Here is a 56,872-nt window from a genome sequence, read left to right on the forward strand (position 1 = left end):
CCTGCCCATGCGCGAGGCCGACGTGGCCGTGCGTATGAAAGAGCCCTCCCAGGCCGACCTGATCCGCAAGAAGCTGATGTCGATCCGCATGCGCTGCTATGCCTCCGCCGATTACATCGCCCGCTTCGGTCGCCCGGAAACGCTGGAAGACCTCTCGCCGCACCGCCTGATCTGCCAGACCCCCTCGGCGCCGCAGGTCTCTGCCGGTGCCTCGCTGGTGGCACAGCTCATGTCCTCTGACGTGCGCTCGACGCTGACGGTGAACAATTACTTCGGCGTGCTGCAGGCGGTGGTCCACAACCTCGGCATCGGCGTGCTGCCCGACTACATCGTCGAGGACTTCCCCTCGCTCGAACGGGTCTTCCCCGAGATCGAGTCGGGCGAAGTGCCGGTCTTCCTGGCCTTCCCCGAAGAGCTGCGCCACTCCAAGCGAGTCGCCGCGTTCCGCGAATTCGTCCAGGAAGAGATCATGGCGCACCGCCGCACGATCCGCGACCTGCGCGACCGCGACGCCGAGTAACGCACAACCGACAGGTGAGCCGCGGAAAGCGACAGCCCCGGTCAAGGGCTGCGCTGAATGCATAGCAGTAATGTAAAGCCTGCGGCATTTTGGGACTTGATCGTTTCAACTCCGACCAATATCTGGGCACTCGATGATGATCGCGCTTACCAGCGCATCATCTTCATACCTCCCTGTTGGACTTGGCCGGACCTTGTGTCCGGCCTTTTTTTTGGCCCCCATGCCGAAACACGGCGCGTCTTTCTTCTGGGACACCGCGAAACACCCCCGCAGGATGCCTCCGGCGGGAGTATTTTCAGCCTGGTGATGAATTGGGCCCCATACATCACCAGGCTGAAAGTACTCCGGGGGAGTCCGCCCTGGCGGACGGGGGCAGCGCCCCCTCTCCGGCGACGTCCCCCATCCCCCGCAATCCAAGGGAAATCGCCCTGCCCCCCTTCCCCAAACCAGCGCCATCGCGTAAACGCCGGGCAACGTCACCCAGGGGGTCAGCATGCAAGAGCCGGAAATCACCAAGGACCTTATCGCCAGCCACGGCATCAACGATGAGGAATACGCCGAGATCCTGCGTATCCTGGACCGCGCGCCCAGCTTCACCGAGCTCGGCATCTTCTCGGCCATGTGGAACGAGCATTGCTCCTACAAATCCTCGAAGAAGTGGCTGCGCACCCTGCCCACCGAGGGCCCCCAGGTGATCTGCGGCCCCGGCGAGAACGCGGGCGTGGTCGATATCGGCGATGGCCAGGCCGTCATCTTCAAGATGGAAAGCCACAACCACCCCTCCTACATCGAGCCCTACCAGGGCGCGGCCACCGGCGTCGGCGGCATCCTGCGCGATGTCTTCACCATGGGTGCCCGGCCCATTGCCGCGATGAACGCGCTCTCCTTCGGCGAGAAGGACCACCCCAAGACCCGGCAGCTGGTGCATGGCGTCGTCGAGGGCATCGGAGGCTACGGCAATTGCTTCGGCGTGCCTACCGTCGGCGGCGAGATCCGCTTCGACCCCGCCTATAACGGCAACTGCCTGGTCAACGCCTTTGCCGCCGGCCTCGCCGATGCCGACAAGATCTTCTACTCCGCCGCCTCCGGCGTTGGCATGCCGGTGGTCTACCTCGGCGCCAAGACCGGCCGCGACGGCGTCGGCGGTGCCACCATGGCCTCGGCCGAATTCGACGACACCATCGAAGAGAAGCGTCCCACCGTTCAGGTCGGCGACCCCTTCACCGAGAAGCGCCTGATGGAAGCCTGCCTCGAGCTGATGCAGACCGGCGCCGTGGTCTCGATCCAGGACATGGGCGCGGCAGGCCTGACCTGTTCGGCCGTGGAGATGGGCGACAAGGGCGGCCTCGGCATCCGCCTGAACCTCGACGACGTGCCGCAGCGCGAACCGAACATGACCGCCTACGAGATGATGCTCTCGGAAAGCCAGGAGCGCATGCTCATGGTCCTCAACCCCGAGAAGGAGGCCGAAGCCCGCGCCGTCTTCGAGAAGTGGGACCTCGACTTCGCCATCGTCGGCGAGACCATGGCCGAGGACCGTTTCGAGATCATCCACCAGGGCAAGGTCTGGGCCGATGTGCCGCTGTCCAAGCTCTCGTCCTCGGCGCCCGAGTATGACCGCCCCTGGGTCGAGACCCCGGCGGCAGAGCCGCTCACCGATGCCGATATCCCCACGGTTGATGCGATCGACGGGCTGAAGGCGCTGATCGGCTCTCCGAACTACTGCTCGCGGCAGTGGGTCTACGAGCAATACGACAGCATGGTGATGGCCGATACCGCGCGCGGCCCCGGCTTCGGTTCCGGCCTGGTGCGGGTGCATGGCACCGACAAGCTGCTGGCCTTCACCTCGGACGTGACCCCGCGCTACGTCAAGGCGAACCCGGTGCAGGGTGGCCGCCAGGCCGTGGCGGAAGCCTATCGCAACCTCACCGCCTCCGGCGCCAAGCCGCTGGCCTCCACCGACAACCTGAACTTCGGCAACCCCGAGAAGCCCGAGATCATGGGCCAGTTCGTCGGCGCCCTGAAGGGCATCGGCGAGGCCTGCCAGGCGCTCGACATGCCCATCGTTTCGGGCAACGTGTCGCTCTACAACGAGACCGATGGCTCGGGCATCCTGCCCACCCCCACCATCGGCGCCGTGGGTCTGATCGAAAGCGCCGAGAAGGCCATCGACGGCACCGCCCGTGAAGGCCACGTGGCACTGCTGATCGGCGAGACCCAGGGCCACCTGGGCCAGTCGGCCCTGCTGGCAGAGGTCTTCAACCGGACCGAGGGCGATGCACCGCATGTCGACCTGGACGCCGAGAAGCGCAATGGCGACTTCATCCGCGACAATGTCGAATGGATCTCTGTCTGCTCGGACCTGTCCGATGGCGGCCTCGCGCTGGCGGCCTTCGAGATGGCCGAGGCCGCAGGCGTCGGCGTGACCCTGGATCTGACCGACCAGGCACAGCTCTTTGGCGAAGACCAAGGCCGCTACCTTGTGGCCTGCAACTTTGACAGCGCCGAGGCCCTGATGGTGGCCGCCGGCAAGGCCGGTGTAACCCTGACCACCGTCGGCAAGTTCGGCGGCGACACGGTGACCATGGGCGGCAGCTCTGCACCGCTGGAGGAGCTCTCGGCCCTCTATCGCAATGCCTTCGGCGAGACCTTCGCCTAAGCGCGGCGCCGCGGCGACACGCGCTTTGACATCCTGACGGGGCGGTGCCGGTTTCCGGCGCCGCCCTTGTCATTTTCTGCCCACTTCCTGCACCGATGCGCCTTTGCGCCCAAAAACCTACGGTAGCGGATGTGTTATTTCTGGACCGGTGCCCACCCGGTTGCTACCTCTGAGGCCCCCGAGGGGGAAACAGGGGTCCAGGGACAGGACCCAGGATGGGACAGATGACAAAATTCGACACCGGGCCGGTTACGCTGGCCGGGCAGGAACCTTTGCGCTCGGGCGAGGAGAGCCTGGTCTACCAGCACCCGCGCTTCCAGGACCTCTTGCTGAAACTGCCGCGGCAGGACGGCCGGGCCGCCCTGCGCATGCAGCGCCCCGGCTTCAAGCGCCCCCTGCTGAGACGCTTCCGCCATCTCGTCAGCTGGCATCTGGAATACTCCGAGTACCTCTCCGCCGTGGCGCGCGAGGGCACCCTGCCCGGCTTCGTGCCGCTGCACCTGGGGATCTGCCCCACCGATCTGGGCCCCGCGCTGCTGGTCGAGAAGATCTGCGCTCCAGGCGGAGAGCTGGCGCCGACCCTGCGCGACCTGGCCAATACCGGACGTCTCGATGCCTCGATCCCGGAGTTGCTGGAGGATTTCCTCGAAAACCTGGCCGCCAGCGGGATCGTCACCCGCGACATCTGGCCCGACAACCTGGTCCTCGCCGAAGCCCCCCGGCGGCTGATGCTGATCGAGGGCATGGGCTGTCGCTCGGCGCTCCGGGCCTGTCATATCCAGCTGCCGCTGACCCAGAACCGCCAGATCCGCCAATGCGCCGCCCTGCGACGCTGGGTGGCAGAGCGGGTCGAGCCTCAGCCCCGTTTGCCCCAGGGTCTGCGCCTGGCCTGAGCCCGCGCAGACCCAGGCTGCCAGCGCCCGGCCGAGGGGCCACCGCCCCTGTCCAGCCCGGCAGAAAAGCCCGTGCGACAGCGCACAAGGGCCCGCGCAGGGGCCCGTGCCAGAGCCATGCGGGTGCCCTTGCGGCCCGGCCCGGCAGGGCTTACATTTCAGGCCCAAGACAAATGGAGACATGCATGACCATTCAGGCCTCTGACATCGAAGCCCTCATCCGCGAGAGTTTCCCCGATGCCCAGATCATCGTCGAGGGCGATGACGGTCAGCATTTCTCGGCCATGGTGGTCGATGAGAGCTTCCGCGGCAAGAACCGCGTGCAACAGCAGCGGGCGGTCTACGCGGCGCTCAAGGGCAAGATGGATGGCCCCGCCGGCGAGCTACACGCCCTGGCGCTGACCACCAAGGCGCCCTGAGCGGCACCCAACAGGGGCGCTACAGCCCGCAAACGGAATGAACTGTGCCCCCTCGGCGGGGCAGCAAGGGGCCAGGCCCCGGAAAGGATGCCAGATGAGCGACGCCAAGACCCGTATCGACGAGACCGTCAAAGGCAATGATGTCGTGCTCTACATGAAGGGCACCAAGTCGATGCCGCAATGTGGTTTCTCCAGCCGTGTGGCCGGGGTGCTGAACTACATGGGCGTGGAATACACCGATGTGAACGTGCTGGCCGATGACGAGATCCGCCAGGGCATCAAGGATTACTCCGACTGGCCGACCATTCCCCAGCTCTACGTCAAGGGCGAGTTCGTGGGCGGCTGCGACATCATCACCGAGATGACCCTCTCGGGCGAGCTGGACGGTCTCTTCGACGAGAACGGCGTGGCCTACGACAAGGACGCCGCCGACAAGATCCGCGCCGCCAACGGCTGATCCGCCGGGGACATATCCCGACAATATGGAAACGGGGCAGAGGGCAACCTCTGCCCCGTTTGCTTTGGGCTGTCTTCAGGTCTTGAGACTGCGGGGCTAACCCTCGTCCTCGATGGCGCGCAGGCCCGGCGCCTGGCCGTTGCCTTCCTCGACCCGCTCGGCCAGCGATTCAGCGCGGGCGGCAAGCTCTGCCAGAGTGTCGGTCACCTCTGCGGGCACCACGGGCACCTCGACGCGCTGCGGCTCGGGCGGCGGGGCGTTGCGCAGGGCTTCCAGCTCGTCCTTCACAGCCTTCAGCTCGAGCGTCAGGCTCTGCACCTGGTCCTCGACGCCGGCGGTGCGATCGGCCAGCATCAGCCCGGCCATCAGCAGCATGCGTCCTTCGGGGATGCGGCCGGTCTGCTGCACCAGGGTGCTGGCCTCGCGGTCCAGCATCTGCGCGGCGGTTTCCAGGAAGTGCTCTTCGCCATCCTGGCAGGCAACGTCGAAGCGGCGTCCGCCGATGGTGATCTCGACCTCGGGCATCAGGCTTCCCCTTCCGTTGCGGGCGCGGGCTCGTCCACCAGGGCGCCGAGCGCGGCCAGGATCGTCTCGGCCTCGGCACCGGCGGCGGCGTGATCGGCACGCAGCGCGTCCAGCTCGGCCGCCATGCTTTCATTGAGCACATCGGAGTCTGCACCGCCCTTGGCCTCGCGCAGCAGGCGGTTGTTCTCGCGCAGGCGGGTGTTGACGGCGCGCAGGCGGCTCACCGCCTCTTCCATGTCGGCCATGGCGCGGGTCACATCCTCGCGGGGCCCGGCGGCAGGTGCCGCGCGTGCCTCGACCAGCTCGGCCTCCAGCGCCTCCTGCCGGCGGTGCAGCGCCTTCACCCGCTCTTCGAGCTGGGCATTGGCGGTGCGCTCGTCTTCCAGCAACTGCTTCAGCTCTTCCGGGCTTTCGCCAGGGGCCGGAGCGGGCACCAGCCCCTCGAGACCAGATCCGATCCGGTCCATCGCCGCCAGGATCCGGCCCTGCAATTCTTCCAGGTTACTCATTCTCTGCCTCACAGACCCCCGGCTACCGGGGGTGTCGTCCCTTCGCCGTTCGAATACCGTCCGGGCATCCTACGCGCCTCGGGGCCGGACCGAAACCATTGTTCTTGCCTCGACGGGCCATGGCGCCTGGGTCCAGCCGAAAAAAGCGAAATCACCGGGCCGGCGCCCCCGCGCCGCTCTCGGGATGAGGCTTTTCGCCCAGAGCCTTGTCATTGCAGCCGAATCAACGGCTCGGCCCGTATCGAGCGGAGTGTAGCCAAACCCCCGGATTTTCCCAAATACAGCGCGAAAACCGGCACAAATGCCCTGCTGTGCTTGCCTTTCGCGCCGCGGCTGGTAAGAGCGCGCTAACATCGACCGCCTGACCCTGCGAGAGGACAACACACGTGGATATCGACGCGCTGCGCTCCGCCCACCCGGACCATTGGTCCAAGGCCACTGCCATCCGGGCCCTGACCCTCGACGCCGTTGCGGCGGCAAACTCGGGTCACTCCGGCATGCCCATGGGCATGGCAGACGTGGCCACGGTGCTTTTCGAGAAGCACATGAAGTTCGACGCCAGCCAGCCGACCTGGTTCGACCGCGACCGCTTCATCCTCTCCGCCGGCCACGGCTCCATGCTGATCTACTCGCTGCTGCACCTGACCGGCTACGAGCAGTTCCCCATCGAAGAGCTGAAGAACTTCCGCCAGTGGGGCGCCCGCACCGCCGGCCACCCCGAGAACTTCCTGGCCCAGGGCATCGAGACCACCACCGGCCCGCTGGGTCAGGGCATCGCCAACTCGGTCGGTTTCGCCATGGCCGAAGAGATGCTGCGCGCCCAGTTCGGCAAGAAGCTGGTCGATCACTACACCTATGTCATCGCCGGTGACGGCTGCCTGATGGAAGGTGTCTCGGAAGAGGCGATCTCGCTCGCCGGGCGCCACCAGCTCTCGAAGCTGATCGTCTTCTGGGACAACAACAACATCACCATCGACGGCAAGGTCGAGCTCTCGTCCAGCACCGACCAGGTGGCCCGCTTCAAGGCCAACAACTGGCACGTGCAGGAAATCGACGGCCACGACCCCGAGGCCATCGACGCGGCCATCACCGCCGCCAAGAAGGCCGGCAAGCCCTCGATGATCGCCTGCAAGACCCATATCGCCCTGGGCCATGCCGCACAGGACACCTCCAAGGGCCATGGCGCACTGACCGACGCCGGCCAGCTCGAGGCCGCCAAGGCCGCCTACGGCTGGAACCACGGCGCCTTCGAGATCCCCTCGGATGTCAAATCCGCCTGGGAAGAGATCGGCCGCCGCGGCTCGGAAGAGCGTTTCGCCTGGGAAGGCCGCCTCGGCGCGCTCTCCGAGCGCAAGCAGGAAGAGTTCCAGCGCCGCGTCGCGGGTGATGCGCCGAAGAAGCTGGCCTCCGTTGTCCGCGCGCTGAAGAAGCAGGCCTCCGAGACCCTGCCCAAGGTTGCGACCCGCAAGGCCTCCGAGATGGCGCTGGAAGTGATCAACCCGGTGATGCCGGAAACCGTGGGCGGCTCGGCCGACCTGACGGGCTCCAACAACACCAAGACCGGCGACCTCGGGATCTTCGACACCGACAACCGCAAGGGCCGCTTCGTGCACTGGGGCATCCGTGAACACGGCATGGCCTCGGCGATGAACGGCATGGCGCTGCATGGCGGCGTGAAGCCCTACTCGGGCACCTTCTTCTGCTTCACCGATTACGCGCGTCCCGCCATGCGCCTCTCGGCCCTGATGCAGATCGCGCCGGTCTACGTCATGACCCACGATTCCATCGGCCTCGGCGAAGACGGCCCGACCCACCAGCCGGTCGAGCACCTGGCCATGTGCCGTGCCACCCCCAACACCCTGGTCTTCCGCCCCGCCGACGTGGTGGAAACCGCCGAAGCCTGGGAAATCGCGCTCAGCCAGAAGGGCACCCCCTCGGTGCTCTCGCTGACCCGTCAGGGCCTGCCCACCGTCCGCACCGAGCACAAGTCGAAGAACATGGTCGCCCAGGGCGCCTATGTGCTGGCAGAGGCCGAGGGCAAGCGCCAAGCCATCCTGATGGCCACCGGCTCCGAGGTTGCCATCGCCATGGAAGCCAAGAAGCTGCTGGAAGCCGAAGGCATCGGCACGCGCGTCGTCTCGATGCCCTGCTGGGAGCTCTTCGAGGAGCAGGACGAGAAGATCCGCAAGCGCGTCCTGCCCGCGGGTCCGGTCCGTGTCGCGGTCGAAGCCGGCGTGCGCCAGGGCTGGGACAAGTGGTTGCTCGGTGAGCGTGGCCGCGAGGCCAAGGCTGGTTTCGTCGGCATGTCCAGCTTCGGCGCCTCCGCCCCGGCGGAAGAGCTCTACGAGAAGTTCGGCATCACCGCCGAGGCCGTGGCCGAGAAGGTGAAATCCCTGCTCTGAGCCCTGTCAGACCGATCGAAAAGGCCGGACGTCCCCGTGGCGCCCGGCCTTTTTCGTGGGCGCGAGCGACGCTGGCAGCCGCCTCCGGCGGGCGTATTTCCAGCCTGGTGATGCAGCAAGAGCCTCTTCTGCCCATCACCAGGCTGAAAATACTCCGGGGGAGTCTCCGCAGGAGACGGGGGCGGCGCCCCCACCCCGGCAACCCACGGGCGATTCTCTTGGGCCTGCCGGGTGACGCTGCGGCGCAGCACCTGTTAGCGCGAACCCCGAGACAGGGTTAGCGCAACCAAAGGCGCGCGCGTTAATGTTTTCGCTAACATACTGTCATGCAACACTTTTCATCCTTACTCCCCGGCGCCGCTTCGCGTATGAAAGCCCCGAGGATCACAGCAGGAGACAGCGGCATGACGGTCACTCTCGGCATCAACGGTTTCGGTCGCATCGGGCGCTGCACGCTTGCCCATATCGCGGAAGCCGCGCGCAATGACGTGCAGGTGGTGAAGATCAATGCCACCGGCCCGATCGAGACCAATGCCCATCTCCTGAAATACGACAGCGTCCATGGCCGGTTCCGCAACGACGTGAAGGTCGCCGGCAACACCATGGATATCGGCCGCGGCCCGATGGAGGTCTTCTCGACCTACGACCCCTCCGAGTTGGACTGGGAAGGCGTCGACGTGGTGCTGGAATGCACCGGCAAGTTCAACGACGGCGAGAAGGCCGCCGTGCACAAGGCACGCGGTGCCAAGTCGGTGCTGATCTCTGCTCCGGCGAAGAACGTCGAGAAGACCATCGTCTACGGCGTCAACCACCGCGACCTGGTGGCCGGCGACACGATCATCTCGAACGGCTCCTGCACCACCAACTGCCTGGCCCCTCTGGCCAAGGTGCTGAACGACGCCATCGGCATCGACAGCGGCATCATGACCACGATCCACAGCTACACCGGCGACCAGCCGACCCTGGACCGCCGCCATGGCGATCTCTACCGCGCCCGTGCCGCCGCCATGAGCCAGATCCCCACCTCGACCGGCGCCGCCAAGGCCATCGGCCTGGTGCTGCCCGAGCTCGACGGCAAGCTGGATGGTTCGGCCATCCGCGTCCCCACCCCCAATGTCTCGGCCGTCGACCTGACCTTCATCGCCGAGAAGGACGTCACCGTCGATGACGTGAACGAGGTGGTGCGCGAGGCCGCTGCCGGTCACATGGGCCATGTGCTGGGTTACGATCCCGAACCCAAGGTCTCCATCGACTTCTCCCATACCGAGCAGAGCTCGATCTTCGCCCCCGACCAGACCAAGGTCCGCGGCAAGCGCCTGGTCCGCGTCCTGGCCTGGTACGACAACGAATGGGGCTTCTCCTGCCGCATGGCCGATGTGGCCGCCGCCCTGGGCCGCTTGCAGCACTGAACGCCCCTCTCCTGCACAGCGACTGAAACCCGCCAGTGAAGACTGGCGGGTTTATCGTTTTGTCACCTCTCCAAGCTTGACCTTTTCGCCCGAGAGGTAGAGTTTGCACGCGACGTTAGCGCTAACCAGCCATGCGGGCTGGCGCTGACTTGCCTCAAACGTGCCTTGTCGAGCTTTCAGAAAAGGACTTTTCCCATGGTTACCACTGTCGCCATCAACGGTTTCGGACGCATCGGCCGCAACGTCCTGCGTGCCATCGTCGAGTCGGGCCGCAAGGATATCGAGGTCGTCGCCATCAACGACCTCGGCCCCGTCGAGACCAACGCCCACCTGTTCCGCTACGACAGCGTCCACGGTCGCTTTGGTGGCGAGGTGACCACCGGCGAAGACTGGATGGACGTCGGCCTGGGCCGGATGAAGGTCACCGCGATCCGCAACCCCGAGGAACTGCCCTGGGCCGATGTCGACATCGCCCTGGAATGCACCGGCATCTTCACCAAGCGCGACGCCGCCGCCCGTCACCTGGAAAACGGCTCCTCCCGCGTGCTGGTCTCGGCACCCTGCACCGATGCGGATGTCACCTCGGTCTTCGGCGTGAACCACGACGCGATCACCAGCGACCACAAGGTGATCTCCAACGCCTCCTGCACGACCAACTGCCTCGCGCCCGTCGCCAAGGTGCTGAACGACGCCATCGGGATCGAGAAGGGCTTCATGACCACGATCCACAGCTACACCGGCGACCAGCCGACGCTGGACACGATGCACAAGGATCTCTACCGCGCCCGCGCCGCCGCCATGTCGATGATCCCGACCTCGACCGGGGCTGCCAAGGCCGTCGGCCTGGTGCTGCCGGAACTGAAGGGCAAGCTCGACGGCGTGTCGATCCGCGTGCCCACGCCGAACGTCTCCTGCGTCGACCTGACCTTCGTCGCCAAGCGCGAGACCACCGCCGAAGAGATCAACGAGGCGATCAAGGCAGCTGCCGCCTCTGGACCGCTGAAAGGCATCCTGGGCGTCACCGCAGAGCCGCTGGTCTCGATCGACCTCAACCATGACAGCCACTCCTCGACCGTGGCGCTGGATCAAACCAAGGTCATGGAAGGCACGCTCTGCCGGATCCTGTCGTGGTACGACAACGAATGGGGCTTCTCCTGCCGCATGGGTGACATGGCCGTCACCATCGGCAAGACCCTCTGATCGCTCTGCGCGGGCGGCCCTTCGGGCTGCCCGCCATCGCAGCCTGGTGCTGCAAGCTGCTCTGGACGCTTGATTTTTCGACCCGTCCAAGGCATAGCAGGCCGAGCCCGCTTGTCAGGGGGAGGAGCCTGGTGACAAACCGCCTCGCGTTCGTGCTTGGTGTCATCATCGTGACACTGCTGGTTCTGGACAACCTCGCCGGGAGCGGGGAAACTACCTTGTTCCTGATGCGCAAATTCGCTGATTTCGTCGAATGGCTGGCCTTCTGGCGCTAGGACTCTCCGGCTTCGGCAGTCGCCGCAGCGCATACGGGTTTGATGGATGACTATTGTTCTGGCCCTGCTCGGCCTCCTGCTCGCATTTTTCCTGGGCCTCGCCCTCTACGCCTACATGTGGAAGCGCAGGGCGCAGCGCGCGGTGCCGCCCCGAGGCGCATTCACCCGTATCTCGACCGGACGGCTGCACTACCTCGACGTGGGCCAGGGACCGGCGATCTTCCTGATCCACGGCCTCGGCGGCCAGATGGGCAATTTCGACTGCGGCCTGATCGACGACCTGGCCCGCGATCACCGGGTGATCGCCATCGACCGTCCCGGCATGGGCTGGTCCGAGCGGCCGCTCTCGCAGCCCTGCACCCCCGCCGATACCGCCCGGCTGATGTTCGAGATCATGGACAAGCTGGGCATCGAGCAGCCGCTCGTGGTGGGCCATTCCCTGGGCGGCGCCATCGCCCTCTCCATGGCCGTGCAGAACGCCGAGCGCCTGCGGGGCCTCGCATTGCTGGCACCGCTGACCCTGCGCGGACAGGAGCCCTCTCCGGTCTTCGACGGGCTGGCCATCCAATCCGACGTGCAGCGTTTCCTGACCGCCTGGACCTTCGCCACCCCCGCCGCCCTGCGCAACGGCGAAGCGGTGATCCAGCAGCTCTACGGCCCCGAGGAGATGCCGCCCAATGCCGTCACCCAGGGTGGCGCGCTGCTCAGCCTCGTGCCGCGCCACTTCTATCACACCAGCCGCGACTACATTAACTCGGTCCGTGGCCTCGAAGAGACCTCGCGCAAATATGCCGACCTGACGGTGCCGGTGCGCCTGCTCTATGGCACCGAGGACCAGATCCTCGATCCGCAGCACCATGGCGCGAAACTGGTGGGACGGCATCCGCAGATGGGTCTGAAGCTGATCCATGGCGGGCACATGCTGCCGGTGACCCAGCCGCAGGTCTGCGCCGAGTTCATCCGCGATGCATCGACCAAGATGCGCGGCAGCCTGACGATCAGAAGAGCTTCGCCCGAAGTCTATCGTTGACGTTGGGGGTGACGAATTTCGACACGTCGCCCTCCAGTCGGCAGATCTCTTTCACCAGCTTCGAGGCAATGGCCTGGTGCCCGGCATCGGCCATCAGGAAGACGGCCTCGACCGTGGCATCCAGCGCCCGGTTCATGCCAACCATCTGGTATTCATACTCGAAATCGGTGACCGCGCGCAGGCCGCGGATGATCAGCGAGGCCCCGACGTCGTGGGCGCAATTGATCAGCAGGTTCTCGAAGGGATGAACGACGATCTCGCAGCCGGTCTCTTTCGACAGCTCCGCGATCTCGGCCTCGATCATCTCGACCCGCTCTTCCAGGGTGAACAGAGGCCCCTTGTCGCGATTGATCGCCACGCCGATCACCAGCCGGTCGACCAGCAGCGTTGCGCGCCGGATGATGTCGATATGGCCGAGTGTCACGGGATCGAAAGTGCCCGGATAAAGTCCGATACGCATCTGGCAGCTCCTCCGCTTGCACCTTCGTCGCACGCAACAATATTACGCCGGGAATTGCAAGGGCGAACCCTGAGGGAATGGCGCTCAAGCTGACGCTGTTCCGCCTGGCGGAAGCCAGGGCTGCCTCGGGCCGGGACATTCAGGCGTCGCAAGAACGCAAAGCCTGCCCGGCGGCCCCTGGTGGGCGGCAGCAGGGCGCGCCAAGGGGATCGGGGCCCCTGCCCTGCGCCAGACGTCAGATGTATCTGAGAAACCGCCCGTTGAGGTCACCGCGTCCCGGCAGAGCGGCCTGCGGGGGCGAGGGGTTCCGGGCGAGCATTCCTGCCCGCCCGGAGATGGCCCTTAGAAGGGGCTGTCGGGGTAGTAGAACTGCTCGGCGTTCTCGGAGGTGATCAGCACCGAACCGATGGTGAAGGTGCCCGAGACCGGCGCGTTCGAGGTCAGCCCGACCGCGGTCAGCTCGATCGCCGTGGCGATCATCGACGGCGGATAGGTCACGTCGGCGGGGATCATCTCGTCCCCGTCCATCACGCGCTTGATCATCTCCTTCATGCCGGCACCGCCAAGCACGAAGTCCACGTCGTCACGCCCGGCCGCGTCGATCGCCGCCAGCACGCCAACCGCCATGTCGTCATCCGAGGCCCAGACCGCATCGATCTGCTCATGCTTGGACAGGAAGTCCTGCATGACGTTGAAGCTGTCGTCACGGTTCCAGTTGCCGTGCTCCATGTCGATGATCTCGATGCCCGAGCCCTCGATGGCCGCCTCGAAGCCCGCGACGCGCTCGTTGTCGATGGTGGTCGGGATGCCGCGCAGAACGACGATCTTGCCGCCCTCGGGCATCTGCGAGACCATGTATTCGCCCGAGACGCGCCCGAAACCGGGGTTGTCACCGGCGACGTAGAGATCCTCGATCCCTTCCACCGACAGGCCACGGTCGACCACGGTGACCCAGGCGCCGCTTTCGGCAACGGCCTGCACCGGCGGGGTCAGCGGATCGGATTCGAAGGGCAGCACGACCAGCGCGTCGATGTTGCGCGTCGCCACCATGTCTTCGATATCATTGACCTGCTTGCCCGGATCGGAAGCCGTGGCGAGCACGAAGTCGAGACCGGGGTACACCTCCTCCAGGCGCTCCACGGTCTGCTGTGCGTGGAAGTTCATGCCGCCGGCCCAGCCATGGGTCGCCGCCGGGATCGACACGCCGATCACCTTGGTGTCCTGAGCCAGGGCCCCGCCAGCGCTCAGCGCGAGCACGGTGCAACCGGCCATCAGCGTCTTCATGTAAGACATTTCGTTTCCTCCCTTGGATTGGCGAAGGGCTATCCCTTCGCCTTGGCTTCTCGCTGCAAGATCACAGCCAGAATGATGATGACCCCCTGGATCGCGCCGTTGAGATAGGGCGAGACCAGGTCGGTCAAATTCAGAATATTGTCGATCATGCTGAGGATCAGCACGCCGATCACCGTTCCCCAGACCCGGCCGAAGCCGCCCTTGAGGATGGTGCCGCCGATGATCACCGCCGCGATAGCCTCAAGCTCCCACAACACGCCGGTCGAGGCCGAGGCAGAGCCAAGGCGCGGCACGTACATGATCGTCGCCACGCCCACGAGCATGCCCAGCATGGCATAGGTCAAGAGCCGGGTGCGGTTCACGTTGACGTTGGAATAATGCGCCACGTTCTCGTTCGAGCCGATGGCGGCACAATGGCGCCCGAAGCGGGCGCGGCTCATCAGCACCTCACCAACGATGACGGTCAGCGCGAAGATGATGATCGGCCAGCTGATCCCGAACAGGCCGCCGAAGTAGACGGGGCGGTAGAAGGTGCGCAGTCCGAAATCGAGGCTGAGCGTGCCGCCGTCCGCCAGCCAGGTGACGAGGCTGCGGTAGATGCCCATGCTGCCAAGCGTGACGATGAAGGCCTCGATGCCGAGGGTGGTGATCAGGAAGCCGTTCAACAGCCCCGCCGCGATGCCCGCGACCAGCGCCACGACCATGCCCAGCAGGATGATCGGTATCCCGACCCCCAGCACCGGCAGGGCGGCGTTCATCACCAGGATCATCAGCCCGGCGATGAAGGCCGCCATGGAGCCGACCGAGAGGTCGAGCCCGCCGGCGGTGATCACGAAGGTCATGCCGACGGCGATGATGCCGATGAAGGCCGAGCGCGCCAGCACGTTGGTGATATTGGCCGCGCTCAGGAAGTTGGAGTTCAGCGCCGTGCCCACCAGGATCAGCACCAGAAGCGCGATCACCGGCCCCAGGACGCTCATCGAGGGGAGCGCCTTTCGAGGCTTGGTTGCCGCAGTTTCGGTCGTCATCATGCTACCCTTTCCGTGCTGCCCGTGCCGACGCCCATGGCGTGCCGGACGATTATGTCTTCTGTGATCTGGTCTCCGGTCAGCACCTTGGCCAAGCGGCCCGAGCGCATCACCATCACCCGGTCCGAGAGGCCGATCACCTCCTGCATCTCGGAAGAGATCACCACGATCCCGTGGCCGTCCTCTGCCAGCTTGCGAAGGAAGGCGTAAATCTGTTGCTTGGTGCCGATGTCGATGCCGCGGGTCGGCTCATCGACGATCAGGATCATCGGTTCGGACTGCATCACCTTGGCCAGCAGCAGCTTCTGCTGGTTGCCGCCCGAGAGGTTGCCGACGCGCATGGTCCTGGCCCCGGCGCGGATGTCGAACTCGTCGATGGCCTGGTCCAGCGCGCGTTCCTCGGCGGCGAAGTCGATCAGCACCCGGCCGTACTTGTGCAGCGCCTGCAGCGTCAGGTTCTCGCGCATACCCTTGTCCAAGAGCAGCCCGCGCAGCTTGCGGTCCTCGGTCAGATAGCACAGCCCATGGGCCAGCGCGTCACCGGGCCGCGAGATACTGACCGGGGTGCCGCCGATCTCGATCCGGGTGCTGGTGGCAGGACGCAGTCCGCATAGCCCCTCCATCGCCTCAGTACGACCCGAGCCGATGAGACCGGCAATCCCCAGAATCTCTCCCCGGTGCAGCTCGAAGGAGATGTCGCTGGCACGACCCGGAACGCTCAGCCCCTCGACGCGCAGAAGCACCTCGCGCCCCGGCGCGGCCTCCGGCTTGTCGGGGAAAAGGTCCGAGACATCGCGGCCCACCATGGCGGTGGCCATCTGGTCTTCGGTGATGTCGCGGGCCGGGCCGTCATGCACCAGCGTGCCGTCGCGCAGCACGGTCACCGTATCGGCGATCTCTGCCACTTCGCCCAGCTTGTGCGAGGTAAAGAGGATCGCCGTGCCCGAGGCCTTGAGCGCGCGGACCTGCTCAAACAAGATGCGGGTTTCCGAGCCGGTCAGCACCGCCGTCGGCTCGTCCATGATCAGGACCCGCGCATCGCGGCTGAGCGCCTTGGCGATCTCGACCATCTGCTTGTCGGAATTCGACAATTTCGACACCAGCGTGTCGGGGTCGATCTGGCAGTCGATGCGTGCCAGGTATTCCCGCGTCAGGCGACGCATCCGCGCCTTGTCCAGCAGCAACCCCTTCCTAAGCTCGCGGCCCAGGAAGATGTTCTGCTCGACCGTCAGCTGTTCGGCCAGGTTGAATTCCTGGTGGATCATCACCACCCCGGCCTCTTCCCCGTCGTGCAGGGAGCCGAAGGATACCTCCTCGCCATCCAGCAGGATGCGGCCTCCGCTCGGCGCCTCGATCCCGGCGAGGATCTTCATCGTGGTCGATTTGCCGGCGCCGTTCTCTCCGATCAGCGCCAGCACCTCGCCCGCCCGCAGGTCGAGCGTCACCCCGTGAAGCACCTCCACGGGGCCGAAGCTCTTGGTCACCTGCCGGAGCGCAAGGACAGAGGGCGTGCTCATAGCTTGGTCCACGCCGCGTTGTCGCCCGCCGAGGCGACGCAGGCCCGGATGAAGGCCATGCCGTCCAGCCCGGCACCGATGCCCGGTAGAACACCCATCACCGCCTCGCGCGACTGGCCGCCCTGCACGGCGCGGATCGCCTCGGCGGCCTCGGTGTAGATCGTGGCGAAGCCCTCAAGGTAGCCCTCGGGGTGGCCTGCCGGGATGCGGCTGACCGAGGTCGAGGCCTCGATGGCACCAGGCCCGTTGCGGGTCAGGCGGCGGGTGGGTTCGCCATGGGGGGTGAACCACAGGTAGTTGGGATCTTCCTGCGCCCACTCCAGACCGCCCTTTTCGCCGTAGATGCGCAGGCGCAGGCCGTTCTCGTTGCCCGGAGCAACCTGGCTGCACCAGAGCATGCCCCGCGCGCCGCCCTCGTAGCGCAGCAGGATATGGGCGTTGTCGTCCAGCTTGCGTCCCGCGCCGAAGCTTTGCAGGTCGGCGGCCAGCTCTTCCCCGGTCAGGCCGGAGACGAAGCAGGCAAGGTTATAGGCATGGGTGCCGATATCCCCGATGGAGCCCCCTGCCCCGGAGCGTTCCGGGTCGGTGCGCCATTCGGCCTGCTTCACGCCCTCGGTCTCTACCGCGTCGGTCAGCCAGTCCTGGGGGTATTCCGCCTGCACGAGGCGGATCTTGCCAAGCGCGCCCTCGGCCACCATCTGCCGGGCCTGCCGGATCATCGGGTAGCCGGTGTAGTTATGGGTCAGGATGAAGAGCGCCTGGCTCTCGGCCACGGCCTTTTCCATCGCCTCGGCATCCTCGAAGGTCGCGGTCAGCGGCTTGTCGCAGATCACGTGGATGCCGCGCGACAGGAAGGCCTGTGCGGCGGGGAAATGCACGTGGTTCGGGGTGACGATGCTGACGGCCTCGATCCCATCCTCGCGCGCGGCCTCCGCCTCTGCCATCTCCTCGAAGCTGCCGTAGGAACGGGAGGGGTCGAGCCCCAGGGTCTCGGCGCTGGCGCGCGCCTTTTCGGGGGTCGAGGAAAGCGCGCCCGCCACCAGGTCGAAATGCCCGTCGATGCGGCTTGCGATGCGGTGAACCCCGCCGATGAAGGCGTCGTTGCCGCCGCCGACCATTCCCAGTCTGATACGTGTCATCTCAGCCGATCCCCAGGAGTTTCTTGTTGGTCGCCTCGTCGATGTCGCCGCCCGCGAAGTCATCGAAGGCATGCGGCGTGACGCGGATGATGTGATCCTTGACGAATTGCGCGCCCTCGCGCGCGCCGTCCTCGGGATGCTTCAGGGCGCATTCCCATTCGACCACGGCCCAGCCGTCGAAGTCTATCGCGGCCATCTTGGCGAAGATCGCGCTGAAATCGACCTGTCCGTCGCCCAGGCTGCGGAACCGCCCGGCGCGGTCCACCCAGGGCTGGTAGCCACCGTAGACGCCCTGCCGCCCGGTCGGGTTGAACTCGGCATCCTTGACGTGGAACATCTTGATGCGCTCGGCATAGATGTCGATGTTGTCGAGGTAATCGAGGCACTGCAGCACGTAGTGCGAGGGGTCATAGAGCATGTTGCAGCGCGCGTGCCCGTCGAGCTTTTCAAGGAACATCTCGAAGGTGACGCCGTCGTGCAGGTCCTCCATCGGATGGATCTCGTAGCAGACATCGACGCCGCAATCCTCGGCGTGATCCAGGATCGGACGCCAGCGGCGCGCCAGCTCGTCAAAGCCCGTGTCCACCATGCCCTGAGGGCGCTGCGGGAAGGGGTAGATGAAGGGCCAGCAGAGCCCGCCCGAGAAGGTCACATGCTGCCCGATGCCAAGGTTCTTCGAGGCGGTGAGCGCCTTCTTGACCTGCTCGATGGCCCATTCGGTGCGCTCTTTCGGCTTGCCCTGCACCTCTGGCGCGGCGAAGCCGTCGACCCAGGCGTCATAGGCGGGATGCACGGCGACCAGCTGACCCAGGATATGGGTCGAAAGATCCGTCACCTCGACGCCGTTGTCGCGCGCCTGGCCCGCCCATTCGTCGCAATAGGTCTGCGAGGACGCCAGCTTGTCCAGATCGACCAGCCGCGCATCCCAGACCGGGACCTGCACGCCCTTGTAGCCGCAATCCGCGGCCCACTTGGTGATGCCGTCCCAGGAATCGAACGGCGCGGTATCGCCGGCGAACTGCGCCAGAAACAGTCCCGGTCCCTTGATGGTCTTCATGGTCTCCCCCCTTTTCACCGCCGAAGAACGGCGGCCTCCATTGGTTATTCGGTTTGCCGGCTGCCACGGGGAGGCCCCCGCGACCACCGACGGTGTCAGCCCGCCGCCTCCAGCGCGTCGGCCTGCGCCTGTGGCAGGTTCTCACGCAGGAAGATGGTCGGAACGATCGGATCCGTGCGCACCAGCGCGCGCCGGTCCGCCAGCAGCGTCAGGTGCTCCACCACCCGCGCCACCTCTTCCTCGGGTCGCTGGTCGATGATCACGTCGATGCGCCCCTCCTCCAGGGCGCGGCGCGAATGCGGGACCAGCTCATGCAGGAAAACATAGGGCCGCGCCGCATCCGGCGGCAGGGCCTCGAGCAGCCGGACGAGGCCTGCATTGCCCGCCCCGGCGCTGTAGATCGCGGTGATCTCGGGATCATCGGCCAGGGCCAGCCCGACCAGTGTCTCGACCATCTCGTGACGGTCGCGGCCCTCGAGCACCGGCGCGATCTCGAAATCGTCGCCAAGCACCTCGCGCATGCCCGAAAGGCGCTCTGCGTGGTCGCGCGCCGAGAGCGCGCCCACCACTGGCAGCACCCGACCCCGGCGCCCGCCATGGGCCATGCGGATCAACCGACCGACCGTGCGCCCGGCCACCACGTTGTCGATCCCCACGTAGGCGTTGCGCTGCGAACCGGGCAGGTCCGAGACCAGCGTCACCACGGGGATTTCGCGCGCTCTCAGCGCGGCGATGCCGGCGGCGGTCCGTTCATCATCGCTGGCGACCAGCGCCACGCCGTCCAGCGGCGCTTCGGCCAGGGCGGTCATCCTGCTGGTCAGGGCCTCCGGATCGAAGGCCTCGACGCTTTCCACCTGCAGGCTGACACGATCCGCCAGCAGCCGCGACGCGGCCTCGGCAAAGAGCGCCTGCATGCGCTGGAAGAAGCCGTTGGAGCCCGCGGGCAATACGATTGCAAAACGATAGAGGCGCTGCTGAGACAGGTTGGCCGCGGCCACGTTGCGCACGTAGCCCAGATCCTCGATCGCGGCCTGCACGTTGCGCGCCGCCTTCTCGGATACCCCGGCGCGGCCGTTCACGACACGATCCGCCGTCGCGTAGCTCACGCCAGCGCGACGGGCGACATCCGACAATGTCGGTGGCCGTCTGTTCATTGCAGTCCTCCCTGCGCGCAGGCTTGCAGCGAAACCGCATTCCGTCAATCGAAATTTGATAGACGTCTATCAAGACCCGCCGGCTGTCCCGCCCGTCAAGCTGGCGACCCCTCGCCATCTAATGCCTTCATTCCCCTCGCTTTCTCTGCTATTCTTTCGAAAAATGACGTACGTACCTTTATCAGGCCCAGATCCTGGCGAAGGTCCCCGCACCGGAGGCGAAGCGGCCAGATGACACGCCCGACAATTCACGATGTTGCCCGTGTCGCGGGCGTGAGCCTCTCGACCGTCGACAGGGTGCTGAACGACCGTGAGGGCGTGCGCGAGAAAACCCGCAGCCGGGTGATGAGCGCGATCAACAGCCTGGGCTTCGAGCGCAACATCGCCGCCGCCAACCTGTCCCGCAAGCGCCGCTACCGGCTGTGCTTCATCCTGCCCGACGGCCAGAACAGCTTCATGCGCGTGCTCGAGGAGGACGTGGCCGAAGAGGCCGCCGCCGCCCTGCGCGACTTCACCGTCATCGAGACCCGCAAGGTCCCCGCCTTCGACGCCGGCGCCCTGGCCGAGCTGCTGCGCAGCCTCGACCCCGAGAGCGTGGACGGCGTTGCCATGGTAGCGACCGACGCCACCATCGTGCGCATCGCCGTGCGCGAGCTGCGCGCCCGCGGCGTTGCTGTCGTGACATTGGTCTCGGACCTTCCCGGCTCTGAAAAACAAGGGTTCGTGGGTATCGACAACGTGCAGGCCGGGCGTACTGCGGGCAGTCTTCTGGGCCGTTTCTGCCGCGGACGGACGGGCCGAATCGCCATGGTCAGCGGCTCGATGCTGCTGCGCGATCACGCCGAACGGCGGCTTGGATTCGAGCAGGTCCTGCGCAGCGAGTTTCCCGATCAGACCATTATCGCCCCGCTCGAAGGGCTGGATGACAAGGACCGCGTCCGCGACCAGCTGGCCGAGCGGCTGGCGCAAGATCCCGATATCGTCGGCGTCTACAGCCTGGGCGCGGGCAACCGCGGCGTGGCCGAGGCGCTGTCCGGTCTGCCAGCTGGACGCGATGTCTCTGTAGTCGTTCACGAACTGACCCGCTTTTCGCGCGAAGCGCTGCTCGACGGCAGCTTCGATGCGGTGCTGCACCAGAACAGCCGCCGCGAGGTCCAGGGCGCGATCGAGCTGCTGCGCCGCCTGCTGGACGGCGAGCCCCAGCCCGCGCTCTCCGAGCCGATCCGCGTCGAGATCTACATGCGCGACAACCTCCCCTAAGCCGCCCGAGAGAAAGCTGGATTGCTTTGGGGCATTTTCTGATGTACGTTAGTCAAACATTTGGAATTTGCCGGGAACGGGTGGAGGACCCGCGGCAGATCAATCAAGGGAGGAAACCATGAAACATACCGTTGCAATGGCGGCGCTTCTGGCTGGGCTGGCTTCGGCTGGCGGTGCCATGGCGCAGACCGAGATCAACGTGCTGCGCGTCACCGTGAACGAAGAGCAGGAAGCCTATTACGAGCAGATCGCCGAGGCCTTCGAGGCCGAGCACGAGGGGGTGAACGTCACCTTCGAGTACATCGCAAACGAGGCCTACAAGTCGAAGCTGCCGACGCTGCTGCAATCCAATGCGCGCCCCGACATCTTCTACAGCTGGGGCGGCCAGACGCTGGTCGAACAGGCCGAAGCCGGCTTCCTGCAGCCGATCAGCAGCATGCTGTCGGAAAGCTTCGTCGAGACCATCCCCGAGGCCGGCCTGACCGCCTATTCGGTCGATGGCACGCTCTACGGCCTGCCCCTCTACGCCACCGAGGTGATCTTCTGGACCAACAAGGCGCTGACCGATCAGGCCGGCATCGACCTGGACGCGATCAAGACCTGGGAAGACTTCCTCGGCGCGGTTCAGACCCTGAAGGACGCGGACATCACCCCGATCGTCGTCGGCGGTCAGGACAAGTGGCCGGTGCACTTCTACTGGAGCTACCTGGCGCTGCGTGAAGGCGGCAAGGACATCATCTCGCAGGCGATGGCCGGTGAAGATGGCGGCTTCGAGAACGAGGCCTTCGTGGCCGCGGGCGAGGACTTCCAGGAGCTGGTCGCACTTGAACCCTTCCAGCCCGGCTACATGGGCACCACCTATGAAACCGCCAGCGGCATGTTCGCCGATGGCGCGGGCGCCTTCCACCTGATGGGCGACTGGGACTACCTGCCGATGCGCGAACGCTCGACCAGTGGCGAAGGCCTGCCGGACGACCAGCTGGCGATCGTCAACTTCCCCGCGATCTCCGATCCCGTGGCCGAGGGCGGCGACGCCGCAACGCTGGGCGGCATCAACGGCTGGGCCGTGACCAATTCGGCAGAGCCCGAGGCCGTCGAATTCCTCGCCTATATGCTCAGCGCCGAGAACCAGCGCGAGGGCGCACGTCAGCAGCTCTTCATCCCCATCGTGAAGGGCACCGGCGACGCACTGGACAACCCGTTCTACGCCAAGGTCTCGAAGGACATCGAGGATAGCTCCTACCACCAGATCTTCCTGGACCAGTTCCTGGGAGCCTCGGTCGGTGCAACGGTCAACGATATCTCGGCGGATCTCGCACAGGATGCGATCACGCCCGAGGAGGCCGCAGCACAGGTCCAGGAGGCCTGGAGCTTCCGCTGACGCCCCGCTCGCAGAGCGCCGCGCGCCGCCCGATCCGGCGCGCGGCATCAGAACCTCGAAATTCCTGACATACCGGAGACTGGCATGGCCCCTGCCGCCGCCAGCCGGAGATTGCCGGCGTCCGAACGCCTGCGCCGCAGCCTCGGAAACGGTCGCGTCAGCGCCGTCCTGATCCTGCTGCCTCCTGCGCTGATCCTCTTCACCCTCTTCGTGATCCTGCCGCTCGGCGAGTCCGGCTATTACTCGTTCTTCAACTGGAACGGCTATGGCGCCCCCAGCGACTTTGTCGGACTGGAAAACTACCAGCGCATCGCGGGACATTCGGTCTTCCACAAGGCGGTCGGCAACACGGTGAAGATCGTGGCGATCTCGCTGCTGATCCAGATGCCGCTGGCTCTGCTGCTGGCGCTGCTGATCTTCCGCAAGACGCCGACCAATGCCGTGTTCCGGCTGATCTTCTTCCTTCCCTATATCCTGGCCGAGGTGGCCGCAGGCCTGATCTGGAGCTTCGTCTTCGACGGCAACTACGGTGTCACCGCCTCGATCGCGCAATCGCTCGGCATGGACAGCTTCTTCATCCTCGCCGACCGGGACTGGGCCTTTGTCGCGGTGATGACGGTGATCGTCTGGAAGTACTTCGGCTTCCACATGATGATCTACATCGCCGCCCTGCAATCGGTCCCCGAGGACCTGATCGAAGCAGGCCGGATCGAGGGCGCAAAGCGGTTGCAGATCGTGCGCTACGTGCAGATCCCGCACATCAAGCCGGCGATCATCGTCAGCGCCTTCTTCGCCATCATCGGCGCGTTGCAGGTCTTTGACGTGATCATCCCGCTGACCAATGGCGGCCCGTCGAACCAGACCCATACCATCGTCACCTACCTCTACACCTTCGGCCTGACCCGCCTGAACATCGGCTTCGGCAGCGCCGTCGGGGTGATCCTCTTCGTCGCGGCGATCACCGTCGCCGTATTCTACCAACGCTTCTTCATGAAAGGCGACAAGGCATGACCCGCGGCCATCTGCTTCGCAACATCCTCCGCGTCGCCTTCCTCTGCCTGGTGGCCAGCTTCGTGCTGGCCCCGATGGTGGCGACGGTGCTGGGCGGCTTCAAGTCCAACGCCGAGATCCGCACCAATGCCTTCGCCCTGCCGGCCAGCTGGAACTGGGAGTTCTACGGCTCCATCGTCGCCGACCCGGCCTTCTGGCGCTACCTGGGCAACTCGATGCTGATCTCCTCGGTCGCCGTGGTGCTCACGCTGATCGTCGGCGCGGCGGCGGCCTATGTCTTCGCGCAGATCAAGTTCTTCGGCTCGCGGATGCTCTTTTCCTACCTGCTGCTGGGGCTGATGTTCCCCTTCGCCACGGCGATCCTGCCGCTCTTCATCAAGGTGCGGGACGTCGGCCTGCTGGACACATGGTGGGCGGTGATCCTGCCGCAGACCGCCTTCTCTCTCTCACTGGCGATCCTGCTCTTCCGCACCTTCTTCGAACAGCTCCCCAAAGAGCTTTTCGAGGCCGCCTATATCGACGGTTGCGGCTACGTGCGCTTCTTCTGGCGCTTCACCCTGCCGCTCTCGGCCCCGATCCTGGCCACGGTGGGGGTCTTCGTCTTCGTGCAGAGCTGGAACAACTTCCTGCTGCCACTGGTGGTGCTGAACTCGCGCGAGGTCTTCACCTGGCCGCTTGGCATGATGCAGTTCCGAGGTGAGTACGTCACCGAATGGAACCGCACCCTGGCCTTCGTGACCCTCACGCTGGTGCCCGCCATCGTCTTCTTCCTCGCCGCGCAGAAATACATAGTCGCGGGCCTGACCGGCGGCGCCGTCAAAGGATGACTTCAATGACCGAAATCCGGAATCCGATCCTTCCCGGCTTCAACCCGGACCCGTCTATCGTGCGGGTCGGCGATGATTACTACATCGCCACCTCCACCTTCGAATGGTTCCCCGGCGTGCAGATCCACCATTCGCGCGACCTGCGCAACTGGCGGCTTGTGAAGCGCCCGCTGGAGCGCGCGGCCCAGCTGGACATGCGCGGTGATCCCGACTCCGGCGGGATCTGGGCCCCCTGCCTGACCCATGCCGATGGCCTGTTCTGGCTGATCTACACAGACGTGAAGCGCCGGGACGGGGCCTGGAAGGACAGCCACAACTACCTGGTCACCGCGCCCTCCATCGAAGGGCCGTGGTCCGATCCGGTCTACCTCAATTCCTCGGGCTTCGATCCTTCGCTCTTCCACGACGAGGACGGGCGCAAGTGGCTGCTCAACATGATCTGGGACCACAACCAGACCGGCGGAGAGCGCTTCGGCGGCATCGTCTGCCAGGAATATTCCGTCGACGAGCAGCGCCTCGTCGGCCCGGTCCACAACATCTACCGCGGCACCGATCACAAGCTGACCGAGGGCCCGCACCTCTACCGCCGCGATGGCTGGTACTACCTGCTGACCGCAGAGGGCGGCACCGGCTACGACCACGCCGCGACCATGGCGCGCTCGCGCGATCTGCTGGGCCCCTATGAGACCGACCCGGCCAAGCACCTGTTGACCTCCAAGGACGCGCCCGAGGCCTACCTGCAACGCGCAGGCCACGCCGACATCGTCGAGACCCAGGACGGAGAGCACTACCTCGTGCACCTCTGCTCTCGTCCGCTGGACGAGACCCGCTCCATCGAGACCGGCCGCGCGAAGGGCATCCACGCCGACGACGTGCGCCGCTCTCCGCTGGGGCGTGAGACCGCGATCCAGAAGCTGGTCTGGCCGGAGGGCGAGTTCCCCCGCCTGGCCCATGGCGGCTGCGTGCCGGCGGCCACGGTCGAAGCCCCCGACCTGCCTGAGCACAGGTTCGATCCAGAGCCCGCCCGCATGACCTTCGCCCCCGGCGCCCTGCCCCAGCCCCTGCAATGGCTGCGCAGCCCCGAGCCCGAGCGCCTGTTCTCGCTCACCGAACGCCCCGGCGCGCTGCGCCTCTTCGGGCGCGAAGCACCGGGCTCGCAGTTCGATCATGCGCTAGTCGCACGGCGGCAGACCGACCTGGCCTATGCCGCCGAGACGGAAATCGACGTGACCCCCGGCGACTACCAGCAGTTCGCGGGCCTGATCTCCTGGTACGGGCGGTTCAAGTTCCACTACCTCGCCATCACCGCCGATGCAGAGGGCAACCGGCTGCTGACGGTCTACAGCTGCGCCGCCGACTGGCCCGAGGCGCAGGTGAGCTATCCGATCACGCCGATCCCCCTGCCCGCCTCCGGCACGGTGCGGCTTGGCGTGGATGTCGACGGTGCCAGCCTGCGGTTCCGCTATGCGACCGGCGAAGACGGCGCCTGGCAGGACCTTGGCATCACCCTCGATCAATCCGCGATCTCGGACGAGGCGGGCAACGGGCCCGGCAACAACTTCACCGGCGCCTTCGTCGGGATCTGCGCCCATGACACCTCTGGCCGCGGTCGCCCCGCAGATTTCCTGCACTTCACCTACGAGCCCCGGACATGAGATACGCAAGGAGCCGCACCCATGGCTGAAGTCCGCCTCAAGAACATCACCAAGCAATTCGGTCCGCTGACCGTGATCCCCGACATCTCGCTGACGGTGCCCGATGGGTCTTTCACCGTGCTCGTCGGCCCCTCCGGCTGCGGCAAGTCCACGCTGCTGCGCATCATCTCGGGCCTCACCATGCCAAGCGACGGCGAGGTGATGATCGGCGGCGAGGACGTGACCTTTGCCGAACCCTCGGACCGGGGCATCTCGATGGTGTTCCAGAGCTACGCGCTCTACCCGCATATGACCGTGGCGCAGAACATCGACTTCGGGCTGCGGCTGGCCAAGACCCCCGCCGCCGAGCGCGAGGCGCGGGTGGCCGAGGCCGCGCGCATCCTGGCGCTCGAGGACTACCTGGACCGCAAGCCGGGCCAGCTCTCGGGCGGGCAGCGCCAGCGGGTCGCCATCGGGCGCTCGATCGTGCGCCAGCCCAAGGTCTTCCTCTTCGACGAGCCGCTGTCGAACCTCGACGCCGCCCTGCGCGGGCAGATGCGGGTGGAGCTGGCGCAGCTGCACCAGTCGCTGGATGCGACGATGATCTACGTCACCCACGACCAGGTCGAGGCGATGACCCTAGCCGATCAGATCGTGGTGATGAACCGCGGCCAGATCGAACAGGTCGGCGCGCCGATGGAGCTTTACGACCGACCGGCGACCGAGTTTGTCGCCGCCTTCATCGGCTCGCCCAAGATGAACCTGCTGCCCGGCAAGGCCATCGGGCGGGACGACGTGAAGACCGTGGGCATCCGCCCCGAGCACCTGCACGCCGACCAGGCCTCGGGCGACTGGCCCGCCACCGCCAAGGTGGTCGAGACCCTGGGCGCCGATACCGTGGTCTATGCCGATGCGGGCGAGCTGGGCGAGATCACCGTGCGCCTGCCCGGCAAGATGCGCCTCACCCCCGGAGAGCAGCTTTTCCTCAGCCCCGAGCGCGAGAACCTGCATCTCTTCGACCAGGACGGCAAGCGGATGGAGGACCCATCGTGAAACCCTTGGGAGTGGGCGTCGTCGGCTGCGGCGTCATCAGCGAAATCTACCTGACCAATGCCGCGCTCTTTCCCCAAATCGAGCTGCGGGCGGTGGCGGACCTGAACCCCGAGGCCGCCCGCGCCAAGGGAGAGGCCCATGGCGTGCCCGCGATGAGCCCGGCGGAACTGATGGCGCGCGACGATATCGACATCGTGCTCAACCTCACCATCCCGGCGGCCCATGTCGAGGTCGGGCTGGCGGCGCTGGAGGCGGGCAAGCACGTCTATTCCGAAAAGCCGCTGGCCGGCAGCACCGCGGAGGCGCGGCGTCTGCTGGAGGCCGCAGAGGCACGGGGCCTGCGCATCGGCTGCGCCCCCGACACCTTCCTGGGCGGTGCCCATCAATCGGCCCGCGCGCTGCTGGATGCCGGGCGGATCGGCACGCCGACCGCCGGGACGGCGACGCTGATGCTGGCCGGGCACGAGCGCTGGCACCCGAACCCCGATTTCTACTACGCAGGCCCCGGTGCCGGGCCGCTCTTCGACATGGGCCCCTATTACATCACCGCCATGGTGGCGCAGCTTGGCCCCGTGCGCCGGGTCACCGCCCTGGCGGCAAAGGGCCGCGACAGCCGCGTGATCGCCACCGGCCCCCGCGCCGGTCAGTCGGTGCCGGTCGAGACCCCCACCCACATCACCGGCGTGCTGGAATTCGCCAGTGGCGCGCTGGTGCAGATCGTCACCAGCTTCGACGTGAAGGCCCATGGCCATGCGCCGCTTGAGCTTTACGGCACCGAGGGCACCCTGATCATTCCCGACCCGAACCGCTTCGACGGCACCGTGCGGCTTTACCGCGAGGACTGGCAGGACCAGCCCACCACCCACGCCCATGGCGATGGCAATTACCGCGGGCTGGGCCTGGCCGAGATGGCCACGGCGATCCAGGCAGGCCGCCCGCACCGCGCCAGCGGCGCGCTGGCGCTGCATGCGCTCGAGGTGATCGAGACTCTTCTGGCCTCGGCCGAAAGCGGCCGGGCCATCCCCCTGGAAACCACCTGCGAACGCCCGGCGGCCATGCCAGCCGGCGGCAGGACCGGAGACATCAGCGCAGCGGAGGCCGCATGACCAAGAAAGCACTCATCTTCTGGGGGGGCTGGGAGGGGCACGAGCCCGAAGCCTGTTCCAAGGTCGTCGAGGATATGCTGCGGGCCGAAGGCTTCGACACCCGCCGCGAAGAGGGCACGGCGGTGCTGGGCGAAGACCGCCTTGGCCAATACGACCTGATCGTGCCGGTGATGACCCAGGCCCAGGTCGGCAAGGACGAGCTGGCCAATCTCGTGGCCGCCATCGAGGCGGGCACCGGGCTTGGCGGGTTCCATGGCGGCATGGGCGACACCTTCCGCGCGGACCCGGCCTACCAGTTCATGGTCGGCGGGCAATGGGTGGCGCATCCGGGCAATATCCTGGACTACCGGATCGAGATCACCCGCCCCGAGGACCCGCTGGTCGAAGGCATCGGCGATTTCGATTACCGCTCGGAGCAATATTACCTGCATGTCGATCCCGGCATCGAGGTCCTGGCGACCACGACCTTCAGCGGCGAACACGCGCCCTGGACCAAGGGCACCGTCATGCCGGTGGTCTGGAAGCACCGCTACGGCCAGGCGCGGGTGTTCTACTCGGCCCTCGGCCATGTCGCCTCGGAATTCGAGGTGCCCCAGATGAAGGAAATCCTGCGCCGCGGCCTGCTCTGGGCGGCGCGCTGATCCCCGGCGGGCGGCCCTGACGCCTGTCTCCCTGCAAACTCCCGGCCTCCTCCCTCCCATCGAGGCGGAGGCGAAGAAAGGATCGCAAATGACCAATTTCTTCGGCGACCTCGCACCGCTGACCTTCGACCCCGAGGGCGAAGGCCCCTGCTTCCGCCACTACGATCCCGACGAGATCGTCCTGGGCAAGCGCATGGAGGACCACCTGCGCTTCGCGGTGGCCTATTGGCACAGCTTCGCCTTCGAGGGCGGCGATCCCTTCGGCGGGCGCACCTTCGACCGGCCCTGGTTCGGAGAGGACATGGAGGCCGCGCGCCGCAAGGCCGATGTGGCCTTCGAGATGTTCGACCTGCTGAACGTGCCCTTCTTCTGCTTCCACGATGCCGACATCCGCCCCGAGGGCGCAAGCTTCACCGAGAGCCTGCGCAACTTTGAAGAGATCATCGACATCTTCGAGCGCAAGATGGAGACCTCGAAGACCCGTCTGCTCTGGGGCACGGCGAACCTGTTCAGCAACCGCCGCTTCATGGCGGGGGCCGCCACCAACCCCGATCCGGATGTCTTTGCCTGGTCGGCGGCGACGGTGAAGGCCTGCATGGATGCCACGCATCGGCTGAAGGGCGCGAACTACGTGCTCTGGGGGGGGCGAGAGGGCTACGAGACGCTGCTCAACACCGACATGGGCCGCGAGCGCGAGCACGCCGGGCGCTTCCTCTGCATGGTGGTGGATTACGCCAAGAAGATCGGCTTCGAGGGCTCGATCCTGATCGAACCGAAGCCGCAGGAACCCACCAAGCACCAGTACGATTACGACGTGGCGACGATCTACGGCTTCCTAAAGGACTTCGGGCTCGAGAACGAGGTCAAGGTGAACATCGAGCAGGGACACGCCATCCTGGCAGGCCACAGCTTCGAGCATGAGCTGGCGCTGGCGCGTGAGCTGGGCGTGCTGGGCTCCATCGACATGAACCGCAACGACTACCAGTCGGGATGGGACACCGACCAGTTCCCCAACAACGTGCCCGAGACCGCCCTGGCCTATTACGAGGTCCTGCGCGCCGGCGGCTTCACCACCGGCGGCACCAACTTCGACGCCCGCCTGCGCCGTCAGTCGCTGGACCCCGAGGATCTGATCATCGGCCACGCCGGGGCCATGGACATCTGCGCCCGCGGCTTCAAGGCGGCGGCGAAGATGCTCGAGGACGAAGCGCTGGAAGCCCCGCGCCGCGAACGCTACGCCGGCTGGGACAAGCCCGAAGCGCAGGCCATGCTGTCTTCCGACCTTGCCAGCATCTCGGAAAGGGTGATCGCCGAGGGCATCGACCCGCAGCCGCGCTCGGGCCGTCAGGAGTACCTGGAAGACATCGTCAACCGCTACGTCTGACACGCGCGGGGCCTAAGGTGGCCTGGCGGAAAACAAGCGGCGCGCCCGAGATCCGGGCGCGCCGTCTTCGTGAGGTCCGCAGTCAAAAGGGCCCTACCACCCTGCAGGGCACGGCAATCGCATTTGCCGAAGTCCGGGGCCCGCCGGGCTCAATGGCCCATGATCATGCCTTCCAGCGCATCCTTCTCTGCCGAGAGCTGGCTGAGCCGCGCCTTCACCACGTCGCCGATGGTCACGATGCCCACCAGGACGCCCTCCTGCACCACGGGCATGTGGCGGAAGCGGCCTTCGGTCATCTTCTCCAGCACCTGGTCCGAACTCATCTCGAGCGAGCAGCAAACCGGGTCTCGGGTCATCAGCGCCGTGGCTGTCAGATCCAGCACGCCTTCATCGCGCACCGCCAGCGCACGGACGATATCGCGCTCCGACAGGATGCCTTCGGCCCTCTCACCATCGCTGCTGACCACCACGCCGCCGATCCTCTTGTCGCGCAGGATCTGGGCGATCTCGCGGATCGTGACATCTGGGGTCACGGTGAAGACGCCATCCGTGGCCTTGGACTTCAAAATTTGCTGAACCAGCATCGCTTTCCTCCGTAGGTTGATCCGCGCTCCTCCGGTTCAAGCGTGGTTGCCCAAGGTCAACCTGTCAAGAGAGCCCTTCCTGTCGGGTGATCTCGGCCCGGAGCCGCTCTGACAAGAGCGCGGCCAGCCGATTGAGGCGGTCGAGGCGCGCATCATCCTCGTGCCGGACGAGGTAGAAACTGCGTTTCAGGCGGATCGTCTCGGGCAGGACACGGCGCAGGCCGGGGTGATGCGGCAGCGAGAAATCGTGCAGGATGCCCAGCCCGGCCCCGCCCGCGACCCAGTGGAACTGCACCGAAACCGAGTTCGAGCCCAGTTGCACCCGGCTCACCCCCGTCTCTTCGAGGTAGTCGAGCTCCTTGTCGAAGATCATGTCGGGGATATAGCCCACCATCCGGTGCCCCCCCAGGTCCTCCAGCGCGCGGATCGGCGGGTGCTGCGCCAGGTAGCCCTCGGTCGCCGCCAGGTGCAGGTGGTAGTCCGAGATCTTCTGCACCAGCAGCCGCCCCGCGGTCGGCGCGCTGACGGTCACCACCATGTCGGCCTCGCGCCGGCTGAGGTTGAACAGACGCGGCAGGGCGACGATCTGCAGCTCCAGCTCGGGGTTCTCGTCGAGGATCGAGGCGCAGACCTGCGGCAGCAGGAAGTTCGCCACCCCGTCCGGCGCGCCGATGCGCACCTGTCCCGAGAGACCCGGACCGCCCTGCCCCGCCACCTCTGCCGCCCCCGCAAGGAAAGCCGCCTCGCCCTTCGCCGCATGGGCCATTAACCGCTGCCCGGCCTCGGTCAGCGCATAGCCCTGTGGCGACTTGGCAAAGAGCGCCGTCCCGGTCTCTTCCTCCAGCCGGGCGATGCGGCGGCCCACGGTGGCCGGGTCGATGCGCAGCGCACGGGCGGCGGCCGAGAGGCTCTCAAGCCGGCCGACAGAGAGGAAGACGCGCAGATCGTCCCAGTTCATAGCTGCATTTTTGCAAAACCCATTTGAGCCTTTTCCCCTTTCACGCCCATTTCCGCAAGGCTAACCTGCCGCCAACCCCATAACAGGAGGATTCCATGCAGGAACTGAGCCATTTCATCGACGGCGCCCATGTGAAGGGCGGCTCCGGCCGCTTCACCGACGTGCTGAACCCCGCCACCGGCGAAGTGACCGCCAAGGTGCCGCTGGCCACCGTCGAAGAGGTCAATGACGCCGTGGCCCGTGCCGCCGAGGCGCAGAAGGGCTGGGGCGCCACCAACCCGCAGCGCCGTGCGCGCGTGATGATGAAGTTCGGTGCCCTGATCAACGAGCACATGGACGAGCTGGCCGAGCTGGTCTCGAAGGAACACGGCAAGACCCTGCCCGATGGCCGTGGCGACGTGCAGCGTGGCCTGGAAGTGGTCGAGGTCTGCATGGGCGCGCCGCATATGCTGAAGGGCGAGTTCACCAATGACGGCGGTCCGGGCATCGACCTCTACTCCATGCGACAGCCGCTTGGCGTCGTGGCCGGCATCACCCCCTTCAACTTCCCGGCGATGATCCCGCTGTGGAAGATGGCGCCCGCCCTTTCGGCCGGCAACGCGATGATCCTGAAGCCCTCCGAGCGCTGCCCCTCGACCGCGCTGCGCCTGGCGGAGCTGCTGAAGGAAGCCGGTCTGCCCGATGGCGTGCTGCAGGTCGTCAACGGTGACAAGGAAGCCGTGGACGCGATCCTCGACAACGAGACCGTGCAGGCCGTGGGCTTCGTCGGCTCGACCCCGATCGCCCAGTACATCTACGGCCGCGCCGCCAACAACGGCAAGCGCGCCCAGTGCTTCGGTGGTGCCAAGAACCACATGATCATCATGCCCGACGCCGACATGGACAAGGCCGCCGACGCGCTGGTCGGTGCCGGGTTCGGCGCCGCCGGCGAACGCTGCATGGCGATCTCGGTTGCCGTGCCCGTGGGCAAGGAAACCGCCGATACGCTGATCGAGAAGCTGATGCCGCGCATCGAGAAGCTGAAGGTCGGGCCCTACACCTCGGAAGACGAAGTCGACTACGGCCCCGTCATCACCGCCGCCGCCAAGGAACGCATCGAGGGTCTGATCTCCTCGGGCGTGGACCAGGGCGCGACGCTGCTGAAGGACGGCCGCGGTTTCAGCCTTCAGGGCTATGAGGACGGCTTCTATGTCGGCCCGACGCTCTTCGACAACGTGACGCCCGAGATGGACATCTACAAGGAAGAGATCTTCGGCCCGGTGCTGTCCCAGGTCCGCGCCGACACCTACGAGGACGCGCTCAAGCTGACCATGGACAACCCCTATGGCAACGGCACCGCGATCTTCACCGCAGATGGCGACACCGCGCGCGATTTCGCCAACCGGGTCAACGTGGGCATGGTCGGCATCAACTTCCCGATCCCCGTTCCGCTGAGCTACCACACCTTCGGCGGCTGGAAGAAATCGGCCTTCGGTGACCTGAACCAGTACGGCCCCGACGCCTTCCGGTTCTACACCAAGACCAAGACCGTCACCGCGCGCTGGTTCTCCGGAATCAAGGAAGGTGGCGAGTTCAACTTTAAGGCGATGGACTGATCCATCCGGCGGAGGCGATCCCCCTGATCGCCTCCCCCTAAACAGGGGGTCCGCACAACCTATGAGGAGGTAAAGGTCAAAAACCGATGCATTCGTGCAATTTCGCGGGCCGGAAGGCGGGACTGACGCCAAAGCGCGTAGACTGGTATACACCGGGTGCTAAGACTGGGGCATAGCCAATTGAATTCCAGCTCCCCGGATTTTACCAGCCGATGTCTTGTCATTACACAATCCTGCCCCACCTCGGGTTGGTCCACGTGCGATTTTCAGGAATTGTACGACCCCAGGACAGCCTGGAGGCACTGAAGAACTATTCGACCGATCGCCGTGCCGCTTCTGAACTGAACCAGTTGCTGGACATGCGCGATGTGACCGGAATGGACATGAACGTCGTGGACATGCTGAAGGTCCACGCCCAGAAGGCCGAGATCTTCTGCGCCGCCGAAACCGACCGGCTCTTCGTCCATCTCGCCCCCACCACGGTCGCACAGAAGATCGCCGGCTTCGCCGTCAGAAGCTGGGAACATGTGCCGGGCATCACCCACAGGATTGTCCGGACAGAGGAACAGGCGCTCCAGATCCTGGGGCTGCGTGAGACATCCATTTCGGCCCTGGTACAACAGCAGGTTTGAGGAGACCTGCCCGTACCGGCCAAGGGCCAGTAAGGGGAGGAGGAAGCGATGGATTTCGCTCTTGGTGCCGAAGCAGGCGCCGTTTTCGACATGGCGCGCGCGTTCGGACAGGATCGCATCGCGCCACATGCCCAGGCCTGGGAAGAGGCAGGGGAGATCCCGAAAGAACTATGGCCCGAGCTGGCAGAGCTTGGCTTCGGCGGCCTTTATGTCTCGGAAGAGGCGGGCGGCTCCGGCCTGTCGCGGCTTGAGGCAACCCTGGTCTTCGAGGCGCTGTCGATGGCCTGCCCCTCGGTGGCGGCCTTCCTGTCGATCCACAACATGTGCGCGCGCATGCTCGACGATTTTGCCGCGCCGGCGCTGAAGGACAGCCTGCTGCCCGGCGCGCTATCGATGCAGACGGTGCTCTCCTACTGCCTGACGGAGCCGGGCTCCGGCTCTGATGCCGCCGCCCTGAAGACCCGCGCCGAACGCACCGGGACGGGCTGGAAGCTCACCGGGTCGAAGGCCTTCATCTCGGGCGGGGGCTACTCGGACGGTTACGTGGTCATGGCGCGCTCCGGCGGGCCGGGGCCCAAGGGCGTCTCGGCCTTCTACGTGCCCGCGGGCACGCCCGGCCTCAGCTTCGGCGGCCTGGAGCGCAAGATGGGCTGGAAGAGCCAGCCGACCCGTGCCGTGCAGTTCGACGGCTGCGAGATCCCGGCGGAAAACCTGATCGGCGAAGAGGGCCAGGGCTTCACCTATGCGATGAAGGGGCTCGACGGCGGGCGGCTGAACATCTCGGCCTGCTCTCTCGGCGCGGCACAGGCGGCGCTGGATGCGACGCTGCAGTACATGCGCGACCGCCGCGCCTTCGGCCAGAGCCTGACCGACTTCCAGGCCCTGCAGTTCCGCCTGGCCGATCTGGAGATCGAGCTGCAGGCGGCCCGCGTCTTCCTGCGCCAGGCCGCCTGGAAGCTTGACCAGCGCGCCCCCGATGCCACCAAGCATTGCGCCATGGCGAAGAAATTCGTCACCGAGGCGGGCTCTCGCATCGTCAATCAATGCCTGCAATTGCACGGCGGCTACGGCTATCTTGCCGATTATGGAATCGAGAAGCTGGTGCGGGATCTGAGGGTTCACGAGATCCTCGAAGGAACCAACGAGATCATGCGCCTCATCGTGGCAAGGAGCCTCGTGTCGAAATGAGCCAAGTGAATATCCGGCGTGAAGGACGCGCCGGGCGGATGACCCTGACCCGGCCCGAGGCGCTCAATGCGCTGAGCCACGAGATGTCGCTGCAGATCGAAGCAGCGCTTCGGAGCTGGGCCGAGGACCCGGAGGTGGCACTGGTGGTGTTGGACGCCGAAGGCGACAAGGCCTTCTGCGCCGGCGGCGACATTCGCGAGATGTATGACACCGGCCGCGCCGGGGATTACGCCTATGGCCGGACCTTCTGGCGCGACGAGTACCGCATGAACGCGCTGATGGCCGAGTACCCCAAGCCGGTGGTCAGCTTCCTCAATGGCTTCGTCATGGGCGGCGGCGTGGGCGTCGGCTGCCATGCCAGCCACAGGGTGGTGGGTGAGAGCGCCCGTATCGCCATGCCGGAATGCGGCATCGGGCTGGTGCCGGACGTCGGCGGCTCGCTGCTGCTGGCGCGCGCCCCGGGGCGGCTTGGGGCCTACCTGGGCCTGACCGGCGCCCGCATGGGGCCGGGCGACGCGATCCACGCGGGCTTTGCCGATCACTACCTGCCCGAGGCCGGGTGGGAGGCCGCCAAGGCCGCGCTCTGCGAGACCGGCACAACTGCGCCTCTGCTGAAAGCCGCGCGCCCTGCCCCGGTCTCCCGGCTGGCAGAGAACCAGGACTACATCGACGCGCTCTTTGCCTCGGGCACCCTGCCCGGCATCCGTGCCGCGCTGTCCGAGGAAAGCGGCGACGACATCGCCGACCGGGCGCTGAAGGCACTGGAGACGGGCTGTCCGCTTTCCATGGCCGCCACGCTGGAGCTGCTCGAGCGGCTGCATGGCGAAGAGGATATCCGCAAGGCGCTGTCCCTCGAGTTCCGCTTCACCGCCCGCGCCATGGAGCACGGGGATTTCATCGAGGGCATCCGGGCCCAGATCATCGACCGGGACCGCAAGCCGCGCTGGCGCCACGGGCTGGACGTGACACCTGAAACGGTCTCCGCCATGCTGGCACCGCTGGAGCAGGACCTGACATTCGACGCGCCCTGAGGCGCCACCTGGGAGGAGAGCATATGAAGATCGGTTTCATCGGATTGGGCAACATGGGTGCCCCCATGGCCCGCAACCTGGCCAAGGCTGGGCATGAGGTCACGGGCTATGACATGGCCGAGGTCCAGGTGCCGGGCGTCGGCCTCGCCCATACCTCGGCGGCGGCAGCCGAGGGGGCGGACGTAGTGATCACCATGCTGCCCAACGGAGAGATCCTGCGCGCCGTCGCCGCCCAGATCCTGCCGGTGATGACCTCGGGCGCGGTGCACCTGGATTGTTCGACCGTCGATGTCGACAGCGCCCGCGCGGTGGCGGAGCTGGCCCATTCCCACGGGGTGCAGGCGATGGATGCGCCGGTCTCGGGGGGCACCGGCGGCGCGGACGCAGGCACGCTGACCTTCATGGCCGGCGGCGCGGTCGAGGCTTTCGCCAAGGTCGCCCCGCTCTTCGAGATCATGGGCCAGAAGGCCGTGCATTGCGGCGGCTCCGGCAATGGCCAGGCGGCGAAGATCTGCAACAACATGATCCTCGGCGTCACCATGATCGCCACCTGCGAGGCCTTCGCCCTGGCCGACAAGCTGGGGCTGGACCGACAGGCGATGTTCGACGTGGTGTCGACCTCCTCTGGCTACAGCTGGTCGATGAACGCCTATTGCCCCGCCCCCGGCGTCGGGCCGCACTCCCCGGCCGACAACGGCTATCAGCCCGGCTTCGCTGCCGCGCTGATGCTGAAGGACCTGCGCCTGTCGCAGCTCGCCGCCGCCAGCGCCGGTGCCGAAACCCCGATGGGCGCCGCGGCGGAAGAGCTCTACACCGCTTTCGTCGAGGAGGAGGGCCAGGGCGCCAAGGATTTCTCGGCCATGCTGCCCCGCTTCGCCGAGCGCAACGGCTGAGCTTGCCTCGCCCCCCTGCCCCGGTTAGCTTTCACCGAGGGCTGGGGAAACGAGGCGGCCGGAAGCGTCGCAAGGGTACGGCATTGCAGAGATTTTTCGACTTTGACAGCGGTCTGGCCGAAGCCTGCGCGGCCGAGTTCCTGACCTCGGACGCCGGGCGCGCTGCGCTTCCCATGGGCAAGACGCGGCCAGCGAATTTCCTGCGTCTCGACGGCGCGAGCACGTCCGATCGCTGCGTGCTGCGCATGGATCTCGGCGAAGGCGGCGACTTCGTGGTGAAGCTGAACCGGATGCCCAGGGAGGCCGGAAGCACCGCCACCGAATACCGCGCCCTGCGGCAGGCTGCCCGCCGCTTTGACCTGCAACCTGACCTCGGTGTCGTCGAAGCGCTTTACCTATCCAGGGACGAAACCTTCATGGTGAGCCGGTTTCACAAGGCTCATACCCTCTGGGAGCGGATGCACCACGACGCCCCCCTCACGGAGCTCTTCCAGCACGCCGGTCGCTGGCTGTCCGTGCTGCACAGCCATGGCCCCGCGGAAGAGGGGCAATTCTGGCCCAAATGGATCTTTGATCGCCTGGAACAGCTGCACGCCAGGGGACCGCAGGCAAGGCCCGCCCGCTACCGCCCGATGATCCGGACCCTGCGCCAGCAGGTCGATGGCTTGCGCGGGCGCGTCTTCCCGCGGCCCTTCTGTCACGGCGACTTCCATCCCAGGAACCTGCTGATCGACGGGGACCGCATGCTGGGTCTCGATATGGCCGACGCGGGGCAGAAGCTGGCGGTCTATGACCTCGTGGATTTCCTGAAGAGCGATTACCGCTTCGATGCGTCGGCGGAAGAGATCGACGCGGGCGGCGTCAGACGCCACCTGCGCGCCGCGCTGCTTCAGGGCTATGGTCAGCCGGTGGACGATGCGCTTGTGACGTTCCTGCTGCGCGCGCACATGCTGATCAGATGGCTGGAGATCGACAAGGCGCGCTTCGCCGACCTCCCTTTCCAGCAGAACAAGTACCGCCAGCTCGAAAAGCGCCTCGACCTGGCCTTCGCCTTCACCTGAGCGGCGCAGCAGGACAGGGCGCAAGCGCCCGGCCCCTCGCCGCTTCATCACCCTACTCGGCCGCGACCTTGGCTCCGTTCAGCATGTCCTTGAGGTAATGCCCGGTATGGCTGCGTTCGACCTCGGCCACCTCTTCGGGGGTGCCAAAGGCCACGACCTCGCCGCCGCCATCGCCGCCCTCGGGGCCGATGTCGATGATATGGTCGGCGGTCTTGATGACATCGAGGTTATGCTCGATCACCACCACCGTGTTGCCCTGCTCGACCAGTTCATGCAGCACTTCCAAGAGCTTGCGAACGTCCTCAAAGTGCAGGCCCGTGGTCGGCTCATCGAGGATGTAAAGCGTGCGGCCCGTGGACTGGCGCGCCAGCTCCTTCGACAGCTTCACCCGCTGCGCCTCGCCGCCCGAGAGCGTCGTGGCCTGCTGACCGACCTTGATGTAGCCCAGCCCGACCCGCACCAGCGCATCCATCTTGGAGCGGATCGAGGGCACGGCCTGGAAGAACTCCTGCGCATCCTCGACGGTCATGTCCAGAACGTCGGCGATGGACTTGCCCTTGAACTTGATCTCCAGCGTTTCGCGGTTGTAGCGCGCGCCCTTGCAGGTCTCGCATTCGACGTAGACATCGGGCAGGAAGTGCATCTCGATCTTGATGACACCGTCGCCCTGGCAGGCCTCGCAGCGACCGCCCTTGATGTTGAAGCTGAACCGCCCCGGCTTGTAGCCGCGCGCCTTTGACTCGGGCAGCCCGGCGAACCAGTCGCGGATCGGAGTGAAGGCGCCGGTATAGGTGGCCGGGTTCGAGCGCGGGGTTCGCCCGATGGGCCGCTGGTCGATGTCGATCACCTTGTCCAGGTGCTCCAGCCCCTTGATCGTCTCGCAGGGCGCGGGCGTCTGGCGGGCACCGTTTAGCCGCATCGAGGCGGTCTTGAACAGGGTCTCGATGGTCAGCGTCGACTTGCCGCCGCCCGACACGCCCGTGACGCAGACGAACTTGCCCAGGGGAAACTCGGCGGTGACGTTCTTCAGGTTGTTGCCCGTGGCCTTGACCACCTTCAGCGCCTTGCCGTTGCCCTCGCGCCGGATGGCGGGCACGGCGATCTCGCGCTTGCCCGACAGGTACTGGCCGGTGACCGAGCCCGCATCGGCGGCGATCTCTGCCGGCGTCCCCTTAGAGACCACCTGCCCCCCATGCACACCGGCGCCCGGCCCGATGTCGAAGACGTAATCCGCCTCGCGGATCGCCTCTTCGTCATGTTCCACCACCAGCACGGAATTGCCCTGGTCGCGCAGCGACTTCAGCGTTTCCAGCAGCCGCCCGTTGTCGCGCTGGTGCAACCCGATGGAGGGCTCGTCCAGCACGTAGAGCACGCCCGTCAGGCCCGAGCCGATCTGGCTGGCCAGCCGGATACGCTGGCTTTCCCCGCCCGACAGCGTGCCCGAGGCGCGCGACAGGGTCAGGTATTCCAGGCCCACGTTGTTCAGGAAACCAAGGCGCTCGCGGATTTCCTTGACGATGGGGCCGGCGATCTCGCCCTTCTGCTTCGAGAGGTGCTCGGGCGCCGCCTTGATCCAGTCCAGCGCCTCGCGGATCGCCATCTGGACCACCTGGCCGATGTGCATTCCGTCGATCTTCACCGCCAGCGCCTCTGGCTTCAGGCGGTAGCCGTTGCAGTGGCCGCAAGAGCGGTTGTTCTGGTAGCGCTCGAATTCCTCGCGCACCCAGTTGCTGTCGGTCTCGCGGTAGCGGCGTTCCATGTTGGGAATGACGCCCTCGAAGGCCCGGGTGATGTTGTAGACCCGGCCGCCCTCGTCGTAGCGGAAGGCGATTTCCTCGTCGCCGGAACCGCGCAGGAAGACGTTCTGCACCTTCTTCGGCAGGTCCTTCCAGCGGGCGTTCTTGTCGAAGCCGTAGTGCTTGGCGATGGCGTCGATGGTCTGCAGGAAATAGGGCGACTTGCCCTTGCGCCAGGGCGCGATGGCGCCGTCGGCCACCTTCAGCTGCGCATCGGGCACCACCAGGCGCTCGTCGAAGAACAGTTCCATCCCCAGGCCATCGCAATGAGGGCAGGCGCCATCGGGGGCGTTGAACGAGAAGAGGCGCGGCTCGATCTCGGGGATCGAGAAGCCGGAGACCGGACAGGCGAATTTCTCGGAGAAGGTGAAACGCTCGGGCTCGCCCTCCTTCGGGGCGGTTTCCAGCACGGCGATGCCATCGGCCAGGTCCAGCGCGGTGCGGAAACTGTCGGCAAGCCGCGTCTCCATGCCCTCGCGGACCACGATCCGGTCGACCACAACGTCGATGTCGTGGCGATACTTCTTGTCCAGCGTCGGCGGGGTGTCGAGCTCGTGGAACTCGCCATCCACCTTGACCCGCTGGAAGCCCTGCTTGCGCAGCTCGAGGAATTCCTTGCGGTACTCGCCCTTGCGATCCCGGATGATCGGGGCCAGCAGGTAGCCGCGGGTCCCCTCCTCCATGGACATGACGCGATCCACCATGTCCTGCACCTGCTGCGCTTCGATGGGCAGGCCGGTGGCGGGGCTGTAGGGGGTGCCGGAGCGCGCGAAGAGCAGGCGCATGTAGTCGTAGATCTCGGTCACCGTGCCGACGGTCGAGCGCGGGTTCTTCGAGGTCGTCTTCTGCTCGATCGAGATCGCCGGCGACAGGCCCGAGATATGATCCACGTCGGGCTTTTCCATCATGTCGAGGAACTGCCGCGCATAGGCCGAAAGGCTTTCGACGTAGCGCCGCTGGCCCTCTGCATAGATCGTGTCGAAAGCCAGGCTGGACTTGCCCGAGCCCGACAGCCCGGTGATCACCACCAGCTGGTCACGCGGGATATCGACGTCGATCCCCTTGAGGTTGTGCTCTCGCGCGCCGCGAACCTCGATGTACTTCTGATCGGCCATGACTGCCCCCGGAATAAGCTCTCGCAAGAGATAGTGGAGAGATCGGCCACGTCCAAGGGGAAAATGAGAACCAAAGGTGAACTTTGCCTGTCCACTGACAAGCTGCCGCCCCGTGACGCCGCGAAAGCTGGCGGCACGCAGCGCTCGGCGGCCCGCCGCCCGGTCGGACCCGTGGCCGGGCAATCCGGGTTGCGGCTGCGGCCGGACCTCTCTAGGACCGTGCATGTGATGGTATAACATCACGAATCAATTCCTGAGGAGACCCAGATGAACTTTCCCCACAGCCGCCGTATGGGCGGAATTGCCCTTGGGGCCCTTCTGGCGCTTGGCCAGCCTGCCCTGGCCGAGGACAAGTCGCATGATCACGCCCATGAGCACGAGCACGCCCATGATGCCGACAGCAAACGCATCTACGATGGCTATTTCGAGGATCACGAGATCCAGACCCGCAGCCTTGAGGATTGGCAGGGCGACTGGCAGTCGGTCTATCCGCTGCTGACGGACGGCACCCTCGCTCCGGTCATGGAACACAAGGCCGAGAGCGGCAGCAAGACAGCCGAAGAATACACCGCCTACTACGAGATCGGCTACAAGACCGATGTCGACCGGATCGAGATCTCGGGAGATGTCTTCACCTTCCACAGCGGCGATCAGGCGGTCTCTGGCCATTACGCATCGGACGGCTACGAGGTGCTGACCTATGCCAAGGGCAACCGCGGCGTGCGCTACATCTTCGAGAAGATCGAAGGCGACGCGGAAGCCCCGCAGTTCGTGCAGTTCAGCGACCACGCCGTGGCGCCGACCGATGCCGGGCATTTCCACCTCTACTGGGGCGATGACCGTGCAGCACTGCTGGAAGAGGTCACCAACTGGCCGACCTACTACCCGGCCGAGTTGAGCGGCGCAGAAATCGTCGACGAGATGATCTCTCACTGAGCTTTCGGGCCGGGGTCAGCCCCGGCCCTACCTGCGCGCCAGGGCCCAGGACATGATCGGTACGTCGGGGTCGTTCTCCAGATCATCCTTGGCCGGGTCGTAGACCGGCGGCCAGGCGCCCGCCTGCTGCGCCTCGATATTGCGGCGCGCGGCGCTGGCGTTGCCCCATTGCCGGGCGCGGATATCCCCCCTGGGGAAGCCCGCCTCGATGAGCAGGTTCTTCAGACCCCGTGCTGACCAGCGCGAGCAATCCACCGGCGCGCCGTGGAAGGGCACATAGAAGGGCGTGGCGATGAAGAACCAGCCGCCGGGGCGAAGCATCTGCAAGACATTCTGCGTGGCGGTGAAGGGACGGTCGAGGTGCTCCCAGACCTGATCCGCGATCACCAGGTCGAACTGCAGAACCGCGCCCGCCGCATCGGTGAAGGGCCCCTTGCAGATATCGTGGCGCGGAAAGCTGAAGCGTTGGTAGCTGGCAAAGCCGAACTGCTGGCCCCACTTGCCGCTGATCTCGGCCACGTCCAGCCCCTGCGGATCAAGCTCCCTGATCCACTTGCGAGAGCTCTTGCGCATGACAATGCGATTGAGGCTTCGTGCCACGTCGTCCCCTTTCCGCCCCGTCCGGGCGGTTTGTCCCGCGCAGAGCCTAGCCGGAAACCCCTGGATTCCAAACGAAAAAGGGGCGCCCCCGGCGGGACGCCCCTGGATGTGTGATCCTTTGGCGGATCAGATGTGAATGGCGCGCCCGTAGGCCTGCAGCACCGATTCATGCAGCATCTCGGACAGGGTCGGATGCGGGAAGACCGTGTGCATCAGGTCCTCTTCGGTGGTCTCCAGCGCCTGGCCCACGACGTAGCCCTGGATCAGCTCGGTCACTTCCGCGCCGACCATATGGGCCCCCAGGAGCTCGCCGGTCTTGGCGTCGAAGACGGTCTTGATCAGACCCTCGGCCTCGCCCAGGGCGACGGCCTTGCCGTTGCCGATGAAGGGGAACTTGCCGACCTTCAGCTCGTAGCCCGCCTCCTTGGCCTTGGCCTCGGTCAGGCCGACAGAGGCAACCTGCGGATGGCAATAGGTGCAGCCGGCGATGGAGTTGGGGCGGATCGGATGAACCTTCTTGCCCGCCGCATGCTCGGCCACCATGACACCTTCGTGGCTGGCCTTGTGCGCCAGCCAGGGTGCGCCGGCGATATCGCCGATGGCATAGAGCCCCTCGACGCCGGTGCGGCAGTATTCGTCCACCATCACATGGGTGCGGTCGACCTTCACGCCCAGCTCTTCCAGGCCGAGGTTCTCGACGTTGCCGACAATGCCGACGGCCGAGATCACGGTGTCGAATTCTTGCGTCTCGACCTTGCCGCCGACCTCGATATGGGCCGTGACCTTGCCCTTGGCGCGGTCGAGCTTCTTGACCATGGCTTTCTCCATGATCTTCATGCCCTGCTTGACGAACTGCTTCTTGGCGAAGGCGCTGATATCGGCGTCTTCCACCGGCAGCACCCGGTCCATGACCTCGACCACGGTCGTGTCGGCGCCGAGGGTGTTGTAGAAGCTGGCGAATTCGATGCCGATCGCGCCCGAGCCGATGACCAGCAGCTTCTTCGGCATGCGGGCGGGCTTCAGCGCGTGGCGGTAGGTCCAGACCAGATCGCCGTCGGCCTCAAGGCCCGGCAGCTCACGGGCGCGGGCGCCGGTGGCCAGCACGATGGTCTTGCCGGTCAGCTCTTCGGTGCCCTTGTCGGTCTTGACCGAGACCTTGCCCTTGGCGGGCACAGAGGCCTCACCCATGATCACGGTCACCTTGTTCTTCTTCAGAAGGCCGCGCACGCCGCCTTCCATCTGCTTGGCCACCCCGCGCGAGCGGTTGACCACCGCATCGAGATCGTAGCCGATCTTCTCGGCCGAGAGGCCGAATTCCTTGGCCCGTTCCATCAGATGGAAGACCTCGGAGCTGCGCAGCAGTGCCTTGGTGGGGATACAGCCCCAGTTCAGGCAGATACCGCCCAGGTGTTCGCGCTCGACAACGGCCACGCTCAGGCCCAGTTGTGCGGCACGGATCGCGGCGACATAGCCCCCCGGGCCTGCCCCGATCACGATGAAATCGAATGACTTGGCTGCCATTTGCCCCTCCGCTGTGCCTTGGCTCAATAGATAGTTTGACGTTAAACTATCTGCCAGCACCGAACAAGCGCCCGAAGCCCTCCGACGCGGTCGCCCGCCGAAAGGCCGCTATGCGCCCGGCGAAACCCGCGCCGATGCCTGATCAGAGCCTATCCGCTGCCGCGCCCCTGTCAAAGGGCGCAAAGGTCGCGCGGCGAATCCCCGCCCGAAAAAGCAAAAACCCGGCACGCCAAGGCGGGCCGGGTTCGATCTTGTCGCAGGCTACTGCCGGGCCAGATGCTCAGCTCGCGGCGGCCTCGAGCTCTCGCATCGTGGCGCCGTAGCCGCCTTTCTCGAGATAGGCCGCCTCGGAGGCCGTGCCGCGTCGCTGCAGGGCCTCGTTGCGATAGGGGAAACGGCCGAACTTGCGGATCACCTCGCGGTGCGCCTTGGCATGGATCATGTTCGACGCGCCGCTGACCGGCATGCGCTCAGCCATCAGGCGCACGCAGCGATCCTGGTCGCAGAGGTTCTCGGAATGCATCATCGGCAGGTAGAAGAACTGCCGCGCGGGCTCGTCGATCTTCATGTCCCAGCCATGGTCCACGGACATCTTCGAGGCCGCCAGGGCGATCTTGTCGCTGGCAAAGGCCTTGGCCTGACCGCGGAACATGTTGCGCGGGAACTGGTCCATCAGGATGATATAGGCCAGCGCTCCGCTGGGATAGGTGAGCCACAGCCCGTAGGTGCCGTTCACTGCCGCTTGCCAGGCCTCTCCGAACGCGTCTCGGATCTGCTGGTCCAGGTCGTCGGAGCCCTTGTACCAGCCCGACGGGCCGACCTCGTCCAACCAGAAGGACAATACCTCTTCGGGGGCAATCATGGCTCTCTCCTCATTGCTGGCGATTGCGCCGTTTGCCCCAGTGTTACAAAGCTTTTACCGGAATGGAATGATGGATTTACCGCGCTTGCGCATTTCCGCGCGCTATGTCTCGCTTTCCTCGGCCGCGGCCTCTTCCGCGACCTCATATGCCCATTCCTGCGCCGCTTCGACCGCCACCGGGGTCGAGGACATGAAGACCGGCGCATAGGCCCCGGTATCCTCGGAGGCGACGGAAGGACGCTGGGTCATCCGGTAGAAGGCGTAACCCGCGGTCGCCAGCAGCAGCACCGCGATGAAGAGGAAGAAGCCCCCCGGCCCCGCCAGGGTCATGGCGTAACCGGTCAGGATCGGGCCGCCGATGGCGCCGAGGCCGTTGACGAACATCATCCCCGCGCTGCCCGCCGCCATCTGGTCATGCTCCAGCAGGTCGTTGAGATAGGCCAGCAGCAGCGAATAGAGCGGGTTGGTCATGCCGCCGATGAACAGCGCCGCCACCAGCAGCGCCACGTAGCTCTCGCCCAGCATCCAGCCGATGCCCGCGCCGACGCCGCCGATGATGGCCTCGATGGCGATCAGCAGACGCCGGTCCATGCGGTCCGACAGCCACCCCAGCGGGAAGAGCGACAGTACCGCGCCGAGGTAGAACATGGTGATGAAGAGCGAGATCTGCGGCAGGGTCAGCCCCGCCTGGGTGCCGAAGACCGCCGCCATGCCGAACTGCGCCGAGAAGGCGCCGCCGACCAGGAAGACCCCGACCAGGCTCAGCGGCGAGGTCTGGAACAGCTCCTTAAGCGACATTGGCCGGGTCGTCTCGAAGGCCGGTGTCGGAGAGATCGACAGCAGGATCGGCGCGAAGGAGATCGAAACCAGGATCGACGGCACGATGAACAGGATGAAGCCCGCCGGGTCGCCAAGCAGCAGGATGCCCTGCGCGGCCATGATCCCCAGCACCTGCACGATCATGTAGAGCGCCAGCGACTTGCCCCGGTTCTCGTTGCTGGCGGCATTGTTCAGCCAGCTCTCGGCGGTGACGTAGACGCCCGAGAAGCAGAAGCCGATGATCACCCGCTCGATCGACCAGGCCCAGGGGTTGGGATAGGCGGGGTAGAGGATCAGCACCGCTGAGATGAACGAGCCGAGCGCCGCGAAGACCCGCACGTGGCCGACCCGCCGGATCATCTCGGGCGCCAGGCGCGAGCCGCCGAGGAAACCCGCGAAATAGGCCGACATGACCAGCGACATCTCGAAGGTCGAGAAGCCCTCGATCTCGCCACGCACACCCAGCAGGGTGCCCTGCAGGCCGTTGCCAAGCATAAGGAGCATAAGTCCGAGCAATAGGGCCCAGGAGGTTCCGAGAACCTGAAGCATGGTGCGTCTCCTCGATCGCGGGTGGTCAGGGGGCGGACGTTCGGGGCAGCCCGTGCTGCCCCATGGATTTCACGTCAGGGCTGCGGGATCAACAGCGAGGCATCACCATAAGAGAAAAAGCGGTATTTCTCTTCGATGGCATGGGCATAGATCTGCCGGATGGCCTCGGGGCCCATGAGGGCAGAGACCAGCATCATCAGGGTCGACTTGGGCAGGTGGAAATTGGTCATGAGGGCATCTGCCACGGCGAAGGTGAAGCCGGGGTAAATGAAGATATCCGTCTCGCCGCGCCAGGGCGCGATGGCGCCGCTCTCGCGGGCCGCGCTTTCGATCAGGCGCAGCGCCGTGGTGCCGACGGGGATGACCCTGCCACCGGCGGCCTTGGTGGCGGCGATCTCGGCGGCGGCGGTCTCGGTCACCTCGCCCCATTCGGCATGCATCTTGTGGGTGGTCACGTCCTCGACCTTCACCGGTAGGAAGGTGCCGGCACCCACGTGCAGGGTGACATGGGTGAAGGCGATGCCGCGCGCGGCCAGCCGCGCCAGCAGCTCTTCGTCGAAATGCAGCGAGGCGGTCGGCGCCGCCACGGCGCCCGAGTTCTGGGCCCAGACCGTCTGGTAATCCTGCTTGTCCTGCTCATCGGGCGCACGCAGCGCGGCGATATAGGGCGGCAGGGGCATCTGCCCGGCCTCGGCAAGCGCGCTGTCGAAATCCCCCTCCGCCTCGAAGCGCAGCAGGGCCTGGCCCTCTTCGCGGCTCTCGACCCTGGCCGAAAGGCGCTCGGTGAAGCGGATGACCTCGCCGTCGCGCACCTTCTTCAGCGGCTTCAGCAGGGCGGCCCAGGTGCCCTCGGCGCGGGGTTCCAGCAGGGTGACCTCGATCCGTGCCTCGGTCTCGCCCTGCTCCGAGCTGCGGCGGCGCAGGCCCGAGAGCCGGGCCGGGATCACCTTGGTGTCGTTCAGCACCAGCCGGTCGCCGGGGCGCAGGAAATCTCCCAGGTCGCGCACCACCGCATCGCGGATCGTCTCACCCTCGGCCACCAGCAGACGGGCCGAGCTGCGCGGGCGCGCGGGCCGCGTGGCGATCAGCCCCTCGGGCAGGTCGAAATCGAAGTCGGACAATTGCACGGCAAACCCCCGGAACACTCAGGCAAACTTGGCGCTCCGCTACACCTTCCCGCAGGGCGCCGCAACACCTGCAAGGCCGCACGCCGCCGGTGTCCGCTGGCCCCCTGCCTCCCGCTCCCCGCCCGCAGGGCACGCGCGGATGCCGGCCAAGGTGCCATGGCCTATTGGCCGCCCGGCACCTGGCGGCGGAAGATCTCGCGGAACATCCCCGGTGTCAGCACCGACAGCGGGTTCACCCGCACCTTCGGCGCCGAGGCCGGCCCGTCCAGCCGGTAGCTGAACCCGATGAGCCCCTCGCCTTTGCGGGTCAGCACCGAACCGATGCCGTTCAGCAGGTAGACCGGGGAAAACACGCCCTGCATCTGCAGGCGGTCCTGCTTCAGGTCATAGAGCCCGTCCAGGGATATCCCCATCGAGGCCCCGACCGCCGAGGCTTGAGAAACCCTGAGCACACCGGGCGAGAGAGAGAAATCGGCCTCGACATCGCTGAACAGGATACCGGGGCCCGAGAGCTGCTCCAGCAGGCCCACGATCGACAGCGCATTGAGGATCTCAGCGATGGCGGGGGCCTCGCGGATGCGGATGTCGGTGATCTCGAGGTGGCCGGTGTAGTGGCCCGGCGCGCCGGTCGGGGTCATGTCCAGCACCATGCTCCCGCCGCTGCCCTGCTTGAGATACCCGGCCGAGGCCAGTGCTCCGCTGGCGTCGGCGGCTTCGATACGCAGGCCGCGCGGGCTCCAGATGCCGTTGACGCTGGCGCCGCCGTTGATCTGCCCCGAGAAGCGCAGCGCGCCGCCCCCGGCGGGCTGGCCGCGGAAATTGGTCAGGCTCAGCCCCTCGCTGACCACCAGCCGGTCAAGCACCAGCGAGGCCGGCAGCTTGCCACCGCTCGACAGCGCCGGCATCTGCGACAGGGTCACCCGCCCGCCGGTGATCTCGAGCGCCATCTCGCCGCCTGCCGCGGGGCGCATGCGGACCGAGACATCCAGCCAGCCGCCCGCCTTCAGGCGCTGCAGTGTCAGCGCCTCGAGCCCGCCGCCCTCGGTGGCCGTCAGCCCGCCCGCAAGCTCCAGCCCCGGCGCCTCCAGCGCGAAGCTGTCGATCTTGATCTCGGGACCGATGCGGCCCTCGGCGCGCAGGCGGCCGCGGGTGGCGGGGGCCAGAGAAAAATCCAGCGCCGGGATCGACAGGCCCAGGCCGGCAAGGTCGCTCTCCAGCCGGAAGCCGATATCCTCGGCCCCATGCAGCACCAGCGCCAGGTCCGCCGTGCCGCGTCCCGAGAGCGTGCCCTCGGGCAGGCGCAGACCGAAGGAACTGGCGGCCTCGGCGTCCAGCACGATGCGGGTCTGTACCTCGGCCGGCGCGGCCCCGGTGCCGAAGCGGGCATCGAAGCGGCCATCGAAGCCCAGACCGTCCAGCGTCCCCTGCCCCGCGACCTCGATCCGCTGCTTGTTGCCGCTGATCTCGAGGGCCTCGGCCTGCAGGACCCGGCCCGGCACCAGGCTGCGGCTTTCCACGTCCTCGACCCGCGCCGCATAGCTGACCGAGATCGCCTCGGGGGGCGGTTTCTTCATCAGCGGGAACTGGACCTGGGCGGTCAGCAGGCTGTCTCCGTCGGCCATCTCGGGGTCCTGCCCGGCCTTGGAGAGCAGGTTCAGCGGTGCCTGGTCGAGCAGCAGCAGCACGTCGCGCAGCGCCCCCTTGGCGCGCAGCGATAGATCGGCATCGGCGGGTTTCGGGCGGGTATCCGGCACGGTGAAGCTGGTGCCCGCCATGTCCAGAACACCGCCGCCGGGCACATTGACCAGGCCCGCCTCGGATTGCACCACGAAACGGTGGCCGTCGATCGAGGCATGGCCGCGGGCCCCGCGTACCGGCGGCATGTCGGGCAGGAAGGTCAGCGTCGTGTCCTCGAAGTCGAAGCCCAGTTGCAGCTCGGGCTTGCTGCCCTCGCTGGCGCGCAGACCGAATTGCAGGTGCGACAGCCCCCCTTCCAGCAGGTTCTTCGACACCCAGCCCCGCGTCTTGGGCTTGGCCATGGGCGGCCAGAACCCCAGCACGTCATCAGGCGAAAGCGTCGGGGAGCCATCGGCGGGATCGGCCAGCCGTCCCGCAAGTCCCAGCTCCCAGCCCTCGGCGGCTTCCATCCAGCCCGACAGGTGCAGCGCATGCCCGCCCTCCGACAGGGTCAGCTCTCCCAGTTCCAGCACGAAGGGATCGACGGCCAGGCGCAGCTCGGCCTCGGCACGGCCGATGCGCAGCGCGGCGGCGAAGAGGTCTCCGGGATTGGCGACGATTTCGGTGGCCGAAAGCTGGCCGGTCATCTCGACGCCGCCGCCGGGGCCCAGGCCAAGGCGGAAGGCACCCTCGGCCAGCAGGCTGACCCATTGGCTCTGCACCGAAAGCTCGGTGAAGCGCAGCATCTGGTTGGCCGGGTTGAAGGAGAAATAGCTGCGCGCCGCATCGAAGGGGATCGGGCGGGTCTCGTCGGAAGGCCGCAGCACCCCGGCGCCGATCTGCAACGTCGCATAGAGCGGCCCAAGCGCCCCCGCCTCGTCCACGGACAGCCGCAGCGCGCCCGAGAGCGGCGCCCTCAGAACGCCCAGCCAGGCCAGCGCGGCGCTCTGGGTTGCCAGCTCTTCCGAGGGCATGTCCTCGACCGAGAACTGGAAGTCGCCCGAGCGGCTGTCCAGCGCGGAGCTGTAGCTGCCGCGCAGCAGCGTGGCATAGCTGCGCCCGCCCAGCACCGAGACATCGCCGCGGATCACCAGCCGTTCGCCCTCGCGTTCCAGCACCAGGCGGCCGCCGTCGGCCGACCAGCGGCGCCCGACGCGGGCGTCCTCGTAGACCAGGGTCAGGCCCAGCCCCTCGATGCGTCGCAACCCTTCCAGCTCGGGGCGGCGCAGGGCGGCCTTGAGCTCTGCCATGGCATCGCCAAGAGAGCGGTCCCCCTCGGGCGCGCGGCCGATGAGGTCGAAACTGCCGTCGGCGCGTCGCTTGAGGCGCAGCTGCGCCCCGGTGACGGTGACCTCGCGCGGCTCGACCCGTCCGGCCAGCAACGCCCGCCCGCTGAGCCGCGCCGTGCTCTGATCCAGTTGCAGCCGGGCACCGCTGACCGGCAGGGTCAGGCGCAGGTTGTCGAGGCGGAAGCGTGGCTGCCAGCGCTCCTCGAAGACCACAGAAAGCGCGTCGAAGGACACACCCAGGCCAGGGCTCTGTGCCTCGATGCGCTCCGCCACGCGGGTGCGCAGCCAGTCCGGCGCGGGGATCGGATCGCTCGACATCAGCAGCCTGCCCGCCCAGAGCAGAGCGGCCAGCAGCACCAGGGCCGCAAGGAAGCCCGTCAGCCGCAGCGCTGCCCGCAGGGGTCGGCGCCTGCGTCCGGGGGACGGCGCGCCGGTCGAGCTGGGCTGGGGGTCTTTCATCTGGGTCCTGTCATCGAAACACGCGCACCGAAGCGATCGCGGATTTTCATTCTGCGTTGCCGCGGCCTAATATGGAAGCCAACAGCGACAGGCAAGAAAGGTCACGCCCCATGACAATGCTCTCGGAAGGCAGCCCCGCCCCCGATTTCACCCTCCCCGGCACCGGCGGCGACGCGGTGACGCTCTCGGCCCTGCGGCCCGCTCCGGTAGTGCTGTTCTTCTATCCCAAGGACGACACCCCCGGCTGCACCACAGAGAACAAGGATTTCACCACCCTCGCGCCCGAGTTCGCCAAGGCCGGTGCGCGGGTGCTGGGGATCAGCAAGGACCCGCTCTCGAAGCACGAGAAGTTCCGCGCCAAGCACGAGCTGGCGACCGAGCTGCTGTCCGATGCCGAGGGCACGGTCTGCGAGGACTACGGTGTCTGGAAGGAAAAGAAGATGTACGGCAAGACCTTCATGGGGATCGAGCGCACCACGGTGCTGATCGGTGCCGATGGCAAGGTGGTGAAGATCTGGCCCAAGGTGAAGGTCGCGGGCCATGCCGAGGAAGTGCTGAAGGAAGTGCAGGCTCTCTAGCCGACGCCATTCCCCGCACGCCAGGCCCGCGCCACAGGCCCGGCCAGGGGCGCGCCTTTCGCACGATGCGCCGGGGGCCCCGCCCCCCGCCTTCTCGGGGGCTCGATGCCCCTGCGAAGGCGCTCCCCCGGCCTCTGGCGCGGCCACCCGACAGAATGACCATCGGCGGAGAAGCCATGACCACATTGACCGAAATGGCCGTCGAGGTGCTGAGCACCGCCGATGGCCGCGCCAAGACCGCGCTCTCGCACAAGCATGCGGCCACCTGGTTCGCGGCCCGCGCCGCGGGCGAAGAGATCCCGCTGGGCGATGCCAGGCCGCCCCTGCGCCCGGCCCGGCCCGAGCGGCCCGAGCTGCTTGATCCGCGCGAGGTGCCGCGCCGCCGCCCCGGCTCGGAGCAAGGCCGCATCGCGATCCTGCATGCCGTGGCCCATATCGAGCTCAACGCCGTCGACCTGCATTGGGACCTCGTGGCGCGCTTTCCCCATGTCTCCTTCCCGCCCGGCTTCTACGACGATTGGGTCAAGGCGGCGGATGAGGAGAGCAAGCACTTCAACCTGATCTGCGACTGCCTGGAGAGCCTCGGCTCGCACTACGGTGCCCTGCCCGCCCATGCGGGCATGTGGCGCGCCGCCGAGGATACCGTAGACGACATCTTCGGCCGTCTCGCGGTGGTGCCCATGGTGCTCGAGGCCCGCGGCCTCGACGTGACGCCCAACATGATCGAGGTCTTCCGCAAGGCAAAGCTCGAGAATGTCGTCGAGGCGCTGGAGGTCATCTACGGCGAAGAGGTGGGCCATGTCGCCTATGGCTCGAAGTGGTTCCACTTCCTCTGCGGGCGCGACAACCTCGATCCGAAACCGCAGTTCCACGCCCTGGTGCAGCGCTATTTCCACGGTGCCCTGAAGCCGCCCTTCAACGAAGAGAAACGCGCCGAGGCCGGTCTGCCGCCGGATTTCTACTGGCCGCTGGCGGGCGAGAGCTGAGCTCAAGGCGCAGGCATCCGCGCCTGCGCCCCCCTGCTCGAATGGACATTTTTCGGCGGTTTCTCGCCAGATCCGCCATTTTTCGCGCAGCTCCCATGGGCAGCGGGACAAATATATTGCCCCGCTTGGTTGGCACGGGTAACTGATTGCAAGCGCCTGAGGTGGGGACCTCGTTGCCGGGCGCCAGGATGGGACGAAGAGGGATCGGGACCCCGTGAGAACCAGACTAGCAATTCGCACTCACGCGTTTCTGGAACGCAATTTTCCCGAGCGCCGGGTCTTCCTGCGTTCGGACAATGACACGCGTTTCATCCGGCTGCGGCCTGTCACGCAGATCATTGCCGCCGCCGGGGGCACCATGATCGTCTCCTGGACGATCATCGCCACGGCGATCCTGCTGATGGACAGCATCGGCTCCGGCAACTACCGCGAACAGGCCCTGCGCGATCAGGAAACCTACCGCGAGAGCCTGAACTCCATGGCCGCCGAGCGCGACCTGCGCGAGCAGGAGGCCCTGGCCGCCCAGGACCGTTTCAACGCCGCGCTCGATCGCATCTCGGCGATGCAGACCGAGCTGCTGCAATCCGAGGCGCGCCGCCGCGAGCTGGAGACCGGGATCGACGTGATCCAGGCGACGCTGCGCAAGACCCTCAAGGAACGCGACACCACCCGGCAGGAACTGCTGGCCCTGCAGGCGCCCTCCGAGAACGGTGAGCGCGAACCGCTGCCGGCCTATGCCGAGGATACGCTCAACGTGCTGACCGCGGCCCTGTCGGAGACCGCCGCCGAGCGCGACCAGACCGAGGTCCACGCCCAGGACGCCCTGGCCCAGGCCGACGAGATGGCCGAGCGCATCGCGCTGATGGAAGACCAGAACGACGCCATCTTCCGTCAGCTTGAAGAAGCCATGACCGTCTCGGTCGAGCCGCTGGACAAGATGTTCCGCGCCGCCGGGATGAACACCAACACCCTGATCGACCAGGTGCGCCGGGGCTACACGGGCCGTGGCGGCCCGATGACCCCGATCTCCTTCTCGACCATGGGCGAGCTGCCCTCGCCCGACGCCGAGCGCGCCAATGCGATCCTGCAGCGCCTGGAAGAGCTGGATCTGTATCGTATCGCCGCCGAGAAGGCGCCTTTCGCCAACCCGGTGAAATCGCGCTTCCGCTATTCCTCGGGCTTCGGCACCCGCCGCGACCCCAAGACCGGCGGCATTCGCCAGCACTACGGCACCGACATGGCCGCCCCCGTGGGCACGCCGCTCTACGCGGCCGGCGACGGCGTGGTCACCCATGCCGGCTGGTCCTCGGGCTATGGCCGGCTGGTGAAGATTAAGCATGATTTCGGCTTCGAGACCCGCTACGCCCACATGTCCCGCCTCGGCGTGAAAGTCGGGCAAAGGGTCTCGCGCGGGGAACGTATCGGTGATATGGGAGCTTCCGGACGTGTGACGGGCCCCCACCTTCACTATGAAATCAGAATGGGCGGCAAGCCCGTAAACCCGATGATCTATATCAAGGCGGCAAGAGATGTTTTCTAAGAGCAAGATCAACGAACCCGGTCCGAAGACCACCGAGAACACCACGCCGGCTCCTGCTGAGACGGCCACCAAGACGACGGCACCCAGCATGGATTTCAAGAGCTCCGCTCCCAAGGCGAAACCCCCGGCATCGGTCCTTTCCTCGGATCTGCACATCACCGGCAACATCAAGACCACCGGTGACATCCAGGTCGAGGGCACGATCGAGGGCGACATCCGCGCGCATCTGCTGACCGTTGGCGAAGGCGCGACGATCCGCGGTGAAGTCACCGCCGACGACGTGGTGATCAACGGCCGCATCATCGGCCGCGTGCGTGGCCTGAAGGTCCGCCTGACCTCGACCGCCCGCGTCGAAGGCGACATCATCCACAAGACCATCGCCATCGAGAGCGGCGCCCACTTTGAAGGCTCCGTGCAGCGCCAGGACGACCCGCTGTCGCCTGGTGGCAGCAAGGCTCCGGCGAAGAAGCCCGCCGCGGCCCCCGCTGCAACAGAGACCGCCGGCAAGTAAGCCCGTCTCGCCCCCCGAATGCGAAACGCCCCCGCAGGATTTGCGGGGGCGTTTTCGTTTGTGGTGCCAGCAAGGGGCAGGCGTCAGGTCGCGGGGCGTTCAGATGAAGGGGCCTCCGGTGCGCCGGGGGGACGGGTCCCCCGCCCGTCGTCAGGGCGTGGTCACCGTGCACGGGCCCCAAAGCGACACCCCGCCACCCTTCCAGTTGAGGTGGATCGTCGCCGAGCCGCGCTCGTTGAGATAGATCATGTCGGCGTCTTCGCCTTCCAGAACCATGGGGATGTTCACCGCCTGCTCGCTGACTTTCACCGGCCCGCGCAGCTCGATGGTCTTCTTGCCGAAAGTCAGCAGTTCTTCCTGCGGATTCCAGTTCAGCAGGAAGGTGCCTCGGGTGGTTTTGAAGGAGCACTCGAGAAGATCTCCCTCGGTATAGGTCTGTGCCAGGATGGGGGATGCCGAAACCAGGCAGGCTGTAACTGACAGGAGGCCGACGAGCGCCCGGAGTGTCGGGCGCGGTCCTTCGAAATTCATTGTGGTAACCTTGTAGAACCAATCCGCCCCTTCGTAACGGGGCCCGAAGTGCGGATCAAGAATCCTCATGTACAACTGCGACCTTAGGTGGGGTCTGAAGCCGAAACTTGAGGAACTGAGCCCCGGCCAGATCTACTTTTCCGATTTCCTGCGCGCCAAGTCGCGCCAGTGCCCCGAAGTGGCGGCGCGACGGCGGCAGCAGGAAGGTGACATAGGGGATCGACGGATCGTCGCGGGCCAGGTCCAGCGCCCTGCGGGCGATGACCAATCCCAGGCCGAAGGCCTCCGGGCGCAGGACCAGACCGAAGTCCCATTCCTCGCCCTCCTTCTGGAAACCGCCCCAGCCGACGTAGACGCCATCGGCCAGGATGGCCCAATGGCCCAGCCCGTCCCGCGCCCAGATCGCCTCTTTCGCCACCACGAAGCGCTGCGCCGTCTCTAGATCCCAGTCGCCGGTCAGCAGCGGCATATGCTCGGCCACGCGCGGGTCGGACATGTGATCGCGGATCGTCTCGGCAGGCACCTCGGAGAGGCGGGTGAAGGTGATCTCGGGCGGCAAGGCTGGGTCTCCGTTTGGCCGGCAGACCCTGCCCCGAGGTTTCCCTTACGACAACCGCCTGCGGCGACGCTCACGCAAACGTCAACCGCGACGGCCGGTCCCGCCGGTCAGGCCGAGCGCGATGCCGCCCAGGATCATCGCCGCCGAGACCACGGCCAGCCCGCCTATCGCCTCGCCCAGCAGGAGCGCGGCCAGCGCCAGTGCGAGCACCGGCACCGAGAGCTGCGCCAGCGCGCCGCGCGAGGCCCCGAGCGCCGGCAGCAGCGCATACCACAGCGCATAGCCAAGCCCCGAGGTGACAGCGCCCGAGAGCACCGCCAGCCCGATGCCCGCCCAGCTGGCCGGGGTGCCGTCCGGCCAGAGCGGCAGCACGACCAGCATCAGCGGCAGGCAATAGAGAAAGTTCCAGGCGGTTGCCGCCAGCGGGTCGCCCGCCCGTCGTCCCCGCAGCGAATAGATCCCCCAGCCGAGGGCCGCCAGCCCCATGGAGGCAAGCGCAAACGGGGCGATATGCAGCTCTCCGCCCGGCAGGCTGAGCACCGCCAGCCCCGCCATCGACAGCGCCATGCCCAGCCAGCGACGCGGCGCGGGCCTGTCGCCCTCGATCACCGCACCGAGGAACATGGTCAGTTGCACCCCGCCGAAGAGCACCAGAGCCCCCAGCCCCGCGTCCATCGAGACATAGGCGAAGGAAAAGCCCAGCATGTAGGCGGCAAGTCCCAGCACGGACCAGGGTTCGGGCCGCGGCAGATCGGGCCAGCGCCCTTGCCGCAGGCAGAGCAGCGACAGAAGCACCAGCGCACCGGAGCCCACGCGGATCGCGGCAAAGCTCGCCGGCCCGATGGCGGCCTCGGCCAGCGCCAGGCGGTTCAGCAGGGAGTTGGCGGCAAAGGCCAGCATGGCCAGGCCAGTCAGAAGCAGAAGACGCATGGGGCCTCGCGGGTCGGAACCGGCGCGATGCTAGGCGCTGCGGACCGGAACGGAAAGCCCTGCCTGCACGCGGTGTCGCGCAGCGGGTCTCAGGCCTCCAGCTCGGCGTCCCAGTAGAGGAAGTCCAGCCAGCTCTCATGCAGGTGGTTGGGCGGGAACTTGCGGCCCATGTTGCGCAGCTCGTCGGCCGAGGGGGGTCGCGGCGGCTTGCGCAGCGCCATCCCCGCCCGGCGCAGGCTCTTGGAGCCCTTGCGCAGGTTGCAGGGCGCGCAGGCGGCCACGACATTCTCCCAGCTGGTGAT

The 56,872-nt window shown here is 66.4% G+C and carries 52 protein-coding genes (2 of these 52 cut by a window edge); 30 read left to right on the forward strand and 22 right to left on the reverse strand.

Features of this window, described 5'->3' with window-relative positions; translation table 11 throughout:
- From CRO50_RS15235 to grxD, 5 genes are all read left to right on the forward strand, one after another.
- Window positions 1-520, forward strand: the 3' portion of a protein-coding gene (locus CRO50_RS15235; protein WP_097146787.1) for a LysR family transcriptional regulator. It extends 395 nt beyond the left edge of the window; only the last 520 of its 915 coding nucleotides appear in the window; its start codon lies beyond the left edge, outside the window; it ends in the stop codon at window positions 518-520.
- Window positions 521-1,013: 493 nt separating this feature from the next.
- Window positions 1,014-3,179, forward strand: coding sequence for a phosphoribosylformylglycinamidine synthase subunit PurL (gene purL / locus CRO50_RS15240; RefSeq protein WP_097146788.1), 2,166 nt, complete (start codon window positions 1,014-1,016; stop codon window positions 3,177-3,179).
- A gap of 224 nt (window positions 3,180-3,403) precedes the next feature.
- Window positions 3,404-4,072 (forward strand): YrbL family protein, encoded by a 669-nt coding sequence (locus CRO50_RS15245; RefSeq protein ID WP_157791762.1) that lies wholly within the window; start codon window positions 3,404-3,406, stop codon window positions 4,070-4,072.
- Between the two features lie 185 nt (window positions 4,073-4,257).
- Window positions 4,258-4,491 carry a BolA/IbaG family iron-sulfur metabolism protein gene (locus tag CRO50_RS15250; RefSeq protein ID WP_097146985.1) on the forward strand — a complete coding sequence of 78 codons (234 nt, stop codon included), beginning with the start codon at window positions 4,258-4,260 and terminating at the stop codon, window positions 4,489-4,491.
- A 94-nt stretch (window positions 4,492-4,585) separates the two neighbouring features.
- The gene (gene grxD, locus CRO50_RS15255) at window positions 4,586-4,948 is read left to right on the forward strand and encodes a Grx4 family monothiol glutaredoxin (RefSeq protein WP_097146790.1); all 363 of its coding nucleotides are present in this window, start codon (window positions 4,586-4,588) and stop codon (window positions 4,946-4,948) included.
- 96 nt (window positions 4,949-5,044) lie between these two features.
- On the opposite strand, the gene CRO50_RS15260 is transcribed toward grxD, so the two are convergent.
- On the reverse strand, window positions 5,045-5,473 hold the full coding sequence (locus CRO50_RS15260) for a cell division protein ZapA (RefSeq protein ID WP_097146791.1): 429 nt from the start codon (window positions 5,471-5,473) through the stop codon (window positions 5,045-5,047).
- On the reverse strand, window positions 5,473-5,982 hold the full coding sequence (locus CRO50_RS15265) for a hypothetical protein (RefSeq protein WP_097146792.1): 510 nt from the start codon (window positions 5,980-5,982) through the stop codon (window positions 5,473-5,475). Before CRO50_RS15265 ends, CRO50_RS15260 begins: the two co-directional genes overlap by 1 nt.
- A gap of 386 nt (window positions 5,983-6,368) precedes the next feature.
- Here CRO50_RS15265 and tkt point away from each other — a divergent pair, with 386 nt between their 5' ends.
- The 5 genes from tkt to CRO50_RS15290 all read left to right on the forward strand — a co-directional run bounded on the left by tkt (window position 6,369) and on the right by CRO50_RS15290 (window position 12,298).
- Window positions 6,369-8,384 (forward strand): transketolase, encoded by a 2,016-nt coding sequence (gene tkt, locus CRO50_RS15270; protein ID WP_097146793.1) that lies wholly within the window; start codon window positions 6,369-6,371, stop codon window positions 8,382-8,384.
- A gap of 404 nt (window positions 8,385-8,788) precedes the next feature.
- Window positions 8,789-9,793 (forward strand): type I glyceraldehyde-3-phosphate dehydrogenase, encoded by a 1,005-nt coding sequence (gap, locus tag CRO50_RS15275; protein WP_097146794.1) that lies wholly within the window; start codon window positions 8,789-8,791, stop codon window positions 9,791-9,793.
- Between the two features lie 195 nt (window positions 9,794-9,988).
- Window positions 9,989-10,993: a type I glyceraldehyde-3-phosphate dehydrogenase gene (gene gap / locus CRO50_RS15280; RefSeq protein WP_097146795.1), complete on the forward strand. Its 1,005-nt coding sequence runs from the start codon at window positions 9,989-9,991 to the stop codon at window positions 10,991-10,993.
- A 131-nt stretch (window positions 10,994-11,124) separates the two neighbouring features.
- Window positions 11,125-11,268 carry a glyceraldehyde-3-phosphate dehydrogenase gene (locus tag CRO50_RS15285; RefSeq protein WP_097146796.1) on the forward strand — a complete coding sequence of 48 codons (144 nt, stop codon included), beginning with the start codon at window positions 11,125-11,127 and terminating at the stop codon, window positions 11,266-11,268.
- A gap of 46 nt (window positions 11,269-11,314) precedes the next feature.
- Window positions 11,315-12,298 carry an alpha/beta fold hydrolase gene (locus CRO50_RS15290; RefSeq protein WP_097146797.1) on the forward strand — a complete coding sequence of 328 codons (984 nt, stop codon included), beginning with the start codon at window positions 11,315-11,317 and terminating at the stop codon, window positions 12,296-12,298.
- On the opposite strand, the gene coaD is transcribed toward CRO50_RS15290, so the two are convergent.
- The 7 genes from coaD to CRO50_RS15325 all read right to left on the reverse strand — a co-directional run bounded on the left by coaD (window position 12,267) and on the right by CRO50_RS15325 (window position 19,946).
- Window positions 12,267-12,758 (reverse strand): pantetheine-phosphate adenylyltransferase, encoded by a 492-nt coding sequence (gene coaD / locus CRO50_RS15295; RefSeq protein ID WP_097146798.1) that lies wholly within the window; start codon window positions 12,756-12,758, stop codon window positions 12,267-12,269. The two genes, CRO50_RS15290 and coaD, sit on opposite strands and share 32 nt — an antisense overlap.
- Window positions 12,759-13,100: 342 nt before the next feature.
- Window positions 13,101-14,051 (reverse strand): ABC transporter substrate-binding protein, encoded by a 951-nt coding sequence (locus tag CRO50_RS15300; protein ID WP_416061097.1) that lies wholly within the window; start codon window positions 14,049-14,051, stop codon window positions 13,101-13,103.
- Window positions 14,052-14,080: 29 nt separating this feature from the next.
- Entirely contained in the window at window positions 14,081-15,079 is a 999-nt protein-coding gene (locus CRO50_RS15305) for an ABC transporter permease (protein WP_179747299.1), read from the reverse strand.
- Window positions 15,079-16,596, reverse strand: coding sequence for a sugar ABC transporter ATP-binding protein (locus CRO50_RS15310; RefSeq protein WP_097146800.1), 1,518 nt, complete (start codon window positions 16,594-16,596; stop codon window positions 15,079-15,081). Before CRO50_RS15310 ends, CRO50_RS15305 begins: the two co-directional genes overlap by 1 nt.
- Window positions 16,593-17,735, reverse strand: a complete 1,143-nt coding sequence (locus tag CRO50_RS15315) for a Gfo/Idh/MocA family protein (RefSeq protein ID WP_097146801.1) — start codon at window positions 17,733-17,735, stop codon at window positions 16,593-16,595. The genes CRO50_RS15310 and CRO50_RS15315 overlap by 4 nt, the downstream gene beginning before the upstream one ends.
- Before the next feature lies 1 nt (window position 17,736).
- On the reverse strand, window positions 17,737-18,792 hold the full coding sequence (locus CRO50_RS15320) for a sugar phosphate isomerase/epimerase family protein (protein WP_097146802.1): 1,056 nt from the start codon (window positions 18,790-18,792) through the stop codon (window positions 17,737-17,739).
- A gap of 95 nt (window positions 18,793-18,887) precedes the next feature.
- On the reverse strand, window positions 18,888-19,946 hold the full coding sequence (locus CRO50_RS15325; protein ID WP_097146803.1) for a LacI family DNA-binding transcriptional regulator: 1,059 nt from the start codon (window positions 19,944-19,946) through the stop codon (window positions 18,888-18,890).
- A 231-nt stretch (window positions 19,947-20,177) separates the two neighbouring features.
- On the opposite strand from CRO50_RS15325, the gene CRO50_RS15330 reads away from it, so the two are divergent.
- From CRO50_RS15330 to xylA, 9 genes are all read left to right on the forward strand, one after another.
- Complete coding sequence (locus tag CRO50_RS15330; RefSeq protein ID WP_097146804.1) at window positions 20,178-21,206, forward strand: LacI family DNA-binding transcriptional regulator; 1,029 nt, start codon at window positions 20,178-20,180, stop codon at window positions 21,204-21,206.
- A gap of 118 nt (window positions 21,207-21,324) precedes the next feature.
- A complete protein-coding gene (locus CRO50_RS15335; RefSeq protein WP_097146805.1) occupies window positions 21,325-22,587 on the forward strand; it encodes an ABC transporter substrate-binding protein in 1,263 nt (420 codons plus the stop codon).
- An 84-nt stretch (window positions 22,588-22,671) separates the two neighbouring features.
- Window positions 22,672-23,598 carry a carbohydrate ABC transporter permease gene (locus tag CRO50_RS15340; protein ID WP_097146806.1) on the forward strand — a complete coding sequence of 309 codons (927 nt, stop codon included), beginning with the start codon at window positions 22,672-22,674 and terminating at the stop codon, window positions 23,596-23,598.
- Entirely contained in the window at window positions 23,595-24,425 is an 831-nt protein-coding gene (locus tag CRO50_RS15345; protein WP_095880718.1) for a carbohydrate ABC transporter permease, read from the forward strand. The genes CRO50_RS15340 and CRO50_RS15345 overlap by 4 nt, the downstream gene beginning before the upstream one ends.
- A gap of 5 nt (window positions 24,426-24,430) precedes the next feature.
- A complete protein-coding gene (locus CRO50_RS15350) occupies window positions 24,431-26,080 on the forward strand; it encodes a glycoside hydrolase family 43 protein (RefSeq protein ID WP_097146807.1) in 1,650 nt (549 codons plus the stop codon).
- A 21-nt stretch (window positions 26,081-26,101) separates the two neighbouring features.
- A complete protein-coding gene (locus CRO50_RS15355; protein WP_097146808.1) occupies window positions 26,102-27,112 on the forward strand; it encodes an ABC transporter ATP-binding protein in 1,011 nt (336 codons plus the stop codon).
- Window positions 27,109-28,218 (forward strand): Gfo/Idh/MocA family protein, encoded by a 1,110-nt coding sequence (locus tag CRO50_RS15360; protein ID WP_097146809.1) that lies wholly within the window; start codon window positions 27,109-27,111, stop codon window positions 28,216-28,218. The genes CRO50_RS15355 and CRO50_RS15360 overlap by 4 nt, the downstream gene beginning before the upstream one ends.
- Complete coding sequence (locus CRO50_RS15365; RefSeq protein WP_097146810.1) at window positions 28,215-28,859, forward strand: ThuA domain-containing protein; 645 nt, start codon at window positions 28,215-28,217, stop codon at window positions 28,857-28,859. The genes CRO50_RS15360 and CRO50_RS15365 overlap by 4 nt, the downstream gene beginning before the upstream one ends.
- Before the next feature lie 88 nt (window positions 28,860-28,947).
- Window positions 28,948-30,243 carry a xylose isomerase gene (gene xylA / locus CRO50_RS15370; RefSeq protein ID WP_097146811.1) on the forward strand — a complete coding sequence of 432 codons (1,296 nt, stop codon included), beginning with the start codon at window positions 28,948-28,950 and terminating at the stop codon, window positions 30,241-30,243.
- Between the two features lie 149 nt (window positions 30,244-30,392).
- Here the strand turns inward: xylA and CRO50_RS15375 are convergent, their stop codons facing one another.
- Together CRO50_RS15375 and CRO50_RS15380 are read right to left on the reverse strand one after the other, a co-directional pair.
- Window positions 30,393-30,827, reverse strand: coding sequence for a CBS domain-containing protein (locus CRO50_RS15375; RefSeq protein ID WP_097146812.1), 435 nt, complete (start codon window positions 30,825-30,827; stop codon window positions 30,393-30,395).
- Window positions 30,828-30,891: 64 nt separating this feature from the next.
- The gene (locus CRO50_RS15380; protein ID WP_097146813.1) at window positions 30,892-31,785 is read right to left on the reverse strand and encodes a LysR family transcriptional regulator; all 894 of its coding nucleotides are present in this window, start codon (window positions 31,783-31,785) and stop codon (window positions 30,892-30,894) included.
- 95 nt (window positions 31,786-31,880) lie between these two features.
- Here CRO50_RS15380 and CRO50_RS15385 point away from each other — a divergent pair, with 95 nt between their 5' ends.
- The 6 genes from CRO50_RS15385 to CRO50_RS15410 all read left to right on the forward strand — a co-directional run bounded on the left by CRO50_RS15385 (window position 31,881) and on the right by CRO50_RS15410 (window position 38,185).
- A complete protein-coding gene (locus tag CRO50_RS15385) occupies window positions 31,881-33,380 on the forward strand; it encodes a CoA-acylating methylmalonate-semialdehyde dehydrogenase (protein WP_097146814.1) in 1,500 nt (499 codons plus the stop codon).
- 257 nt (window positions 33,381-33,637) lie between these two features.
- Window positions 33,638-34,012 carry a hypothetical protein gene (locus CRO50_RS15390; protein ID WP_143516943.1) on the forward strand — a complete coding sequence of 125 codons (375 nt, stop codon included), beginning with the start codon at window positions 33,638-33,640 and terminating at the stop codon, window positions 34,010-34,012.
- 48 nt (window positions 34,013-34,060) lie between these two features.
- The gene (locus CRO50_RS15395) at window positions 34,061-35,200 is read left to right on the forward strand and encodes an acyl-CoA dehydrogenase family protein (protein WP_097146816.1); all 1,140 of its coding nucleotides are present in this window, start codon (window positions 34,061-34,063) and stop codon (window positions 35,198-35,200) included.
- Entirely contained in the window at window positions 35,197-36,231 is a 1,035-nt protein-coding gene (locus tag CRO50_RS15400; protein ID WP_097146817.1) for an enoyl-CoA hydratase/isomerase family protein, read from the forward strand. The genes CRO50_RS15395 and CRO50_RS15400 overlap by 4 nt, the downstream gene beginning before the upstream one ends.
- A 23-nt stretch (window positions 36,232-36,254) precedes the next feature.
- A complete protein-coding gene (gene mmsB, locus CRO50_RS15405; RefSeq protein ID WP_097146818.1) occupies window positions 36,255-37,124 on the forward strand; it encodes a 3-hydroxyisobutyrate dehydrogenase in 870 nt (289 codons plus the stop codon).
- A gap of 83 nt (window positions 37,125-37,207) precedes the next feature.
- Window positions 37,208-38,185, forward strand: a complete 978-nt coding sequence (locus CRO50_RS15410) for an aminoglycoside phosphotransferase family protein (RefSeq protein ID WP_097146819.1) — start codon at window positions 37,208-37,210, stop codon at window positions 38,183-38,185.
- Window positions 38,186-38,237: 52 nt separating this feature from the next.
- On the opposite strand, the gene uvrA is transcribed toward CRO50_RS15410, so the two are convergent.
- Window positions 38,238-41,096, reverse strand: a complete 2,859-nt coding sequence (gene uvrA / locus CRO50_RS15415; protein ID WP_097146820.1) for an excinuclease ABC subunit UvrA — start codon at window positions 41,094-41,096, stop codon at window positions 38,238-38,240.
- Window positions 41,097-41,363: 267 nt separating this feature from the next.
- Here uvrA and CRO50_RS15420 point away from each other — a divergent pair, with 267 nt between their 5' ends.
- Complete coding sequence (locus CRO50_RS15420) at window positions 41,364-42,032, forward strand: ZinT family metal-binding protein (RefSeq protein WP_097146821.1); 669 nt, start codon at window positions 41,364-41,366, stop codon at window positions 42,030-42,032.
- Window positions 42,033-42,059: 27 nt separating this feature from the next.
- Here CRO50_RS15420 and CRO50_RS15425 read toward each other — a convergent pair whose 3' ends face one another.
- The 6 genes from CRO50_RS15425 to CRO50_RS15450 all read right to left on the reverse strand — a co-directional run bounded on the left by CRO50_RS15425 (window position 42,060) and on the right by CRO50_RS15450 (window position 50,935).
- Window positions 42,060-42,632, reverse strand: coding sequence for a class I SAM-dependent methyltransferase (locus CRO50_RS15425; protein WP_332835703.1), 573 nt, complete (start codon window positions 42,630-42,632; stop codon window positions 42,060-42,062).
- 126 nt (window positions 42,633-42,758) lie between these two features.
- Window positions 42,759-44,153 (reverse strand): dihydrolipoyl dehydrogenase, encoded by a 1,395-nt coding sequence (lpdA, locus tag CRO50_RS15430; protein ID WP_097146823.1) that lies wholly within the window; start codon window positions 44,151-44,153, stop codon window positions 42,759-42,761.
- A 280-nt stretch (window positions 44,154-44,433) separates the two neighbouring features.
- On the reverse strand, window positions 44,434-45,015 hold the full coding sequence (locus tag CRO50_RS15435) for a DUF924 family protein (protein WP_097146824.1): 582 nt from the start codon (window positions 45,013-45,015) through the stop codon (window positions 44,434-44,436).
- Between the two features lie 102 nt (window positions 45,016-45,117).
- Entirely contained in the window at window positions 45,118-46,383 is a 1,266-nt protein-coding gene (locus CRO50_RS15440) for an MFS transporter (RefSeq protein ID WP_097146825.1), read from the reverse strand.
- Between the two features lie 74 nt (window positions 46,384-46,457).
- The gene (gene queA, locus CRO50_RS15445) at window positions 46,458-47,510 is read right to left on the reverse strand and encodes a tRNA preQ1(34) S-adenosylmethionine ribosyltransferase-isomerase QueA (RefSeq protein WP_097146987.1); all 1,053 of its coding nucleotides are present in this window, start codon (window positions 47,508-47,510) and stop codon (window positions 46,458-46,460) included.
- A 161-nt stretch (window positions 47,511-47,671) separates the two neighbouring features.
- Entirely contained in the window at window positions 47,672-50,935 is a 3,264-nt protein-coding gene (locus tag CRO50_RS15450) for a YhdP family protein (protein WP_097146826.1), read from the reverse strand.
- A gap of 116 nt (window positions 50,936-51,051) precedes the next feature.
- Between CRO50_RS15450 and CRO50_RS15455 the strand changes: the two genes are divergently transcribed.
- From CRO50_RS15455 to CRO50_RS15470, 4 genes are all read left to right on the forward strand, one after another.
- Entirely contained in the window at window positions 51,052-51,513 is a 462-nt protein-coding gene (locus CRO50_RS15455) for a peroxiredoxin (RefSeq protein ID WP_097146827.1), read from the forward strand.
- A 176-nt stretch (window positions 51,514-51,689) separates the two neighbouring features.
- Entirely contained in the window at window positions 51,690-52,499 is an 810-nt protein-coding gene (locus tag CRO50_RS15460; protein WP_097146988.1) for a ferritin-like domain-containing protein, read from the forward strand.
- A gap of 214 nt (window positions 52,500-52,713) precedes the next feature.
- On the forward strand, window positions 52,714-54,039 hold the full coding sequence (locus CRO50_RS15465; protein WP_097146828.1) for a M23 family metallopeptidase: 1,326 nt from the start codon (window positions 52,714-52,716) through the stop codon (window positions 54,037-54,039).
- Window positions 54,029-54,550, forward strand: coding sequence for a bactofilin family protein (locus CRO50_RS15470; protein ID WP_097146829.1), 522 nt, complete (start codon window positions 54,029-54,031; stop codon window positions 54,548-54,550). Before CRO50_RS15465 ends, CRO50_RS15470 begins: the two co-directional genes overlap by 11 nt.
- 150 nt (window positions 54,551-54,700) lie before the next feature.
- Here the strand turns inward: CRO50_RS15470 and CRO50_RS15475 are convergent, their stop codons facing one another.
- The 4 genes from CRO50_RS15475 to CRO50_RS15490 form a co-directional block, all read right to left on the reverse strand.
- Entirely contained in the window at window positions 54,701-55,081 is a 381-nt protein-coding gene (locus CRO50_RS15475; RefSeq protein WP_097146830.1) for a hypothetical protein, read from the reverse strand.
- A gap of 55 nt (window positions 55,082-55,136) precedes the next feature.
- The gene (locus tag CRO50_RS15480; protein WP_097146831.1) at window positions 55,137-55,640 is read right to left on the reverse strand and encodes a GNAT family N-acetyltransferase; all 504 of its coding nucleotides are present in this window, start codon (window positions 55,638-55,640) and stop codon (window positions 55,137-55,139) included.
- A gap of 81 nt (window positions 55,641-55,721) precedes the next feature.
- Window positions 55,722-56,570 carry a DMT family transporter gene (locus CRO50_RS15485; protein WP_097146832.1) on the reverse strand — a complete coding sequence of 283 codons (849 nt, stop codon included), beginning with the start codon at window positions 56,568-56,570 and terminating at the stop codon, window positions 55,722-55,724.
- 89 nt (window positions 56,571-56,659) lie between these two features.
- Window positions 56,660-56,872, reverse strand: the 3' portion of a protein-coding gene (locus CRO50_RS15490; RefSeq protein ID WP_097146833.1) for an HNH endonuclease. 372 nt of this gene lie beyond the right edge of the window; only the last 213 of its 585 coding nucleotides appear in the window; its start codon lies off the right edge, out of view; the stop codon is at window positions 56,660-56,662.

This window comes from Pseudooceanicola antarcticus (assembly GCF_900215355.1).
In the GTDB taxonomy this organism is placed as follows: Bacteria; Pseudomonadota; Alphaproteobacteria; order Rhodobacterales; family Rhodobacteraceae; genus Pseudooceanicola; species Pseudooceanicola antarcticus.

Bases quoted from the DNA above. Each gene is read 5' to 3' on its own strand.
- CRO50_RS15315 (WP_097146801.1), bottom strand. From the start codon at position 17,735: ATGACACGTATCAGACTGGGAATGGTCGGCGGCGGCAACGACGCCTTC.
- CRO50_RS15345 (WP_095880718.1), top strand. From the start codon at position 23,595: ATGACCCGCGGCCATCTGCTTCGCAACATCCTCCGCGTCGCCTTCCTC.
- CRO50_RS15260 (WP_097146791.1), bottom strand. From the start codon at position 5,473: ATGCCCGAGGTCGAGATCACCATCGGCGGACGCCGCTTCGACGTTGCC.
- CRO50_RS15395 (WP_097146816.1), top strand. From the start codon at position 34,061: ATGGATTTCGCTCTTGGTGCCGAAGCAGGCGCCGTTTTCGACATGGCG.
- mmsB (WP_097146818.1), top strand. From the start codon at position 36,255: ATGAAGATCGGTTTCATCGGATTGGGCAACATGGGTGCCCCCATGGCC.
- CRO50_RS15435 (WP_097146824.1), bottom strand. From the start codon at position 45,015: ATGATTGCCCCCGAAGAGGTATTGTCCTTCTGGTTGGACGAGGTCGGC.
- CRO50_RS15310 (WP_097146800.1), bottom strand. From the start codon at position 16,596: ATGAGCACGCCCTCTGTCCTTGCGCTCCGGCAGGTGACCAAGAGCTTC.
- CRO50_RS15340 (WP_097146806.1), top strand. From the start codon at position 22,672: ATGGCCCCTGCCGCCGCCAGCCGGAGATTGCCGGCGTCCGAACGCCTG.
- uvrA (WP_097146820.1), bottom strand. From the start codon at position 41,096: ATGGCCGATCAGAAGTACATCGAGGTTCGCGGCGCGCGAGAGCACAAC.
- CRO50_RS15245 (WP_157791762.1), top strand. From the start codon at position 3,404: ATGACAAAATTCGACACCGGGCCGGTTACGCTGGCCGGGCAGGAACCT.
- CRO50_RS15355 (WP_097146808.1), top strand. From the start codon at position 26,102: ATGGCTGAAGTCCGCCTCAAGAACATCACCAAGCAATTCGGTCCGCTG.
- CRO50_RS15335 (WP_097146805.1), top strand. From the start codon at position 21,325: ATGAAACATACCGTTGCAATGGCGGCGCTTCTGGCTGGGCTGGCTTCG.
- CRO50_RS15290 (WP_097146797.1), top strand. From the start codon at position 11,315: ATGACTATTGTTCTGGCCCTGCTCGGCCTCCTGCTCGCATTTTTCCTG.
- CRO50_RS15365 (WP_097146810.1), top strand. From the start codon at position 28,215: ATGACCAAGAAAGCACTCATCTTCTGGGGGGGCTGGGAGGGGCACGAG.
- xylA (WP_097146811.1), top strand. From the start codon at position 28,948: ATGACCAATTTCTTCGGCGACCTCGCACCGCTGACCTTCGACCCCGAG.
- CRO50_RS15470 (WP_097146829.1), top strand. From the start codon at position 54,029: ATGTTTTCTAAGAGCAAGATCAACGAACCCGGTCCGAAGACCACCGAG.
- CRO50_RS15320 (WP_097146802.1), bottom strand. From the start codon at position 18,792: ATGAAGACCATCAAGGGACCGGGACTGTTTCTGGCGCAGTTCGCCGGC.
- CRO50_RS15265 (WP_097146792.1), bottom strand. From the start codon at position 5,982: ATGAGTAACCTGGAAGAATTGCAGGGCCGGATCCTGGCGGCGATGGAC.
- CRO50_RS15305 (WP_179747299.1), bottom strand. From the start codon at position 15,079: ATGACGACCGAAACTGCGGCAACCAAGCCTCGAAAGGCGCTCCCCTCG.
- CRO50_RS15330 (WP_097146804.1), top strand. From the start codon at position 20,178: ATGACACGCCCGACAATTCACGATGTTGCCCGTGTCGCGGGCGTGAGC.
- CRO50_RS15250 (WP_097146985.1), top strand. From the start codon at position 4,258: ATGACCATTCAGGCCTCTGACATCGAAGCCCTCATCCGCGAGAGTTTC.
- CRO50_RS15475 (WP_097146830.1), bottom strand. From the start codon at position 55,081: ATGAATTTCGAAGGACCGCGCCCGACACTCCGGGCGCTCGTCGGCCTC.
- CRO50_RS15385 (WP_097146814.1), top strand. From the start codon at position 31,881: ATGCAGGAACTGAGCCATTTCATCGACGGCGCCCATGTGAAGGGCGGC.
- CRO50_RS15450 (WP_097146826.1), bottom strand. From the start codon at position 50,935: ATGAAAGACCCCCAGCCCAGCTCGACCGGCGCGCCGTCCCCCGGACGC.
- purL (WP_097146788.1), top strand. From the start codon at position 1,014: ATGCAAGAGCCGGAAATCACCAAGGACCTTATCGCCAGCCACGGCATC.
- CRO50_RS15420 (WP_097146821.1), top strand. From the start codon at position 41,364: ATGAACTTTCCCCACAGCCGCCGTATGGGCGGAATTGCCCTTGGGGCC.
- CRO50_RS15455 (WP_097146827.1), top strand. From the start codon at position 51,052: ATGCTCTCGGAAGGCAGCCCCGCCCCCGATTTCACCCTCCCCGGCACC.
- CRO50_RS15460 (WP_097146988.1), top strand. From the start codon at position 51,690: ATGACCACATTGACCGAAATGGCCGTCGAGGTGCTGAGCACCGCCGAT.
- CRO50_RS15350 (WP_097146807.1), top strand. From the start codon at position 24,431: ATGACCGAAATCCGGAATCCGATCCTTCCCGGCTTCAACCCGGACCCG.
- CRO50_RS15325 (WP_097146803.1), bottom strand. From the start codon at position 19,946: ATGAACAGACGGCCACCGACATTGTCGGATGTCGCCCGTCGCGCTGGC.
- CRO50_RS15485 (WP_097146832.1), bottom strand. From the start codon at position 56,570: ATGCGTCTTCTGCTTCTGACTGGCCTGGCCATGCTGGCCTTTGCCGCC.
- lpdA (WP_097146823.1), bottom strand. From the start codon at position 44,153: ATGGCAGCCAAGTCATTCGATTTCATCGTGATCGGGGCAGGCCCGGGG.
- grxD (WP_097146790.1), top strand. From the start codon at position 4,586: ATGAGCGACGCCAAGACCCGTATCGACGAGACCGTCAAAGGCAATGAT.
- CRO50_RS15440 (WP_097146825.1), bottom strand. From the start codon at position 46,383: ATGCTTCAGGTTCTCGGAACCTCCTGGGCCCTATTGCTCGGACTTATG.
- CRO50_RS15300 (WP_416061097.1), bottom strand. From the start codon at position 14,051: ATGTCTTACATGAAGACGCTGATGGCCGGTTGCACCGTGCTCGCGCTG.
- CRO50_RS15380 (WP_097146813.1), bottom strand. From the start codon at position 31,785: ATGAACTGGGACGATCTGCGCGTCTTCCTCTCTGTCGGCCGGCTTGAG.
- CRO50_RS15375 (WP_097146812.1), bottom strand. From the start codon at position 30,827: ATGCTGGTTCAGCAAATTTTGAAGTCCAAGGCCACGGATGGCGTCTTC.
- gap (WP_097146795.1), top strand. From the start codon at position 9,989: ATGGTTACCACTGTCGCCATCAACGGTTTCGGACGCATCGGCCGCAAC.
- CRO50_RS15400 (WP_097146817.1), top strand. From the start codon at position 35,197: ATGAGCCAAGTGAATATCCGGCGTGAAGGACGCGCCGGGCGGATGACC.
- coaD (WP_097146798.1), bottom strand. From the start codon at position 12,758: ATGCGTATCGGACTTTATCCGGGCACTTTCGATCCCGTGACACTCGGC.
- gap (WP_097146794.1), top strand. From the start codon at position 8,789: ATGACGGTCACTCTCGGCATCAACGGTTTCGGTCGCATCGGGCGCTGC.